This is a genomic window from Saccharopolyspora hattusasensis (assembly GCF_050972075.1).
GTDB lineage: Bacteria > Actinomycetota > Actinomycetes > Mycobacteriales > Pseudonocardiaceae > Saccharopolyspora > Saccharopolyspora hattusasensis.
The window spans coordinates 4,939,261-4,994,991 of sequence record NZ_JBPCDC010000001.1; the positions used below are offsets into that span (position 1 = coordinate 4,939,261).

The 55,731-nt window shown below is 68.6% G+C and carries 55 protein-coding genes, 1 tRNA gene, 3 pseudogenes and 1 riboswitch (1 of these 60 only partly in view); of the genes and pseudogenes, 33 read left to right on the forward strand and 26 right to left on the reverse strand.

Annotated features, from left to right (window positions below; all coding sequences use genetic code 11):
- Positions 1–470: the end of a galactose-1-phosphate uridylyltransferase gene (gene galT, locus ACRXBZ_RS23480; RefSeq protein WP_433880935.1), read on the forward strand. Its footprint begins 604 nt before the window's first position; only the last 470 of its 1,074 coding nucleotides appear in the window; the start codon falls outside the window, past its left edge; the stop codon is at positions 468–470.
- A 129-nt stretch (positions 471–599) separates the two neighbouring features.
- On the opposite strand, the gene ACRXBZ_RS23485 is transcribed toward galT, so the two are convergent.
- Positions 600–1,139: a hypothetical protein gene (locus tag ACRXBZ_RS23485; protein WP_433880936.1), complete on the reverse strand. Its 540-nt coding sequence runs from the start codon at positions 1,137–1,139 to the stop codon at positions 600–602.
- Between the two features lie 105 nt (positions 1,140–1,244).
- On the opposite strand from ACRXBZ_RS23485, the gene ACRXBZ_RS23490 reads away from it, so the two are divergent.
- Positions 1,245–2,201, forward strand: coding sequence for a S1C family serine protease (locus ACRXBZ_RS23490; protein ID WP_168586478.1), 957 nt, complete (start codon positions 1,245–1,247; stop codon positions 2,199–2,201).
- Positions 2,202–2,457: 256 nt separating this feature from the next.
- Positions 2,458–2,958, forward strand: a complete 501-nt coding sequence (locus ACRXBZ_RS23495) for a MogA/MoaB family molybdenum cofactor biosynthesis protein (protein ID WP_168590083.1) — start codon at positions 2,458–2,460, stop codon at positions 2,956–2,958.
- Positions 2,959–3,028: 70 nt separating this feature from the next.
- Here ACRXBZ_RS23495 and ACRXBZ_RS23500 read toward each other — a convergent pair whose 3' ends face one another.
- Positions 3,029–3,298, reverse strand: coding sequence for an antitoxin (locus tag ACRXBZ_RS23500; protein WP_168586479.1), 270 nt, complete (start codon positions 3,296–3,298; stop codon positions 3,029–3,031).
- 150 nt (positions 3,299–3,448) lie between these two features.
- On the opposite strand from ACRXBZ_RS23500, the gene ACRXBZ_RS23505 reads away from it, so the two are divergent.
- Entirely contained in the window at positions 3,449–3,634 is a 186-nt protein-coding gene (locus ACRXBZ_RS23505) for a hypothetical protein (RefSeq protein WP_168586480.1), read from the forward strand.
- Positions 3,635–3,663: 29 nt separating this feature from the next.
- Here the strand turns inward: ACRXBZ_RS23505 and mscL are convergent, their stop codons facing one another.
- From mscL to ACRXBZ_RS23525, 4 genes are all read right to left on the reverse strand, one after another.
- On the reverse strand, positions 3,664–4,122 hold the full coding sequence (mscL, locus tag ACRXBZ_RS23510; protein ID WP_433880937.1) for a large conductance mechanosensitive channel protein MscL: 459 nt from the start codon (positions 4,120–4,122) through the stop codon (positions 3,664–3,666).
- Positions 4,123–4,245: 123 nt separating this feature from the next.
- Positions 4,246–4,896 carry an SAF domain-containing protein gene (locus ACRXBZ_RS23515; RefSeq protein ID WP_433880938.1) on the reverse strand — a complete coding sequence of 217 codons (651 nt, stop codon included), beginning with the start codon at positions 4,894–4,896 and terminating at the stop codon, positions 4,246–4,248.
- Positions 4,897–5,108: 212 nt separating this feature from the next.
- Positions 5,109–5,435 (reverse strand): FmdB family zinc ribbon protein, encoded by a 327-nt coding sequence (locus ACRXBZ_RS23520; protein ID WP_433880939.1) that lies wholly within the window; start codon positions 5,433–5,435, stop codon positions 5,109–5,111.
- A gap of 98 nt (positions 5,436–5,533) precedes the next feature.
- Complete coding sequence (locus ACRXBZ_RS23525; protein WP_433880940.1) at positions 5,534–6,130, reverse strand: 5-formyltetrahydrofolate cyclo-ligase; 597 nt, start codon at positions 6,128–6,130, stop codon at positions 5,534–5,536.
- 37 nt (positions 6,131–6,167) lie between these two features.
- On the opposite strand from ACRXBZ_RS23525, the gene ACRXBZ_RS23530 reads away from it, so the two are divergent.
- The 5 genes from ACRXBZ_RS23530 to ACRXBZ_RS23550 all read left to right on the forward strand — a co-directional run bounded on the left by ACRXBZ_RS23530 (position 6,168) and on the right by ACRXBZ_RS23550 (position 10,195).
- A complete protein-coding gene (locus ACRXBZ_RS23530; protein ID WP_433880941.1) occupies positions 6,168–7,070 on the forward strand; it encodes a UTP--glucose-1-phosphate uridylyltransferase in 903 nt (300 codons plus the stop codon).
- A gap of 46 nt (positions 7,071–7,116) precedes the next feature.
- Positions 7,117–8,340, forward strand: coding sequence for a molybdotransferase-like divisome protein Glp (gene glp, locus ACRXBZ_RS23535; RefSeq protein WP_433880942.1), 1,224 nt, complete (start codon positions 7,117–7,119; stop codon positions 8,338–8,340).
- A gap of 7 nt (positions 8,341–8,347) precedes the next feature.
- On the forward strand, positions 8,348–9,013 hold the full coding sequence (locus ACRXBZ_RS23540) for a GNAT family N-acetyltransferase (RefSeq protein WP_433880943.1): 666 nt from the start codon (positions 8,348–8,350) through the stop codon (positions 9,011–9,013).
- A 268-nt stretch (positions 9,014–9,281) separates the two neighbouring features.
- Positions 9,282–10,049, forward strand: a complete 768-nt coding sequence (gene sepX, locus ACRXBZ_RS23545) for a divisome protein SepX/GlpR (protein WP_433880944.1) — start codon at positions 9,282–9,284, stop codon at positions 10,047–10,049.
- Between the two features lie 73 nt (positions 10,050–10,122).
- Positions 10,123–10,195: transfer RNA gene (locus ACRXBZ_RS23550), tRNA-Ala, on the forward strand.
- Between the two features lie 1,568 nt (positions 10,196–11,763).
- On the opposite strand, the gene ACRXBZ_RS23555 is transcribed toward ACRXBZ_RS23550, so the two are convergent.
- Together ACRXBZ_RS23555 and ACRXBZ_RS23560 are read right to left on the reverse strand one after the other, a co-directional pair.
- On the reverse strand, positions 11,764–13,074 hold the full coding sequence (locus tag ACRXBZ_RS23555; protein ID WP_433880945.1) for a helicase-associated domain-containing protein: 1,311 nt from the start codon (positions 13,072–13,074) through the stop codon (positions 11,764–11,766).
- A gap of 19 nt (positions 13,075–13,093) precedes the next feature.
- Positions 13,094–13,675 carry a DUF1841 family protein gene (locus ACRXBZ_RS23560; RefSeq protein WP_433880946.1) on the reverse strand — a complete coding sequence of 194 codons (582 nt, stop codon included), beginning with the start codon at positions 13,673–13,675 and terminating at the stop codon, positions 13,094–13,096.
- A 20-nt stretch (positions 13,676–13,695) separates the two neighbouring features.
- On the opposite strand from ACRXBZ_RS23560, the gene ACRXBZ_RS23565 reads away from it, so the two are divergent.
- From ACRXBZ_RS23565 to ACRXBZ_RS23580, 4 genes are all read left to right on the forward strand, one after another.
- Positions 13,696–13,944 carry a hypothetical protein gene (locus tag ACRXBZ_RS23565; RefSeq protein WP_433880947.1) on the forward strand — a complete coding sequence of 83 codons (249 nt, stop codon included), beginning with the start codon at positions 13,696–13,698 and terminating at the stop codon, positions 13,942–13,944.
- A 165-nt stretch (positions 13,945–14,109) separates the two neighbouring features.
- On the forward strand, positions 14,110–14,550 hold the full coding sequence (locus ACRXBZ_RS23570) for an SEC-C domain-containing protein (protein WP_433880948.1): 441 nt from the start codon (positions 14,110–14,112) through the stop codon (positions 14,548–14,550).
- 14 nt (positions 14,551–14,564) lie between these two features.
- Positions 14,565–14,954, forward strand: coding sequence for a hypothetical protein (locus tag ACRXBZ_RS23575; protein WP_433880949.1), 390 nt, complete (start codon positions 14,565–14,567; stop codon positions 14,952–14,954).
- Between the two features lie 45 nt (positions 14,955–14,999).
- A complete protein-coding gene (locus ACRXBZ_RS23580) occupies positions 15,000–17,249 on the forward strand; it encodes a 2OG-Fe(II) oxygenase (RefSeq protein WP_433880950.1) in 2,250 nt (749 codons plus the stop codon).
- Between the two features lie 55 nt (positions 17,250–17,304).
- Here the strand turns inward: ACRXBZ_RS23580 and ACRXBZ_RS23585 are convergent, their stop codons facing one another.
- Positions 17,305–18,099 (reverse strand): RNA-guided endonuclease TnpB family protein, encoded by a 795-nt coding sequence (locus tag ACRXBZ_RS23585; RefSeq protein WP_433880951.1) that lies wholly within the window; start codon positions 18,097–18,099, stop codon positions 17,305–17,307.
- Between the two features lie 130 nt (positions 18,100–18,229).
- Between ACRXBZ_RS23585 and ACRXBZ_RS23590 the strand changes: the two genes are divergently transcribed.
- The gene (locus ACRXBZ_RS23590; protein ID WP_433883947.1) at positions 18,230–19,942 is read left to right on the forward strand and encodes an IS1182 family transposase; all 1,713 of its coding nucleotides are present in this window, start codon (positions 18,230–18,232) and stop codon (positions 19,940–19,942) included.
- Positions 19,943–19,949: 7 nt separating this feature from the next.
- On the opposite strand, the gene ACRXBZ_RS23595 is transcribed toward ACRXBZ_RS23590, so the two are convergent.
- The gene (locus tag ACRXBZ_RS23595) at positions 19,950–20,264 is read right to left on the reverse strand and encodes a hypothetical protein (RefSeq protein ID WP_433880952.1); all 315 of its coding nucleotides are present in this window, start codon (positions 20,262–20,264) and stop codon (positions 19,950–19,952) included.
- Positions 20,261–20,830 (reverse strand): annotated as a pseudogene (locus ACRXBZ_RS23600) (AfsR/SARP family transcriptional regulator); the annotation flags it as partial. The pseudogene ACRXBZ_RS23600 and the gene ACRXBZ_RS23595, both read right to left, overlap by 4 nt.
- Positions 20,831–21,026: 196 nt before the next feature.
- Between ACRXBZ_RS23600 and lat the strand changes: the two are divergent.
- The gene (gene lat, locus ACRXBZ_RS23605) at positions 21,027–22,394 is read left to right on the forward strand and encodes an L-lysine 6-transaminase (RefSeq protein ID WP_433880953.1); all 1,368 of its coding nucleotides are present in this window, start codon (positions 21,027–21,029) and stop codon (positions 22,392–22,394) included.
- A 116-nt stretch (positions 22,395–22,510) separates the two neighbouring features.
- Here lat and ACRXBZ_RS23610 read toward each other — a convergent pair whose 3' ends face one another.
- Positions 22,511–24,085 carry a dolichyl-phosphate-mannose--protein mannosyltransferase gene (locus tag ACRXBZ_RS23610; protein WP_433880954.1) on the reverse strand — a complete coding sequence of 525 codons (1,575 nt, stop codon included), beginning with the start codon at positions 24,083–24,085 and terminating at the stop codon, positions 22,511–22,513.
- A 94-nt stretch (positions 24,086–24,179) separates the two neighbouring features.
- Here ACRXBZ_RS23610 and rsmI point away from each other — a divergent pair, with 94 nt between their 5' ends.
- A complete protein-coding gene (gene rsmI / locus ACRXBZ_RS23615) occupies positions 24,180–25,016 on the forward strand; it encodes a 16S rRNA (cytidine(1402)-2'-O)-methyltransferase (RefSeq protein WP_433880955.1) in 837 nt (278 codons plus the stop codon).
- Positions 25,017–25,145: 129 nt separating this feature from the next.
- Here rsmI and ACRXBZ_RS23620 read toward each other — a convergent pair whose 3' ends face one another.
- Positions 25,146–26,453: an aminodeoxychorismate synthase component I gene (locus tag ACRXBZ_RS23620; RefSeq protein WP_433880956.1), complete on the reverse strand. Its 1,308-nt coding sequence runs from the start codon at positions 26,451–26,453 to the stop codon at positions 25,146–25,148.
- A gap of 163 nt (positions 26,454–26,616) precedes the next feature.
- Between ACRXBZ_RS23620 and ACRXBZ_RS23625 the strand changes: the two genes are divergently transcribed.
- The 12 genes from ACRXBZ_RS23625 to ACRXBZ_RS23680 all read left to right on the forward strand — a co-directional run bounded on the left by ACRXBZ_RS23625 (position 26,617) and on the right by ACRXBZ_RS23680 (position 42,124).
- A complete protein-coding gene (locus ACRXBZ_RS23625; protein WP_433880957.1) occupies positions 26,617–27,642 on the forward strand; it encodes a glycoside hydrolase family 183 protein in 1,026 nt (341 codons plus the stop codon).
- Between the two features lie 131 nt (positions 27,643–27,773).
- Entirely contained in the window at positions 27,774–29,567 is a 1,794-nt protein-coding gene (metG, locus tag ACRXBZ_RS23630; protein WP_433880958.1) for a methionine--tRNA ligase, read from the forward strand.
- A gap of 104 nt (positions 29,568–29,671) precedes the next feature.
- Positions 29,672–30,505, forward strand: a complete 834-nt coding sequence (locus tag ACRXBZ_RS23635) for a TatD family hydrolase (protein WP_433880959.1) — start codon at positions 29,672–29,674, stop codon at positions 30,503–30,505.
- Between the two features lie 177 nt (positions 30,506–30,682).
- Positions 30,683–31,039 carry a transglycosylase family protein gene (locus ACRXBZ_RS23640; protein WP_433880960.1) on the forward strand — a complete coding sequence of 119 codons (357 nt, stop codon included), beginning with the start codon at positions 30,683–30,685 and terminating at the stop codon, positions 31,037–31,039.
- A 576-nt stretch (positions 31,040–31,615) separates the two neighbouring features.
- The gene (locus ACRXBZ_RS23645) at positions 31,616–33,109 is read left to right on the forward strand and encodes a resuscitation-promoting factor (RefSeq protein ID WP_433880961.1); all 1,494 of its coding nucleotides are present in this window, start codon (positions 31,616–31,618) and stop codon (positions 33,107–33,109) included.
- A 122-nt stretch (positions 33,110–33,231) separates the two neighbouring features.
- Positions 33,232–34,101 carry a 16S rRNA (adenine(1518)-N(6)/adenine(1519)-N(6))-dimethyltransferase RsmA gene (gene rsmA / locus ACRXBZ_RS23650; protein ID WP_433880962.1) on the forward strand — a complete coding sequence of 290 codons (870 nt, stop codon included), beginning with the start codon at positions 33,232–33,234 and terminating at the stop codon, positions 34,099–34,101.
- A 176-nt stretch (positions 34,102–34,277) separates the two neighbouring features.
- A riboswitch (SAM riboswitch) is annotated at positions 34,278–34,365 on the forward strand.
- A gap of 244 nt (positions 34,366–34,609) precedes the next feature.
- Positions 34,610–35,632 (forward strand): methionine ABC transporter ATP-binding protein, encoded by a 1,023-nt coding sequence (locus ACRXBZ_RS23655; protein ID WP_168586500.1) that lies wholly within the window; start codon positions 34,610–34,612, stop codon positions 35,630–35,632.
- Positions 35,629–36,312 carry a methionine ABC transporter permease gene (locus tag ACRXBZ_RS23660; protein WP_168586501.1) on the forward strand — a complete coding sequence of 228 codons (684 nt, stop codon included), beginning with the start codon at positions 35,629–35,631 and terminating at the stop codon, positions 36,310–36,312. The genes ACRXBZ_RS23655 and ACRXBZ_RS23660 overlap by 4 nt, the downstream gene beginning before the upstream one ends.
- Before the next feature lie 62 nt (positions 36,313–36,374).
- Entirely contained in the window at positions 36,375–37,187 is an 813-nt protein-coding gene (locus ACRXBZ_RS23665; protein ID WP_168586502.1) for a MetQ/NlpA family ABC transporter substrate-binding protein, read from the forward strand.
- Between the two features lie 331 nt (positions 37,188–37,518).
- Positions 37,519–38,475, forward strand: a complete 957-nt coding sequence (locus ACRXBZ_RS23670) for a 4-(cytidine 5'-diphospho)-2-C-methyl-D-erythritol kinase (protein ID WP_210435579.1) — start codon at positions 37,519–37,521, stop codon at positions 38,473–38,475.
- A gap of 137 nt (positions 38,476–38,612) precedes the next feature.
- Positions 38,613–40,394: an ABC-F family ATP-binding cassette domain-containing protein gene (locus ACRXBZ_RS23675; protein ID WP_433880963.1), complete on the forward strand. Its 1,782-nt coding sequence runs from the start codon at positions 38,613–38,615 to the stop codon at positions 40,392–40,394.
- Positions 40,395–40,471: 77 nt separating this feature from the next.
- Positions 40,472–42,124 (forward strand): fatty acyl-AMP ligase, encoded by a 1,653-nt coding sequence (locus ACRXBZ_RS23680; protein ID WP_433880964.1) that lies wholly within the window; start codon positions 40,472–40,474, stop codon positions 42,122–42,124.
- Between the two features lie 118 nt (positions 42,125–42,242).
- On the opposite strand, the gene ACRXBZ_RS23685 is transcribed toward ACRXBZ_RS23680, so the two are convergent.
- The 3 genes from ACRXBZ_RS23685 to ACRXBZ_RS23695 are packed head-to-tail and all read right to left on the reverse strand — an operon-like array spanning position 42,243 to position 43,452.
- Positions 42,243–42,419 carry a hypothetical protein gene (locus ACRXBZ_RS23685; RefSeq protein ID WP_433880965.1) on the reverse strand — a complete coding sequence of 59 codons (177 nt, stop codon included), beginning with the start codon at positions 42,417–42,419 and terminating at the stop codon, positions 42,243–42,245.
- Between the two features lie 9 nt (positions 42,420–42,428).
- Positions 42,429–42,611 (reverse strand): DUF397 domain-containing protein, encoded by a 183-nt coding sequence (locus ACRXBZ_RS23690; protein ID WP_168586506.1) that lies wholly within the window; start codon positions 42,609–42,611, stop codon positions 42,429–42,431.
- The gene (locus tag ACRXBZ_RS23695) at positions 42,604–43,452 is read right to left on the reverse strand and encodes a helix-turn-helix domain-containing protein (RefSeq protein ID WP_433880966.1); all 849 of its coding nucleotides are present in this window, start codon (positions 43,450–43,452) and stop codon (positions 42,604–42,606) included. Before ACRXBZ_RS23695 ends, ACRXBZ_RS23690 begins: the two co-directional genes overlap by 8 nt.
- Positions 43,453–43,774: 322 nt before the next feature.
- Here ACRXBZ_RS23695 and ACRXBZ_RS23700 point away from each other — a divergent pair, with 322 nt between their 5' ends.
- Both ACRXBZ_RS23700 and ACRXBZ_RS23705 read left to right on the forward strand, forming a co-directional pair.
- Entirely contained in the window at positions 43,775–43,996 is a 222-nt protein-coding gene (locus ACRXBZ_RS23700; protein WP_433880967.1) for a hypothetical protein, read from the forward strand.
- Positions 43,997–44,009: 13 nt separating this feature from the next.
- Complete coding sequence (locus tag ACRXBZ_RS23705) at positions 44,010–44,174, forward strand: hypothetical protein (protein WP_433880968.1); 165 nt, start codon at positions 44,010–44,012, stop codon at positions 44,172–44,174.
- A gap of 414 nt (positions 44,175–44,588) precedes the next feature.
- On the opposite strand, the gene istB is transcribed toward ACRXBZ_RS23705, so the two are convergent.
- From istB to ACRXBZ_RS23720, 3 genes and pseudogenes are all read right to left on the reverse strand, one after another.
- Positions 44,589–45,404, reverse strand: coding sequence for an IS21-like element helper ATPase IstB (istB, locus tag ACRXBZ_RS23710; protein ID WP_433878131.1), 816 nt, complete (start codon positions 45,402–45,404; stop codon positions 44,589–44,591).
- Positions 45,401–47,008: an IS21 family transposase gene (gene istA, locus ACRXBZ_RS23715; RefSeq protein ID WP_433877559.1), complete on the reverse strand. Its 1,608-nt coding sequence runs from the start codon at positions 47,006–47,008 to the stop codon at positions 45,401–45,403. Before istA ends, istB begins: the two co-directional genes overlap by 4 nt.
- A gap of 708 nt (positions 47,009–47,716) precedes the next feature.
- Positions 47,717–47,905, reverse strand: a pseudogene (locus ACRXBZ_RS23720) (IS982 family transposase); the annotation flags it as partial.
- A 142-nt stretch (positions 47,906–48,047) separates the two neighbouring features.
- On the opposite strand from ACRXBZ_RS23720, the pseudogene ACRXBZ_RS23725 reads away from it, so the two are divergent.
- A pseudogene (locus ACRXBZ_RS23725) lies at positions 48,048–48,342 on the forward strand (alpha/beta fold hydrolase); the annotation flags it as partial.
- Positions 48,343–49,054: 712 nt separating this feature from the next.
- Here the strand turns inward: ACRXBZ_RS23725 and ACRXBZ_RS23730 are convergent.
- From ACRXBZ_RS23730 to ACRXBZ_RS23760, 7 genes are all read right to left on the reverse strand, one after another.
- Entirely contained in the window at positions 49,055–49,537 is a 483-nt protein-coding gene (locus ACRXBZ_RS23730) for a hypothetical protein (protein ID WP_433880969.1), read from the reverse strand.
- 25 nt (positions 49,538–49,562) lie between these two features.
- Positions 49,563–50,402 (reverse strand): NsdA family TPR-like regulatory protein, encoded by an 840-nt coding sequence (locus ACRXBZ_RS42170; RefSeq protein WP_490885425.1) that lies wholly within the window; start codon positions 50,400–50,402, stop codon positions 49,563–49,565.
- Positions 50,341–50,634: a hypothetical protein gene (locus ACRXBZ_RS23740; protein WP_433880971.1), complete on the reverse strand. Its 294-nt coding sequence runs from the start codon at positions 50,632–50,634 to the stop codon at positions 50,341–50,343. The genes ACRXBZ_RS42170 and ACRXBZ_RS23740 overlap by 62 nt, the downstream gene beginning before the upstream one ends.
- A 190-nt stretch (positions 50,635–50,824) precedes the next feature.
- The gene (locus ACRXBZ_RS23745; protein ID WP_433880972.1) at positions 50,825–51,010 is read right to left on the reverse strand and encodes a hypothetical protein; all 186 of its coding nucleotides are present in this window, start codon (positions 51,008–51,010) and stop codon (positions 50,825–50,827) included.
- A 231-nt stretch (positions 51,011–51,241) separates the two neighbouring features.
- Positions 51,242–52,384, reverse strand: coding sequence for a helix-turn-helix domain-containing protein (locus ACRXBZ_RS23750; protein ID WP_433880973.1), 1,143 nt, complete (start codon positions 52,382–52,384; stop codon positions 51,242–51,244).
- A 258-nt stretch (positions 52,385–52,642) separates the two neighbouring features.
- Positions 52,643–53,218, reverse strand: coding sequence for an aminoacyl-tRNA hydrolase (pth, locus tag ACRXBZ_RS23755; protein WP_433880974.1), 576 nt, complete (start codon positions 53,216–53,218; stop codon positions 52,643–52,645).
- Positions 53,219–53,306: 88 nt separating this feature from the next.
- Positions 53,307–53,909, reverse strand: a complete 603-nt coding sequence (locus tag ACRXBZ_RS23760) for a 50S ribosomal protein L25/general stress protein Ctc (protein ID WP_168586510.1) — start codon at positions 53,907–53,909, stop codon at positions 53,307–53,309.
- A 387-nt stretch (positions 53,910–54,296) separates the two neighbouring features.
- Here ACRXBZ_RS23760 and ACRXBZ_RS23765 point away from each other — a divergent pair, with 387 nt between their 5' ends.
- Both ACRXBZ_RS23765 and ACRXBZ_RS23770 read left to right on the forward strand, forming a co-directional pair.
- On the forward strand, positions 54,297–54,932 hold the full coding sequence (locus tag ACRXBZ_RS23765; protein ID WP_433880975.1) for an NAD(P)-dependent oxidoreductase: 636 nt from the start codon (positions 54,297–54,299) through the stop codon (positions 54,930–54,932).
- A 136-nt stretch (positions 54,933–55,068) separates the two neighbouring features.
- Positions 55,069–55,683: a malonic semialdehyde reductase gene (locus ACRXBZ_RS23770; protein ID WP_433880976.1), complete on the forward strand. Its 615-nt coding sequence runs from the start codon at positions 55,069–55,071 to the stop codon at positions 55,681–55,683.
- Positions 55,684–55,731 lie beyond the last annotated feature (48 nt).

Genomic DNA, 55,731 nt, shown 5'->3' on the forward strand with positions numbered 1-55,731 from the left:
AGAAGATGCTGCAGGTCGCCGAGAAGTACCTCGCGCAGCACGGTCGGCACCTGCAGGGCGACGTGCTCGCCGCCGAGCGCGCGGCGGGGGAGCGGGTGATCGTCGACTCCGAGCACTGGACCGCCTTCGTGCCCGCGGCCGCGCGGTGGCCGGTCGGGGTGCACCTCGTGCCGCACCGCCAGGTGCCGGACATCGTGGCGCTCACCGACGCCGAACGCGACGACTTCGCGGTGACGTACCTGGACGTCCTGCGCCGCCTCGACGGGCTCTACGACCGCCCGCTGCCCTACATCGCGGCCTGGCACCAGGCGCCGGTGCGCACCGGCCGGGAGCTTTCCTGGCTGCACCTGGAGGTTTTCTCGGTGCTGCGCTCGGCGGACAAGCTGAAGTACCTCGCGGGCTCGGAGTCTGGCATGGCGGTGTGGATCAACGACGTCACCCCGGAGCAGATCGCCGCCCGGCTGCGGTAATCCGCCCCCCGACGTCCGAAGCGCCGTGCCGGGGGGGGCCGTGAGTACTTTCGGGGGCTCCAACGCCCAAAAGCGCTCACGGGGCGCGTCGGAGATCACAGTCCGCGCCAACGGTTATCAGGCAGACCCTCAGCCTGGTCTCAGACACTTCTCAGCCATCTGGAGCAAGGTGGAGCCATGACCGAACACACCCCGGGCAACTCCGGCAATCAGCCGGAAGAACCGAAGCCGCAGGCGAATGGGCCCGCCGCGGGCACCGGCGACACGCCACCAGCCGGGGTGCCGCTGCAGCCCCAGCAGCAACAGCCCCAGCAGCCCCAAGCTCCGGCTCAGCCGCAGGCGCAGCACCAGGCCCAGTCCCAGCAACCCCAGCAGGCGCAGCCCCAAGCTGAGCACGCTCAACAGCAGCACGCTCAACAGCAGCCCCAAGCCGAGCAAGCCCAGCACCAGCAACTCCAAGCCGAGCACGCTCAACAGCAGCACGCGCAACAGCAGACCCAAGCCGAGCATGCCCATCACCAGCAAACTCAGCCCCAGCAGCAACATTCCCATCACCAGGCTGGGGCGGCGCAGCCGCCGCACTCGACGCAGCAGTTCCCGCATTCGCAGCCGTGGCCTTCGGGGGGCTACGGCGCGCCGGTCCAGCCGCCCCAGCAGCGGAACCGACACGGCGGGCTGATCGCAGGTGCGGCGGCGCTAGCGCTGGTCGCGGGCCTGGTCGGCGGCGGTGTCGGCGGGTACGTCGGGTATCAGCTCGGCGGTGACAAGGGCGCCGTGACCTCGCTGGAGCAACCGCGGCCGGCGCGCAGTGCGAGCACCGCGCCGCAGGGCTCGGTGCAGCAGGTCGCCGAGAAGGTGCTGCCCAGCGTCGTCCAGCTGCAGCTGGTGACCGCGCGCGGCGCCGGCGAGGGCTCCGGGATCGTGCTCAGCAGCGACGGCTACATCCTCACCAACAACCACGTCGTCGACGGCGGCGGGCAGCGCGGCCAGCTCACCGCGCTGTTCCACGACAACCGCTCGGCTTCGGTGCGGGTCGTCGGCACCGACCCGTCGTCCGACCTCGCGGTGGTGAAGGCCGACATCACCGGCCTCACCCCGGTCGGGCTCGGCCGCAGCGACGACCTGCCGGTCGGTGCGCCGGTGGTGGCCATCGGTTCGCCGTTCGGCCTCTCCGGAACCGTGACCAGCGGCATCATCAGCGCCAAGGACCGCCCGGTGCGCGCCGGTGGGGAGTCCGGCAGCGAGGACACCGTGCTCAACGCGCTGCAGACCGACGCCGCGATCAACCCCGGCAACTCCGGCGGCCCGCTGGTCGACATGGACGGCAACGTGGTGGGCATCAACTCCGCGATCTACAGCCCGGGTTCGGGCCAGCAGCAGGCCGGTTCGGTCGGGCTCGGCTTCGCGATCCCGATCGACCAGGCCAGGCGCATCGCCACCGAGCTGAAGGACACCGGCTCGGCCACCCAGACGACCCTGGGCGTCCGGATCAGCAACGCGCAGCAACCCGGCGCGCAGGTCCGCGACGTCACCGCGGGCGGACCCGCCCAGCAGGCCGGGGTCCAGTCCGGCGACGTCATCACCAAGATCGACGACCGGGCGATCGTGGACTCCGACTCCCTGGTGGCCGCGGTCCGCTCGCACAGCCCCGGGGACCGGGTGCGGATCTCCATCACCGGCACGGGCGGCGATCGGACCGTGGACGCCACCCTGACCGGCCAGAAGGGGTGATCAGAACGCACGGCTGGTTCGCCGGCCGTGTGCCGCGTCGACCGCGCCGGGCTGGCCTGCCCCCTCCGAGCCGCCCGGCGCGGTCGACGGCTCGGCATCGCACAACGGTCAAAAATCAACTCGGGGACATCGCAGGACTTGGAGGAACATGTCCGACGAAACAGGCACCGTGGTTCCGCGCAGGCCGGTGAGGATGGTCGATCTCACCAACTCGTTAGATCTGACCGAGGAGACCCTTGGCACTACGGTTACCGGCATGGAACGCAGCGCGCAGCGGCTGGGGCGGGCCCTCGTGGTCGTGGTGGACGATCGGGTCGCCCAGGGCGAGCAGGAAGACAACATCGGTCCGTTGGTGACCGAGTTGCTGGAGGAAGCCGGTTTCATCGTTGACGGTACCGTCGCGGTGGCCGGGGAGACCGTCGACATCCGCAACGCGCTGAACACCGCAGTGATCGGCGGGGTCGACGTGGTGATCACCGTCGGCGGCACCGGTGTGTCGCCCCGGGATGTCACGCCGGATGCGACGGCGGGGGTCCTGGACCGCCCGGTCCCGGGCATCGCGGAAGCCCTGCGGGCCTCCGGGCTGGCGGCGGGCGCGGTCGAGGCCGGGGTGTCGCGAGGCCTGGTCGGGGTCTCCGGCAGCACGCTGGTGGTGAACCTGGCGGGTTCCCGGGCCTCGGTCCGGGACGGCATGGCGACCCTGACTCCCCTGGTGACCCACGTGATCGAACAGCTCTCGGGCCTGGAAACAACCTGACCTGAAGACGAAGCGGTGGCGGCTCCGAGCGGAGCCGCCACCGCCTGTTCTCTTCGGGTTCCGGTTGGCGTCAGGGGGTTTTCGGGCCAGGTTCGGTCGGGCCGCCCTTTTCCCCCGGTCCCTTGTCGCCGGGGCCGTGGCCGTCCCGCTTGAGGATGCCCTCGACCTTGTGGCTGACGTTCTCGATCTTGTCGTGGTACTTGCCGCCGGTGGCCTTGTCCAGGCTCGACTTGGCGGCGTCGAGTCCCTTCGCCGCGCTGGGGCCTGCCTTCTCGGCGAGTTCTTCGGCCTTGTCCTTGGCCTGGTTCGCCAGTTCCTTGGCCTTGTCCAGGAAACTCATCTCTTGCCTCCCGTGGCTTCGACACCCGGTGAGCCACGCCCGGCGCCGCTCCCGCGGCATTGACCTGCAACAACATTCACTGTAGCCGACATCACAGCGATGGCCGCGCGGCGCTCCTAACCGCTCATCGCGATGGGGCACGATGGAGGTGTGACCGCGAACGACCCAGGCAGAACCACCGACCCCGCAGAACGGGAGCGGCGGCGTAGGCTCGCCGAGATCTTCGGCGACGTCCTGCCCGAGACCACCTCCGACGACCGCCCGGACCGGACTACCGCGGGTGACGGCGAACGCTGGTACCGGGAGAACCGCCCACCGCACCACGACGCCCGCTGACGCTCGGCGGCCTCAGCAGGCGGCGATGTTCAATTCTGCTGGCCGTCGCGCGCGCTCACGTTCCCGGCTTCGACGGCGAGGCCCTTGACCTGTGGGAGGCCCTGCTCCCGGCGCAGCAGGTCGCGGATTTCCAGTAGCAGCTCGACGTCGGTCGGCTCGGCCTGACCTTCTTCCTTGCCCTTCTTGCGGCGTTCCGAGATCTTCTTCATCGGTAGCACGAACAGGAAGTAGACGACCGCCGCCGTGATGAAGAACGTGATCACCGCGTTGATCACCGCGGCTAAGTCGATGATCGAGGCTCCGTTGCCGTCGCGCAGCTGGATGCTCAGGCCGGTGACGTTGCCGCCCCCGGTGGCGGCGATGATCGGCTTGATGATGCTGGTGGTGAACGACGTGACCAGCCCGGTGAACGCGCTGCCGACGACCACGGCGACTGCGAGGTCGATGACGTTCCCGCGCATCAGGAAGTCCTTGAAGCCCTTGAGCACGCTGGGAGCTCCTCTCCAAATCATGGGTGGTCCGGACGAGCCCGGATCGATCGGATGGGTGCGACGCGCGAATGCCAGATGGATGACGCGCCGAATCGACAGAGGGCGGCGCGCGGCGCGCACTCAGCGGAGCGTAACGGTGACCGGCTGAAGCAGGGACGCCGCGGCAACCGCCGCAGCGGTGTCCTCGGGTAGTCCCACGAAGATGAGTCTGCCCTTGTCGTTGCGGTCCTTCGGGGCTTGCACGGCGACCACTCGGACGTTTTCGGCGAGCACCGAAGCGTGACCCGATCGAGTGGTAGTTGTGACGATGTCCACTCGCCTGCCGGGCACCAGGAAGTCGGCCACTTCCGGGTCGGCGAGGCGGACCGGCGCGGACGCGGTCCCGGCGTCCCCGGATGCCACCAGCGGACCGTCGAACCGGACGTCGGTCAGCGGCTCCCCGCTGCGCGCGGCGGTGCCGAGCACCCGCCCCTCGGCGGCCGCAACGTCCCGCAACGCGCCGTCCGGCACCAGGTCCGCGGGCAGCTCGCGGCGCGCCACGTCGGCCTTCGACAGGACCCGCCCGGGCGGCAGATCGCGCGCAGCGACGAGCACCCCGACGCGTGAGTCCGGCGGCCCGTGGCCTGGCTGCACTGCGAGCCCGGCGGCGAGCAGTAGCAGCGCCACGGCGGTCAGCCTGCGCAGGGCGTGCAGGCGAAAACCCCGTCGGGCGGGGAAAAGCGCGCTGATCCGGTGCAGCGCTGTCGAGTTGAGGCGGTCCTCCGAAGCCATGGTCCACTCCCCGGTAGCGGTCGTTGATGACCTCCGAAGTTAGGGAGTTGTGCGCCGGGGCGGGAGGGGGTAGCGGAAATCTGTGGACAGACCGGTCCCTTGTGGATAACTCGGCTCACCCGGACGAATTTCCCTCGGATGGGGAGGATCACTGGGCGTGCACACGAAAATCGCCGACCGCGTCAGCTGCGGTCGGCGAACCGGGGCGGAGATCAGGAAGCGGCGGCCGTGGTGGTCGAGGAGCTGCTGCTCGAAGAGGACGAGCTCGACTCGGACGACGAGCTACTGCTGTTCGACGAGGACGAGCTACTGCTGTTCGACGAGGAGGAGCCGCTGCTGGTCGAGCTGGCCGACGAGTTCGCGGACCGGTTGTCGGTGCGGTAGAAGCCCGAGCCCTTGAACACGATGCCCACGGCGTTGAACAGCTTGCGGAGCCGGCCGGTGCACTTCGGGCACTCGGTGAGGGAGTCCTCACTGAACGACTGCACCGTCTCGAACTGGTGATCACATTCGGTGCAGGCGTACTGGTATGTGGGCACGGCCGTGAACCTCCGACATCTCGTCTTGGCACTCGAACTGCAGGAGTGCTAAATACGATAATGCGTCACGTAGGGTGTCCGGTGCAAACACTCCTATGTCACACCGGTAGGCCAACCACCCCACGACCGGGTGTCAGTACCCCGGTCATCCGCACATCGTGCGGCTCCCCGGGTAGCTCGGCGACAAATTCGCCGTCCCGGACGACGCCGATCCGCGGCGCGTTCGGCGCGGCCATCGGCAGCGACCGGTCGTAGTAACCGGCACCGCGCCCCAACCGAACCCCCCGGTGGTCCACGGCCAGCGCGGGCACCAGCAGCGCGTCGGCCCGCCCGATCGCTGCGGTCCCCAGCCGGTCGCCGACCGGTTCGAGCAGGCCGAACCCGGCGGGGCGCAGCGAGTCCGGGCCGGTGAACTCCGCCCATTCCAGGGGGCCGCCGCGGACCACGACCGGCAGCAGAACCCGCAGCCCGGCGTCGAGCAACGCGTCGAGCAAACCCGGCGACCCCGGCTCGCCGCCCACCGGGACGTACGCCGCCACCGTCCGCACCGGTCGGCCGTCCAGCCACCTCAGCAACGCCTCCTGCAGGGCCCTGGCCTCGGCAGACCGCGTGTCGTCGGCGACGCCCCCGCGCTGTTTCAGCAGCACGCGGCGCCACTCGGACTTGGTCGTAAAAGATTCGTCCAGTGAGCTCACAGGTCCACTCTAGGGATGCCCGATAGGCTCCCTGGCCATGAGCAGCCCGACGAGCACGCCCACAGCGTTCCGGACCGCCATCGTGCCCGCCGCAGGCCTGGGAACCCGATTCCTGCCGACCACGAAGGCGGTGCCGAAGGAGTTGCTCCCGGTCGTCGACACCCCCGGGATCGAACTGGTGGCCACCGAGGCCGCCGAAGCGGGCGCGCAGCGCCTGATCATCGTGACCTCGCCGGACAAGCGGGCGATCATCGAGTACTTCCGGCCGCAACCCGGGCTGGAGCAGACGCTCAAGGACCGCGGCAAGGACGCACTGCTCGAAAAGGTCCGCCGTGGGCCCGCCCTGATCGCCGCGGAGACCGCGCTGCAGGAGCGTGCCCTCGGACTGGGGCACGCCGTGGGCTGCGCCGAACCGAACCTGACCGACGCCGACGACGCGGTCGCCGTGCTGCTGCCCGACGACCTGGTGCTGCCGCACGGCGTGCTCACGCGGATGGCCGAGGTGCGCGCCCGCTACGGCGGCAGCGTGCTGTGCGCGTTCGACGTGCCGCGCGAGCAGATCTCCGCCTACGGTGTCTTCGACGTCACCGACACCGATGACGACGATGTCAAGCAGGTCCGCGGCATGGTCGAGAAGCCCGCGCCGGACGAGGCCCCGTCCACCCTGGCCGCCGTCGGTCGCTACCTGCTGGATCGCGCCGTCTTCGGCGCGCTCAAGCGCATCGAGCCCGGTGCCGGAGGTGAACTCCAGCTCACCGATGCCGTAGCGTTGTTGATCTCCGAAGGACACCCGGTGCACGTAGTGGTCCATCGAGGTGGGCGACACGACCTCGGAAATCCTGGCGGTTTCCTCAAAGCTGCGGTGGACTTCGCGCTGGAGGATCCCGAATACGGGCCGGAACTGCGAAACTGGCTCGTCGAACGGATCAGCAGGAGCTAACGCCGCGCCGGCCACGGCTCGGGCACGCGGGAAGAGGTCGACAGCCATGAGATCAGTGGAGGAGCAGCTCGCGCGCGTACTCACAGCCGCCGTCCGGCCCGCGCCCGTGCGGGTGGCGATCTCCGAGGCTCAGGGCCTGCTGTGCGCCGAAGAGGTCGTCGCCGAACAGGCGCTGCCCGGATTCGACCAGGCCGCGGTGGACGGTTACGCGGTGCGCAGCGTCGACGTGCAGACGGCCGTCGACGAGTCGACGGTGCTGCCGGTCGTCGGGGAGATCCCGGCCGGATCGCGGCAGCCGCGCCGGTTGCAGCCGGGGCAGGCGGTGCGGGTGGTCACTGGTGCGCCGCTGCCGACGCTGGCCGACGCGGTTGTGCCGCTGGCCTACACCGATGAGCACCCCGCCAAGGTCACGGTCCGGCAGCCGGTGCCGTCGGCGGCGTTCGTCCGCCGCACCGGCGAGGACGTGCAGACCGGCGACGTGGCGGTGCGCCGCGGCGCACCCATCGGTGCGGCGCAGGTCGGACTGCTGGCGGCGGTGGGCCGGAACAAGGTCCTGGTGCATCCGCGGCCGCGGGTGTCGGTGATCTCGGTGGGCGACGAACTCGTGGACGTCGACCGCACGCCCGGCCAGGGTCAGGTCTACGACGTCAACTCCTACGCGCTGGCCGCCGCAGCGCGGGACGCCGGGGCTGAGGTCACCCGCGTCGGCATCGTCAACAGCGACCCGCGCCGGCTGCGCGAGGTCGTCGAGGGACGGCTGCTGCTGTCCGAGGTCGTGGTGATCGCCGGCGGTGCCGGCGGCGCGGCGGGCAACGAGGTCCGGGCGGCCCTCGCCGACCTTGGGGAGCTCGACTTGACCCGGGTGGCCATGCAGCCCGGCTCGGTGCAGGGCTTCGGACGGCTCGGCCCGGACGAGATCCCCACTTTCGTGCTGCCCAGCAACCCGGTGAGCGCGCTGGTCGTCTTCGAGGTGCTGGTGCGGCCGTTGGTCCGCGCCGCGCTCGGCAAGCTCAACCCGCACCGGCGCACCGTGTCGGCCGAACTGCTCACCCCGGTCGCCTCCGCCAAGGGGCGTCGCGGCTTCCTCCGTGGCCAGCTGCTGCGCGACCCGAAGAACGGCTCCTACCTGGTGCAACCGCTGGGCACCTCGGGATCGCACCTGCTGGCGTCGTTGGCCGAGGCCAACTGCCTGGTGGTGGTCGACGAGGACACCACCGACGTCGCGGCCGGGGAGGACGTGCAGGTCCGGTTCCTCTCGCAGCGCGCGTGAGCCACCGATGCAGCCCGCCGACGCCGATGGGTTCCCGATCGGCCGCCACCCCGGCTGGCCGGCGCGCCTCGGCCCGCTGATCACGGCGCGCGGCTCCGTCGCGCTGCGCCCGCCGCGGCTGCGCGACGGCTCGGCCTGGAGCCGGACGAGGCTGCAAGATCGCACCTACCTGCAGAAGTGGGAACCCACCGCGGTCGGAGGCTGGCAGGAGGGCAACGCGCTGATGGCCTGGCCCGCGCAGTGGAGCGCGCTGCGCGGCATGGCCCGACGCGGCCAGGCGCTGCCGTTCACCATCACCATCGGCGGCGAGTTCGCCGGGCAGCTGACCGTCGGCAACATCGTGCGCGGCGCGCTGCGCTCCGGGTGGATCGGCTACTGGGTGGCCGCGCGCCTGGCCGGCGGCGGGGTCGCCACGGCGGCCGTCGCGATGGCGGTGGACCACTGCTTCGGCCCCGTCGGGCTGCACCGGCTGGAGGCCACCGTGCGGCCCGAAAACCAGCCGAGCGTGCGGGTGCTGGAGAAGTCCGGCTTCCGCCGCGAAGGGCTGTTCCACCGCTACCTGGACGTGGCCGGCGCCTGGCGGGACCACTACGTGTACGCCCTGACCGTCGAGGAGGTCCCGGACGGCGCGGTGAGCAGGCTGATCAGCACCGGCGGCGCGAGCCGGCCATGACGCCGAGATATTGATCACGCACCGTCACCGCTGACCGGGCGGGATCGGCAGAAAAATGCACCGAACGGCGGCAGATCTCTCGCCATTCGGCGGTACGGGGACCGACACGGCGATGTCGATGTTGCCGCCGACTGCTCTGAACGTGCGGTTCTCTTGTTTCCGGGGACCAATGTGACTCGGCGTGTTTCCGAGACATAAGTGGCTGACGTGGTTAGCGTGGCGATCGCAGACTTGTGTGCTGCTGGTGGCCAGGGGGAGGTGGCGAGGCATGCCCAGTTCATTGATCTTCGCTGCGCTGGCAGCGGCGTGGCTGGTGGTACTGGTTCCAATGTTCGCCCGCCGCCGCCAGGAAGTTTCCAAGACCACCGACTCCGCGTTGGCCGCACGAGTCGTGCGGCGAGGCAGCGGACGGCGCCCGGCGACCCCCGGAGCCGCGACAACCGACGAGGTGGAGGAGGCGCTCGGGATGCCTGACACCGACCTTGACGACGCCATCGAAGAGTACGAGGCCGACGGCTCGTGGCGACGGGTGCACAGCGATGACGTACGCGCCGGCCGCCGCTACCGGCCCGGCCGCGGCGGATTCGACCCGGAAGCCGCGGCGCTGGCCGCCCGCGCAAAGTACGCCCGACGGCAGCGCATCGTGCTCGTCATGCTGCTCGTGGCGGTGACCACGGCGCTGCTGGGTGCCCTGGTATGGCCGGTCATGTGGTGGCTGCACGGCGCCACCGACCTGGTCGTCGTGGGCTACCTCGCATACCTGCGCCGCCAGGTCCGCATCGAAGAGGACATCCGCAGCCGTCGGCTGGCCCGGATGTCCGGCGAGCGCGACGAGATCGACGGCTACGACGACGACGTCGACATCGACGAGCCGGGCGACGAGCATGACGAGGACCGTGACCGCGAAACCGGGCGGCCCGACGACCGCCGGCCGGCCGCGCGCGCCGTCCGCGTGGAGATCGACGACGAGGACCCCATGTTCGATGAGCTGGACGAACGCACCTGGGAGCCTTACCGGCGAGCCTCCGGCGAATAGCCCAGGGCCCCTAAGAGGGGGTGCTGCGAAAGCTGATTTCGGGCCTTGCTAAGCTTTCGTCAGCACTCAACAAGGGGCTGTAGCGCAGTTGGTAGCGCGTCTCGTTCGCATCGAGAAGGTCAGGGGTTCGATTCCCCTCAGCTCCACGCGAAGATTGGGAGAGCCCCGTCGACGGAATGCGTCGACGGGGCTCTTCGCGTTATGACATTGGGGGGCCGAGCCCCCCATGCCCCCCACGGTGCGGTGGATTCGTTTCGTCGGCTCCTTGCGTTGGGGAGTGTTCCCGGTCTGTTCACGGACCAGCAAGCCGGTCGCAAAATCGCGCCCATCACGTACCGTGATCGACGGAATGCGTCGACGGGGCTCTTCGCGTTATGACATTGGGGGGCCGAGCCCCCCATGCCCCCCACGGTGCGGTGGATTCGTTTCGTCGGCTTCTTGCGTTGGGGAGTGTTCCCGGTCTGTTCACGGACCAGCGAGCCGGTCGCAAAATCGCGCCCATCACGTACCGTGATCGACGGAATGCGTCGGCGGGGCTCTTCGCGTTATGACGTTGGGGGGCCGAGCCCCCCGTGCCCCCACGGTGCGGTGGATTCGTTTCGTCGGCTTCTTGCGTTGGGGAGTGTTCCCGGTCTGTTCACGGACCAGCGAGCCGGTCGCAAAATCGCGCCCATCACGTACCGTGATCGACGGAATGCGTCGGCGGGGCTCTTCGCGTTATGACGTTGGGGGGCCGAGCCCCCCGTGCCCCCACGGTGCGGTGGATTCGTTTCGTCGGCTTCTTGCGTTGGGGAGTGTTCCCGGTCTGTTCACGGACCAGCGAGCCGGTCGCAAAATCGCGCCCATCACGTACCGTGATCGACGGAATGCGTCGGCGGGGCTCTTCGCGTTATGACGTTGGGGGGCCGAGCCCCCCGTGCCCCCACGGTGCGGTGGATTCGTTTCGTCGGCTTCTTGCGTTGGGGAGTGTTCCCGGTCTGTTCACGGATCAGCGAGCCGGTCGCAAAATCGCGCCCATCACGTACCGTGATCGACGGAATGCGTCGGCGGGGCTCTTCGCGTTATGACGTTGGGGGGCCGAGCCCCCCGTGCCCCCACGGTGCGGTGGATTCGTTTCGTCGGCTCCTTGCGTTGGGGAGTGTTCCCGGTCTGTTCACGGATCAGCGAGCCGGTCGCAAAATCGCGCCCATCACGTACCGTGATCGACGGAATGCGTCGGCGGGGCTCTTCGCGTTATGACGTTGGGGGGCCGAGCCCCCCGTGCCCCCACGGTGCGGTGGATTCGTTTCGTCGGCTCCTTGCGTTGGGGAGTGTTCCCGGTCTGTTCACGGATCAGCAAGCCGGTCGCAAAATCGCGCCCATCACGTACCGTGATCTATCGATGACGGCTGAGGCGGCCACTGGCGGAGGAACGGCGATCGAAACTGATTTGGTACTTCGGTTCAGCCGTTTTCGCCGAAAACGCGACAGGCTCCAGCACTTCGGTGGTAATCGAGTAAGTTCCCTCAGCTCCACCTTACTTAGAGGTACTACTAAGACACGCGCCTGATTGAAGGCCGTGGAGTAGGCGGTCGGTGTGGTTGAGGTACCCGATCTTGGCTCGGCCGAGAATCCCGCCAGCGCGGGCTTTCTGTCCCACCTTGTTGTGCGTGACGCAGCGCTTGCGTAACTCGGCTATGACGATGACATAGTCGACATCGCCCTCCACGCTAGGTCAGGATGATGTGGGCATGACGTAGCCAAGCTTCCGCACGGCCACGCGGAACTTCGACTCCCTGTCGAGCGGAACGGCGAGATGGCGATCACCGACGAGCCGGCAGAGGGAGCGCGTTGCCCGGTCGCGGGCGATGAGCGTCGCCAACGCCGAGTCGGCGCACTCGATCATGCGAACGTGCCCGAGGTCGGTCAACTGTCCGGCACGACGGCTGATGTCGTCGACGAGGGTATCCAGCGTGCCGGGTACCTCATTCTCGGCACGGCCGGCCAGGAAGCCGGTGAACTCGGCTAGTTCACGTCCGGTGTCGAGGGCGGTCAGCAGGCTCGTGGACGAGATCGTCCACACCCGATCCGCGGTCTGCTCGGCATACGCCGACAGCAACAGCTCGTCACCCGGCGGCAGCGAGCCGGTGACCACGACGTCAAGGTTCGGTAGGACCTTCAGGCCGCGTTCCTGACCGGTGGCGGCCGGCGGCTGGTAGCTATCCGCGAGGCCCAGGGCGAAGCAGCCCAAGGCGTTGAGCCGGATCGCCTGTAGGCCGTCGTAACGGCTCAGGGCGTCCAACTCGTCCGCGCCCCAGTTGTCCCGGAAGTCGTCCCGCTCGCCGTCGGGATGCACGTACTCGAGATCGATCAGGCCCAGCGTGCCCGCGTACTCGAACAGTACGGCCAGCGTGTAGCGGCCTTCCAGGATCTCCCATCGGTGGAAGCCGTCGTAGCCGAGGCTGCCGTACTGCGGATCGACGAGGTACAGCTTCCACAACGCCATGTCACTGCGGGCGACGGCGGGATTCAGGCGTGCCCGCCGCATCGAGGCGAACAGGCCGTCCACACCGATCCACTCGTCCACCGGGCAGCCGGCCAGCGCCCTGGCGACGACCTGCCGGCGAGGCTTGGCGGCACTGATCACGTTCTTGATCCGCTGGCCCTTGATCTCGTCGATCCGGCTGAACTCGTCGATCACCGCGTGCGTCAACCACCGCTGCCACAACGCCCGAATGACCTCAGCCGCGGGAGCGGCCAACGCGGCACGGCCTTTCGTGGTCAACCGCAGCCGCCCACCGTCGATCCTGGCCAACCCGCCCGCCTGCAGCAACAAGGGCCACGCGAACGCCGCGATCGGCTCGTCCGGATAGAAATCGCCGCTCGCCAGGCGCGAACGCACCGTACGGATGGTCGCCGCCGACGGCCGGCCGGTCTTCTCGCTGCACCGCACCTCGCCGGCCGTGCACAACTCCAGTACCGCCCGCAGGTTCAGTTGGGCCTCCTGCTCGGTCGGCCGCACCTGATGTTCAAGGACGTCGTTCACCGTGCGGAGGTTACTCGCGCTACAGGTCGTTGAGGGCCCGCCGGTACGCCTCGGCATCAAACTGCTCATGTTTGGCCAGGACGGGGTACATGTGCTCGGTGAGGACCGCGGCGAGCCTGTGCAGGATGTCGTGCCGGTTCATGCCCTGGTCGCGGAGCCGCCGGGCGGCCTGCCACACCTCGGGTGGGTCGTCGTCCCACAACTGGTTGGCGATCACCTCGTGCATCGTCAGGTGAAGCCGGGGGGAGTGCGCGTCGAGTTCGCCCTCGAAGACCGGATCGGCCAACGACTCGTGGTATTCGGGATGTTCACCCTCGATGAGCATCGCTCGCTCATCCGGGTCGGCGGGGTTGAGCCGGTCGAACCGCTCGCCGTCGATGACGGTGCTCTGGTGAGCCACGGTGAACATCCGCCGGTCCAGGATGCTCTCGACCTCGGCCTTGTCCGCCGACGGCGGAACGTCGTCCAGATATGCCGCCGGCTCGACATCGCCTTCTACCGGCGGTCCTGGCGGCGAGGCAGACCCAGGAGACCGGGAGGCACGCCTACTTAGACCGGACTTCTTGGGCTTGCGCCTGCGCCCCTTGCTTACTGGGCTCACGAAATCCAGGTTCTCATGTCGTGCCGGCGCGGGCTCTTCGGGTAGCCGGCTTCGCTTGCAGTGTGCTCGATGTCGGGCACGAGCCATTTTCCGTCCAACAGGAATCGTCCGCGGCGCTGTGGGGGCGGCTCAGCCGGTTGGCCGGTGCCCCGGTGGTCGATCCGGCGGCGTCGGCACTGGTGGACCTGGCTGTCGCGGTGCTGCGCCGCGCAGGTTTCGACACGTTGTCGTCGTTGCCGCTGCTGGACTTCCAGCCGTTCGCGTACTAGCCGCCTTCGTCGACCGCGCCGTCCGCTACTGGTCCCGTGCCGCGCAGGCCCCCGGAGGTCGTCGAGGCGCTCCCCGCCGAGCAGGCCGCCATCCGCAAGGCCACCCCCCTCCTGCAAGAATGCCTGCACCTCAGCGACACCACCAACTGGTAAAGAGGACGCAGAGTGACAATCCCAGTCCGCGTGACCCCGAACTGGAGCCCGGCCGGCCGGGACCACACGTACCACTACTCGACCATGATTCTGTCCGTCTTCTGGCCATCGGCCGAGCACGCGAAGCTGGTCGCCCGGTGGCCACACCTAGTCGCCGAGGTGGGCGCGACCTGGGACGAGCACCGGCAGTTGGTCGAGCGGCACTGTGCACTCATCACGCGAGCCGACCACGGCGTCAACCAGACGCCCGGCAACGTCGCCGATTTCGAGGCCTTCCTGCGAGACAACGGAGTCCGCAAGCCGTCGGCGGAAGACCTGCTCGCCTACCCGGACCTGCGGACCGGACCCGCCATGATCCCCTGGCCACCGGCACGAGGCGCGACCTGCTGGTGTGGCTCGGGGCGCAAGTACAAGCAATGCTGCCGACCACACGGCCTGGGCTCCCTCGACTGAAGGTCCAGGGGTCGATGAATTCCCAGAATCAGGCGAAACTCCGGCGCGGGATCGCCGCGGCCGGCACTGCCGCCGTCGCCAGGAACGGCTACGTCACCGCGATCGACGCGTTGCTCGCCACCGGCTGGCTTCGGCCCGAGAGAGTTGAGGACTGGCGGCGTTGCCGCGTGCCATACCTGGAGCGGGTAATGGTCGCCAGCCTGCCCAAGATCAGTACTGCGATGCGGATCTTCCGAAGCTGGGCCGAGAGCGAAGGCATGCGCCCCAGCGAGACGGTATACGTCAGTTGGACCAGGGATCGCCGCCGACTGCGGTTCTCCAAATCGGGAGACCCGGGCATCGAGCGCGCCTACCGCACTCACTGGTTACCACCCAGGGCTAACGGGCACAGCGGCGAAGACTGAGCCGGCTGCACATCGGCAACGTCCGGCGAGCATATGAGGGGACACATGACGAAAACGGCACGGGAACGACTTGCACAACTGTTCGACGACGTCGAGCCGACCGGGTCGTTCAGCGCTCAACTGCTGGCACCGGCGCACATGCTCGAGCTTGAGGTGTCCGGCGTCGGGCCGGTACGCCTGCCGGTCCGCGCACCCCTGGCGAAGAAACTGATCACGGTGGCGCGGCCGGCGATGTTCGGCCGGGGCGAGGAGACGCTGACCGACACCGGGGTCCGCGACACGTGGGAGCTGACCCCGGATCAGATCACGCTCGGCGGTCCCGACTGGACGGCGCTGCTGGACGGCGCGCTGGAGCACTTCCGTGACGAGCTCGGGCTCCCGCGGACGGCACGGCTGCGGGCCGAGCCGCACGCGATGCTGGTCTACGGCAAGGGACAGTTCTTCCTGCCTCACCAGGACTCGGAGAAGCACGACGAGATGGTGGGCACCCTTGTGGTGTCACTGCCGTCGGCGCACACCGGCGGGGAACTGGTCATCGACCACGCCGGGGAGAGCAGGACCTACCGCGCGTCGAAGGAGGAGCTGACCCTCGTCGCGTTCTACTCGAACTGCCGTCATGAGGTCACGCCGGTCAGGTCCGGATACCGGGTGACGCTCACGTTCAACCTGCTTGCCGGTGCCGAGACCGCGGCCCCGGAGGCAGGCCCGGTCACCGAGCTGGCGCACTGCCTGACCGAGCATTTCGCCACGCCGGCCACCCCGCAGTACGGCGGACGCGACCTTGACCCACCGAACCGGCTGGTCTTCCTGCTGGACCACGAATACACCCAGCGGGGCCTGACCTGGCGCCGGCTCAAGGGCGACGACGCGGAACGTGCCGCGCTGATGCGCGCAGCCGCGGAGCGGGCTGGATGCGAAGCAGTGCTGGCGCTCGCCGAGGTGAAGGAGACCTGGGACGTCCAGCCGTCCGACGGCTACGGGTGGGACGAGGACTATGACGAGGACCCCGGCGACGATCAGCTCACCGACCTGATCAACGACGAGATCACCCTCGGCTGGTGGACCCGCCCGGACGGCACCGGCGGCGAGCCGATCTCACTTTACGTCTCCGACTATGAGGTGTGCACCACCACCCCAAATGCGGCTATGGAGCCCTACCAGTCCGAGTACGAGGGCTACATGGGTAACTACGGCAACACGCTGGACCGGTGGTACCGGCGGGCCGCGGTCGTCGTGTGGCCCCGGGACCGGGCTTTCGCGGCGCGTGCCGAGGCCGGATCGCAGTGGGCGCTGCACGAGCTTCGCGATCGCATCCAGGCCGGCGACCTGGCGTGGGCACGGGCCGCGGCGGAGTCGCTCGCGCCGTTCTGGAATAGGACCGCGTCGCGCGCGGGACTGCTCGGCGCCGCGCTGGACGTGGCAGCGGGCCTGGGTGTTGCCGGGACGTCGGCGATGCTGCTGGAGCCGTTCCGTGTGGAGACGCTCGCACGGGAGCACGCGGGCGGGCTGGCGACAGCGGCCGGGCGGTACGGCCAGGAGTGGACGCGGGACGTCATCAACGGGTGGTTCGAACGGTGGCACCGCTACGGAACCGACCGGCACGAGTGGGTCGAGGGGCTCGCAGGTCTGTGCGAGGCGCTACGTGTTGCCGGAAGACCGGAGGTGGCGCGGCTGCTGGCCGCCCGAACGTGGCAATGGCTGGACGACGAGTTGCGGACCTGGACCACGACCGCGCGCACCGATGACCGCCGGCCGTGTCTGGAGATGCTCAGTTCACCGCTGACACAGCTGATCGAGGCGGCCGACGACACGTTGCGCGAGGAGATCACCACGGCGCTGCGCGGATACGAGGACACGGTGCTGGAATGTCTGATGCCGGCATTGCGCTCGGCGGCCTCGCGGCGGGCGGCGGGGTTCGACAAAATCGCGCGGGACTGCGCGCAGCGGCTCGGCACGATCGTCGCGCACCCGCCGCGGGAAGACGACGACTGGTCAATCGCGTGGACCGGGTGCAGGTGTGACCTGTGTGACACGTTGAGAACGTTTCTCGGGTCCCGGTCGCGGCGGATCTTCGAGTGGCCGCTGGTGAAGAACGGACGCCAGCACGTGCACACCCAGATCGACTCGGCCGGGCTCCCGGTGCGGCACCAGACCCGACGAAAGGGCCGGCCATACACGCTCGTGCTGACGAAAACCGACGAGCTGTTCACGCGCGCCAAGACCGCGCGGCACACCGCCGAGTCCGATCTGAAGTGGTTGACCTCGACGCTGGATGACGTATCAGCGCGAACATAAGGCACGTCCTGCGGTGCGTACCGTCGCCTGGGCTGGCCTGTACCCAGGTTTCCGTTCACGAAACGTGTGAAAGCGTGTCGTGAGTCGGCACCTTGCGGTGTCGACGTTGGCCCGCGCTGTTCGGTGCGGGTCTTCCCGTGGCGATATCCGCTGCCCGCGTGGTGCGGGTCTTGTGTGGGTTTCCATCGGGCTCGTTTTCCGTCGCCCCGCAACTCGGGGAGGACGTCGTGGCGTCAACCAGGTTGGCGAGGTTGTGGGCCGCGTTGAGGTCGCGATCCATGCTCATCCCGCAGGACGGGCAGGTGAAGATACGGTCGGACAGGTGCAGCTTGGTTCTCACCGCACCACAGTCCGAGCACGTTTTAGAGCTGGGATACCACCGGTACGCGATGTGCACGCGCAGCCCGGCCCAGGAGGCTTTGTACTCGACCTGGCGTCGGAGTTCGGCCATGCCGACACCCGCGACCTGCCGCGTCAGGCGGCGGTTGCGGGTCATGCCCGCAACGTTGAGGTCTTCCAGCACGATCGCACCGAAGGTCCGCACCAGCCAGGTGGTGAGCTTATGCAGCCCATCGCGGCGCGCATTGGCGACTGTGGTGTGCAGCGTGGCGATGCGGGCTTGGGTTTTGCGCCACCGGTTCGACGGCTTCTGTCCGCTACGGTGGTCTGGGCCAGTGCGCCGGGAGGCTTGCCGCTGCAACCTCCGCAACTCACGCAGGGCGACTTCGAGGTGTTTCGGGTTGTCGATCACTTCACCGGTCGAGAGCACGGCCAGGGACTTGATCCCGAGATCCACACCCACCGTCACACCGGGCTGGGCGGGGGCGGGATCGTTGCGGGTGATCTCCACCGAGAAGACCCTGCTGGCTAATTCGGCGAGGGGCTGGGTTTGGTGTCGCCGTGATCCGTTGAGCTGGTGCATGATCTTTCAGCGGTCGACTTTCCTGGTTCCCGGCCGTGGGATGGAGTGTGTGGTGTCTATGCAGCCCCGGCCGTGGCCGCGGATTCCGGAAGCGACCGTGCGTGCCGCGCGGGCGGCGGCGGGCACGAGCGAGTACCCGTTGGCGATGCGGGTCCGTGACGAGCTGGGTGAGCTGTTCAGCGATGCGGAATTCACCGAGGCGTTCGGGGTGCGGGGGAAGCCTGGGTGGTCGCCGGGACGGTTGGCGCTGGTCACGGTGTTACAGATGGCGGAGAATCTGACCGATCGGGGTGCAGTCCACCGGGTCCGGTTCGGCATGGACTGGAAATACGCGCTCGGGATGGAGCTGGACGATCCAGGGTTTGATGCGTCGGTCTTGTCGGAGTTCCGCACCAGGCTGGTCGCCCACGGGCTGGAGGAACGGGCGCTGGATCTGCTGCTGAAAGTGTTGCAGGACAAGGGATTAGTGGCCGCCGGCGGGAAGCAGCGCACCGATTCGACGCACGTGGTGGCGGCGGTGCGGGATCTCAACCGGCTGGAGCTGGCGGGTGAGTCGGTGCGGGCCGCGCTGGAGGCTCTCGCGGCCGCGGTACCGGACTGGCTGGCCGGGGCGATCGATGTGCCGGCGTGGGGACATCGGTATGCCGCGCGGGTGGATTCCTGGCGGCTGCCCACCTCGCAGGCCAAACGCCGGGATCTGGCGGTGACTTACGGTACCGACGGGTATGCGCTGCTGGGTGCGGTGTATTCCCCGAACGCTCCTGGCTGGTTGCGTGAGTTGCCTGCCGTGGAGGTGCTGCGGGTGGTGCTGCTGCAGAACTACACCCGCACGATCACCGGCAACGGACGGGAGGTGATCACACGGCGGGAGGCGGACACGGACGGTCTCCCGCCAGGGAGATGGCGCCTGACCTCGCCGTATGACACCGATGCCCGCTGGGGCGGCAAACGTGACACCTTCTGGAACGGCTACAAGGTGCACTTCAGCGAGACCTGCCGGCGCCCCGGCACCCAGCCGGAGCCGGCCGATGCCGCCGTGCCACGGCCCAACCTGATCACGAACGTGGCGACCACGGACGCGAGTGTCCCGGACGTGGCCATGACCGAACCGATCCACCAGGCGCTGGATCGTCGTGGCCTGCTGCCCGGCGAGCACTACCTGGACTCCGGCTACCCCTCGGCCGAGCTGATCGTCAGTTCCGTGACCGATTTCGGTGTCACGTTGATCACTCCCGTGCTGGCCGACCACTCACCGCAGGCCCGGGCCGGCGCCGGGTTCGACCGCACCCGCTTCACCATCGATTTCGATCGCGAGCAGGCCACCTGCCCGCAGGGCCAGACCAGCTCCACCTGGAACCCGGCCACCCAGCGCGGCACCGACACGATCGTGATCACTTTCGCGACCGCGACCTGCGGGCCCTGTCCGGTTCGCGAGCAGTGCACCACCTCCCGGACCCGGCGCCGGCAGATCACCGTGCATCCGCGGGCCGTCCACGAGGCTCAACGCGCTGCCCGTGCCGACCAGGAAACCAAGGACTGGCAAGCTGAATACGCGCTGCGGGCCGGGGTCGAGGGCACCATCCGCCAAGGCATCGCGGTCACCGACCTGCGCCACGCCCGTTACCGCGGACTGGCCAAAACCCACCTGCAACACGTGTTCTCCGCGGTCGCACTCAACCTGATCCGCCTGGATGCCTGGTGGAACGGCCACCCACTCGACCGAACCCGCACCAGCCATCTCACCCGCCTCGAACACGCCCTCGCAGCATGATCAGGAATTAACCAGCAGGATCCGAGAACGACACAAAACACCGTCCGGCCCGATACGACACCGTCGCCGAGCGGATCCGCGCGGCACCCGTGTCGACGCGCCGCGCGAGTTTCCGGGTGGACTCGTGGGTGCGCACCACCCCGATGCGGGGCAGCTTCACATGGCGCCGGTCGTGGTCAGCGAGACCGAAGCTGCCGGTGGTGAACCGGCACGACAACCCGCTGCGCGAAGTGCGCGGTCGGCGAGATCGAGCATCGCCGCCCTCGCCTGGTGCGCCGGGATCGCGCTCGTCGGGTATCTGCAGGGCGTCCGCCACGTTCAAGAAGCGAGCGTGACCGCGACCAACTCACGCCAGCTCGCCTGCGCCCCCTCGCGCGTCGCCTCGGTGAACCGCGAGTCGCCGAGGCGACGTCGCGTGGCCTGCTGCAGGTCTTGTATCACCGCACGGACGTTTGCCCGCTCGGCGTCGTCGCCCAGCATCGCTATGGCGACATCGAGTTGTCGGTGTGCCTGCTCGGTGTTGCCGCTCCAGCGCGCGAGCTCCGCCTTCGCCAGCGCCAGCTCGGCCAGCGCCTTCGGCCAGGCGACTCGTTCCGCGGACCGCTGCGCCGCGGCCATGGCGGCCGCGCTCGCCTCCTCATCGCCCAACAACCAATACGACTGGGCCTGCCGCGACCGCATCGGCACGACATCGTCGGTGACACTAACCTCGGTGACGACCGCGATCGCCTGTTCGTAGCGCTCGCACGCACTGCCGAACTCGCCGCGCATCGCGATTCGGTTCGCCAGCTCGGTAAGGGCGAACGAAATCCCCGACCGTTCCCCGAGCGCGCGAAACTCGGTGAGCACCGTCTCGAAATATGCGTCCGCACCCTGGCCGTCGTGGCCAGGGCGACGGCTCCCGATTCGCCTGACGCATCCACCCGCTGCGGTTCTCGCGGCATCCCCCTGCCCGCAGGAGAAGAAAATCTTTTGTTTCTACGCGGTTTTGACGGAAAGATGTTGCTTATTCGCGGATTCCTGATGTAATTCTTATTGACAAGTGATGCGCGACACCGCACCACGCGGCGCCGGGAGGCCGAACATGACCGCTCAGCACGAGACCGTTCGCGAAGTGGTACCGACCGACGTTCCAAGCCCGCGCGAGGCGGCTACCGACGCCGTCGCGGCGCTGAAAGCCCACGTCACCGGTGATCTGCTGGACATCGTCGTGGACCTTGACGCCGGCGACGGATGCCGGCTCCGCGACGCCCGGGACGGCACCGAGTACCTGGACATGACGATGTTCTTCAGCTCGGCGCCGCTCGGGCACGGCCACCCCGGCCTGCGCACCGCCGAGTTCGAGGCGGCGCTGGTGCGCGCCGGGCGGGTCAAGCCGTCCAACCCGGACTTCGCGACCACCGAGCAGGCCCACTTCGCCGAGACCTTCCGGCGCGTGGTCGGCGTGCCCGAGCTGCCGCTGCTGTTCTTCATCGACGGCGGCACCCTCGCGGTGGAGAACGCGTTGAAGGTCGCGTTCGACTGGAAGACCAAGGTCAACGCGCGCAACGGGATCGCCGTGCGCGGCAGCCGCGTGCTGCACCTGGAGCGGGCCTTCCACGGCCGCAGCGGCTACACGCTCTCGCTGACCAACACCGATCCGGCGAAGATCCGCGACTACCCGATGTTCGACTGGCCGCGCATCCCCAGCCCCGCGATCGAACCGGGCGAGCGGTGGGACAGCGCCAAGCTGCTGCCGGAGGAGACCGTCGCGCTCGACGCCGCCCGCGCGGCGATGCGCCGGTACGGCGCGGAGATCGCCTGTTTCGTGTACGAGCCGATCCAGGGCGAGGGCGGCGACCGGCACCTGAGGCCGCAGTTCCTGCAGGCCGTGCAGGGGCTCTGCCGGGACAACGACGTGCTCACCGTCGCCGACGAGGTGCAGACCGGCGCGCTGACCGGCCGGGCCTGGGCGCACCAGGCGCTCGGGCTGGAACCGGACCTGGTGGCGTTCGGCAAGCGGCTGCAGGTGTGCGGTGTGATGGGCGGTCGCCGCGTACTGGAGGTCGCCGACAACGCCTTCCGCGAGGCCAGCCGGATCAGCTCCACCTGGGGTGGTTCGCTGGTCGACATGGTGCGCGCGACCAGGATCCTGGAGGTCGTCGAGTGCGAGGGCCTGTTCGAGCACAGCCGGCAGATGGGCGAACTGCTGCTGGGTGAGCTCCGCGACCTGACGGCGGAATTTCCGTCGGTAATCCGCGACCCGCGAGGCCGCGGCCTGATGTGCGCGATCACCTTCAACGACCCAGCCAAGCGCGACCAGGCGCTGGCCGTCGCCCGCGACAGCTACCGCACGCTGTTCCTGCCCTCGGGACCGGACTCGCTGCGCTGCCGCCCGCCGCTTTCGGCCCGACCGGAGGAGATCGTCGACGCGGTGGCGGCGCTCCGCAAGACCCTGGCCGACCTGGGCTGAGGGAAGGACTCGTGAGTGGTGTTGCCGGTTCTTACCGGAACAGTTTCCGCAGTAAAAGGCCCGTGAGCGGTTTTGGGTGCCATAGCCCCCAAAACCGCTCACAGCCTTGTTCTTCCTCAACGCCAGGAGGGGAGCCAGAGTTCTGCTTGCCAGTGCTCTTGGGTGATCGGCTCCCCGTTGAGGATCGGCCACAGCCACACGAAGTTCGCCACCACGAGCCCCACGTACAGCGCCACCGCGAGCAGCCCCGTCTGCCGCCGCTCGAAGTGGTCCCGCGCCGTGCCGAGGACCTCTCCCAGCACCAGCACGATCCCCAGCACCAGGAACGGCGCCAGCGGCGTCGCATAGAAGTAGTACATCTGCCGGTCCAGGTTGGTGAACCACGGCAGGTAGCCCGCGCCGTAGCCGACCAGGACCGCCGCGTAGCGCCAGTCCATCCTGCTGGTCGCCCGCCACACGGCCCAGCCCGCGACGGGCAGCGCCAGCCACCACATCGCCGGGGTGCCGATCAGCATCGTCGCCTCGACGCAGCTCGCCCGGCCGCAGCCAGTCACCACGGACTCGTAGTAGTAGAGCATCGGGCGCATGCCCATCGGCCACGCCCACGGCTTCGACTCCCACGGGTGCGGGTTCTTCGGCGTGACCAGGTGGGTGTGGAAGTCCAGCACGTTGAGCTGGTAGTACAGCAGCGAGCGCAGCGGGTCGGGCAGGAACCCGAAGCCCACGTCCTCGGAGACCAGCGTCGCGTGCCGATCCGTCGCCGTCTCGCTGGCGAACCAGCCCGCCCACGTCGCGAAGTAGACCAGCAGCGGGATCGACACCAGGGACCACAACGCCGGCGCGGTGTCGCGCACCAGCGCGGCCCGCCACGGGTACCGGACCCCCGCCGCGCGTCGCGCCAGCGCATCCCAGATCACGCTGAGCAGGCCGAACGCCATGATGTAGTAGATGCCGTTCCACTTCACGCCGCAGGCCAGCCCGAGCATCAGCCCGGCGCCGAAGCGCCACCAGCGGAACCCCAGCCGCGGACCCCACTTGCTCGCGTCCAACCGGCCGTCGACGCAGACCTGCCACATCCGGCTGCGCACCTGGTCACGGTCGACCAGCAGGCAGCCGAACGCGGCGAGCAGGAACATCGCCTGGAAGATGTCGAGCATCCCGACCCGGGACTGCACGTGGCTGAGCCCGTCGCAGATCAGCAGCACGCCGGCGATCGCGCCCAGCAGCGTGGACCTGGTCATCCGGCGGGCGATCCGGACGATGAGCAACACCATCAGCGTGCCGGACAGCGCGGCCATGATCCGCCAGCCCCACGGGTTGTAGCCCAACAGCCACTCGCCGGCCGCGATCAGCTGCTTGCCCACTGGCGGGTGTGCGACCAGTTCGTACCCGGGGTTGTCCTCGTAGCCGCCGTTGCGCAGCATCTGCCACGCCTGCGGCACGTAGTGCTTCTCGTCGAAGACCGGGGTGCCCTCGTTGGTGGCATGCCCGAGATCCCAAAGCCGCACGAGACCTGAGACGATCGTGATCGCGATCGTGACCAGCCAGCCGCGCAGCCGGTCGGTGGGCATCGTCACGTCGAGCAGCGGACGCGGATCGCTCTCGCCCGGTTGCCGGGCCGGAGGCCTGCGGCCGACGTTGACGAGTTCGTCGGCGCTGCGGCCACCGGGATTGGGGACGAGGACGCTCACAGCCCCCGATCGTAGGAGACCAGCCGCGAAGCGGGTGGCCCGCCGCCCCGGGTGGCCCACACCTCGACGGCCTACGGAAATACGCTGTGCGGTTATGGACACCGGCACGCTCCTGCTCGCCGCCACCCCGCTCGGCGACGCCCGCGACGCCTCGGCGCGCCTCGTCGACGCGCTCGGCTCGGCAGACGTCATCGCCGCCGAAGACACCAGGCGGGTGCGCGCACTCGCCAGCGCGCTGGGCGTCACCCCCGGCGGCAAGGTGGTCAGCTACTACGAGGCGGTCGAATCGTCGCGGACGCCGATGCTGCTGGACGCGCTGCGCGAGGGCCGCACCGTCCTGCTGGTCACCGACGCCGGGATGCCGAGCGTGTCCGACCCCGGATACCGGCTCGTGTCGGCCTGCGCCGCCGAACAACTCCCGGTGACCTGCCTGCCCGGGCCGTCCGCGGTGACCACCGCGCTCGCGGTGTCCGGGCTGCCCTCGGACCGGTTCTGCTTCGAAGGCTTCCCGCCCCGCAAGCAGGGGGAGCGGCGCCGCTGGTTCGGCCGTCTGGTCGCCGAGGAACGCACCTGCGTGCTCTTCGAAGCACCGCACCGGCTCGCCGACACCCTGGCTGACGCCGTCTCGGTGCTCGGCGGTGAACGGCGGGCGGCGGTATGCCGCGAGCTGACCAAGACCTACGAGGAGATCCGCCGCGGCAGCCTCGCGGAGCTCGCCGCCTGGGCCGCCGAAGGCGTGCGCGGCGAGATCACCGTGGTGCTCGGCGGAGCCGAGCCGGCGGCAGCCGCCGATCCGGCGGAGCTGGTGCCGCAGGTCGAGGAGCGCGCCGCCGAAGGCGTGCGGTTGAAGGACGCGGTAGCGGAGGTCGCGGAGCTCGCGGGCGTGCGGAAGAAGGAGTTGTACGACGCGGTGCTCGCCGCCCGGAGGTAGCGGTCCGCGCGGGTTCTGGGGCAAGATCGCGAGACGCGTGGTTGCCGTGCTGGGCCTGCATTGGCAGGTCAACATGATCGAGCCCGAGGGCTTCAGCGATAGCAGCCCAGAAGACTCACCAGCGGGGATCTATTCGAGCAGCGACAGCACGGGGGCGGCCTTGGTGAGCACTTCCTGCCACTCCCGGTCCGGGTCGGAATCCGCGGTGATCCCGCCGCCGACACCCAGGTGCAGCACGCCGTCGGCGTACTCCAAGGTGCGGATGGCCACGTTGAGCTCCATGCCCGCGACGGGCGAGACCATGCCGACCGCGCCGCAGTACGCGTCGCGCGGCTGCGACTCCAGCTCCGCGATCAGCTCCAGCGCCCGCACCTTCGGCGCACCGGTCACCGAGGCGGGTGGGAACGTCGCCGACAACAGCGCCGAGTGCGGCAGGCCGGCGGGGATCTCCGCCCGCACGTCCGACACCAGGTGCCACACGCCGGGGTGCGGCTGCACGTCCAGCAGCCGGGGCACCGTCACCCGGCCGACCTCGGCGACCCGCCCGAGATCGTTGCGCGCCATGTCCACGATCATCACGTTCTCCGCGATGTCCTTGGTGGACGACCGCAGCAGCTCGGCATTGCCGTCCTCGTGCGGCCCCCGGCGCGGCAACGTGCCCTTGATCGGGCTAGAGCGCACCACCGGACCGTGCCGGGCCAGGAACAACTCCGGCGACAACGACGCGATCGCGCCCCACGATCCGGCGACGTAAGCGGCCCGCGCGGGCCGCAACCGCGCACTACCGGCGGCGAAAACCTCCAGCGGATCGCCCCGGAACGGCACCTCGAACCGGCTGCAGATGTTGGCCTGGAAGATCTCGCCTGCGGCGATCTCCTCCACGCAGCCGCGCACGGCTTTGCCGTGCTGGTCGGCGTCCGGTCTGCCGACCGGACCCGCCTCCCAGGTCGCCGGCGGCGGATCGCCTGCGGCGACCACCTCGGCGAGTTCCGCGACCAGGTCCGGTTCTGCGGCGCGAAGCGCCTCGAACCACCACTGCCCGTCGGAGTCGAGGCGGAGCACGTGATCGGCCCAGCCCCACGCGGCCGGCGGCAGGCGTCGGGGGCGGGTGTGCTGCCCGGGGTCGGTGAGGCCGTAGCCGAGGTAGCCGATCCACCCGCCGCCGACCGCCCCCGGCTCCGCCTGGCCAGGGCCGTTTGGCGGGCCCGAGCTGCTCGCGTCGCCGGAGGGGCCTGGCAGGTCCGGGGTGGTGAAGGCCAGCTCTGGCGGGGTCGCGGCGATCTGCACGGATGGGGCGAGGACGGCGGAGCCGCCGAACCAGTCGCCGGTCAGCGCCGCCGGCGGCGGTAGCCCGCGGCGACGCGCGCGAGCCGCGAGGCGGCGCAGCACCTGGGCCGCGCTCGCGTCGCCGTCAATCGGTCGGGTGAAGACCGGCACGCCGACAGTATGACCACGCCCAACCCAACGCCTGCTCCGGACCGGCATCCGCGTTGCCGGGGACACGGCCCATCACGCGCGCCCCCGCCCTGGGTAGCTGTTCCTCCTGATCAGAGCCGTCCGCCCAAAGCTGCCGCCGGGCGCCGTTCTGTACGGTGGCGGCATGGTGCGCGTGCTCTCTGCGACCAGGCTCACGAGGATCACCGGCGAGGACTCCTGCAACCGCACGGCCAGCCGGTTCGGCATCCGCGCGACCGACCTCGGGATCATGTGGGACGACCGCCGGGGCGGCGTGCTGGCGGCGTTCGGCGACACCTACGGCGATGGTTGGGGCGGGCACGGCGCGGGCCCCGGGCATGCCGACTGGCGGTACAACGTGATCGCCCGGTCCACCAACACCGATCTCGACGCCGGCCTGAAGTTCGACTCGGTACTGCAGCGCGAGGACGGCATGGCAGGGCAGGTGCTGCCCGGCGACCGGACCGGGGTGCCCGAACACACCGTGATTCCCACCTCCGGTATCGCGGTGGGTGGCCGGAACTACCTGCACTACATGTCGGTCCGGCACTGGGGGACGCCGGGCGTGTGGCACACCAACTACGGCGCGCTCGCGCACTCCGACGACGGCGGAACCACCTGGACGAAGTCCGAGACGGCGGTGTGGCCGAACCGGCGGCAGTCTTGGCTGAGCCGGTTCCGGCGGCGCGACCAGGGCGGGCACCCGTTCCAGATGATCGGTTTCGCGGGCGTCCTGGACCGCCGCGTGTACCTGCTCGGCACCCCGAGCGGCCGGTTCGGAGCGGGGCACCTCGCCCGCGTCGGCGCCGATGACCTGCTCGAGCCGGCGGCCTACCAGTACTGGACCGGGGCGGGCTGGGGCGCCGACCCGTTCGCCGCCGAACCGGTGCTGCCGGGCCCGGTCGCCGAGCTCTCGGTGCAGTACAACCGGCACTTCGGCCTGTGGTTCGCCGTGCACCTCGACGAGCACCGGGCGGCGATCGTGCTGCGCACCGCGCCGGTTCTCACCGGGCCGTGGACCGACGGCGAGGTCGTCGTGTCCGGCGCCGACTACCCGGCGCTCTACGGGGGCTTCCAGCATCCGTGGGCCACGGACCGGCCGGCGATCTACTTCACCCTGACCCAGTGGGGTCCGTATAACGTTGACTTTTTTCGTGGTGATTTGGCGTGATACGTCCGTGAGCGTTTTTGGGTGCCGCAGCGCCCAAAAACACTCACAGATCATTCTGGGCGCGCCACACGACGCTCCACTAACCAGAACCCGTTCGAGATCAGGTCCTCCGGAACCGTAGGCTAACCACTATGAGTGCCTCTGTGTTGACCGCTGTGGCCTGGCCCTATGCGAACGGCCCGCGGCACATCGGCCACGTTTCCGGTTTCGGTGTGCCCTCGGACGTCTTCTCGCGCTACCAGCGAATGGCGGGCAACCGGGTGCTCATGGTGTCCGGTACCGACGAGCATGGCACCCCGATCTCGGTCCAGGCCGAGAAGGAGGGCCTGACCACCCGCCAGCTCGCCGACAAGTACAACCGGGTGATCGCCGAGGACCTGCAAGGCCTCGGCTTGTCCTACGACCTGTTCACCCGCACCACCACCGGCAACCACTACCAGGTCGTCCAGCAGATCTTCCTGGCGCTGCACCGCAACGGCTACATCGTGCCGAAGACCACCACCGGCGCGATCAGCCCGTCCACCGGCCGCACGCTGCCCGACCGCTACATCGAGGGCACCTGCCCGATCTGCGGTTACGACGGCGCGCGCGGCGACCAGTGCGACAACTGCGGCAACCAGCTCGACCCGGCCGACCTGATCAACCCGGTGTCCCGGATCAACGGCGAGAAGCCGGAGTTCGTCGAGACCGAGCACCTGTTCCTGGACCTGCCGGCGTTCACCGAGTCGCTGGGCAAGTGGCTGTCCACCCGCACCGGCTGGCGGCCCAACGTCCTGAAGTTCGCCCAGAACCTGGTCGAGGACATGCGGCCACGGGCGATCAGCCGGGACCTCGACTGGGGTGTGCCGATCCCGCTGGACGGCTGGCGCGACCAGCCGATGAAGCGGTTCTACGTCTGGTTCGACGCGGTGATCGGCTACCTGTCGGCCAGCGTCGAGTGGGCCCGCCGGACCGGTGACCCGGACGCCTGGAAGCAGTGGTGGACCGACCCGGCCGCCCAGGGCTACTACTTCATGGGCAAGGACAACATCACCTTCCACGCCCAGATCTGGCCGACCCTGCTGATGGGCCACAACGGCCAGGGCGACCGCGGTGGCGAGGTCGGCCCGTACGGCGAGCTGAACCTGCCGGACGAGATCGTCTCCAGCGAGTTCCTCACCATGAGCGGGTCGAAGTTCTCCACTTCCCGCGGCACCGTGATCTACGTGCGGGACTTCCTGCGCGACTTCGGCCCGGACACCCTGCGGTACTTCATCTCGGTCGCCGGGCCGGAGAACCAGGACACCGACTTCACGTGGGACGAGTTCGTCCGGCGCACCAACTTCGAGCTGGCCAACGAGTGGGGCAACCTGGTCAACCGGTCCATCTCGATGGCCGCGAAGAACAACGGTGCGGTGCCCGCGCCGGCCGCGCCGCAGGCCGCCGACGAGGAGCTGAAGGCGTTGTCCCGCAACGCTTTCGACACCGTCGGCGGGCACCTGCAGCGGTCCCGGTTCAAGGCCGCCGCGCAGGAAGCCATGCGGGTCGTGTCGGCGGCGAACAAGTACCTGTCCGACCAGGAGCCGTGGAAGCTCAAGGAGGACCCGGACCGCCGGGACGCCGTGCTGCACACGGCGCTGCAGGTAGTTTCCGACGCGAACACGCTGCTCACACCCTTCCTGCCGCACTCGGCGCAGAAGGTGCACGAGCTGCTCGGCGGCTCCGGGGTCTGGTCGGCGCAGCCGGAGATCCGCGAGGTCACCGACCTGGACGACGCGAGCATCGAGTACCCGGTGCTGATGGGCGACTACGCCACCGAGCAGGCGTCGTGGCGGTCCACCGAGATCGAGGCCGGGCGGCCGCTGCAGAAGCCGACGCCGCTGTTCGCCAAGCTGGACCCGAAGCTCGGCGAGACCGGCCCCGAGTGGGCCCCGATCGAAAGCTGACCGACCGAGGTGGGTTGCAATTTCAATGGAAATCGAAGCCCCGATTTCCATTGAAATCGAAGCCCTGATTTCAATGGAAATTGCGCATGCACGTGGGAGGTGCGATGAGCAAGCGTGACAAGAAGCGGGAGTTGCCGCCGGTGCCGGAGGCGCTGCCCGCCTCGGCGGTCGACGCGCACACCCACCTCGACGCGTGCGGTGCGAAGACGCCCGACGAGGTGCGCGCGATCGTCGATCGCGCGCAGGCCGCCGGGGTCGGCCGGGTGGTGACCGTCGCCGACGACATCACCTCCGCGCAGTGGGCCGTCGAGGCGTCCACTTGGGACGACCGGGTGTTCGCCGCGGTGGCGCTGCACCCCACCCGGACCAAGGACTTCGACGACGCCGATCGTGAGGTCCTGGAGCAGCTTGTCGAGCACCCGAGGGTCGTAGCGGTCGGTGAGACCGGGCTCGACTACTACTGGGACTACTCGCCGCCGGAGCCGCAGCAGGAGGCCTTCCGCTGGCACATCGACCTGGCCAAGCGCGCCGGCAAGCCGCTGATGATCCACGACCGCGAGGCGCACCAGGACATTCTGCGGATCCTGGCCGCGGAGGGCGCCCCGGAAACGGTGGTCTTCCACTGCTTCTCCGGGGACGCGGAGTTCGCCCGGGCCTGCGTGGACGCCGGCTACGTGCTGTCCTTCGCCGGGACGGCGACCTTCCGCAACGCCAAGGCGCTCCGGGAGGCCGCGCAGCTGGTGCCGCTGGAGCAGTTCGTGGTGGAGACCGACGCGCCGTTCCTGACCCCGCACCCGTTCCGCGGGCGCCCGAACGAGCCGTACTGCGTCAATTACGTCCTCCGGGATCTCGCCGAACTCCGTGGCATGACGCTCGAAGAACTGGTCGTAGCGACAACGGCCACTGCCGAGCGAGTCTTCCGACTCGATCAGGCGTAATCCCGCCCCGCCGGTTCTCACTCGCTGTCTTTTGATATCGGGTGCTGAGCCGCGCCCGCTTGCGGTCCGCGACGCCGTCCCTACCGTCCACTTTGGAAGCCGGGATGGGGACAACCCCGAAACTTCGCCCGCTGGACGGAGGTCCTCCTGCCCGGAGGCACGGCAGTCAGGATTGCGATGAAGTTCGGTTTGTTCGCGAAGGCGACGGTAGTGGCGAGCGTCGTGGTCTGCGGTGGCGCGCCGATGGTGGTGGCGTCTCCAGGTGTGCCGCCAGCCGCACGAGCGGGCGTTTGGGACCGGCTGGCGAGGTGCGAGTCGGGCGGGAACTGGGCCGCCAACACCGGCAACGGCTACTTCGGCGGCCTGCAGTTCAACCGCCGAACGTGGGCGGCCCACGGCGGCGAGAAGTACAACCGGTACCCGCACCGGGCCTCGCGGGAGCAGCAGATCGTCGTCGCGGAAGCGCTGCGCAGCACCCGCGGCGGATTCGGCGCCTGGCCCGCGTGCGCGCGGAAGTTGGGCTTGCCGAGGTGAGGTGATCAACTCGACCCGGGGGCCCGACCCCACGGGCGAGGGGAGGGTGGGACCGGCCCGGGCGCGTTGCGTGCTCGGGCCGGACTCATGTTCCGGCCCGAGCCGATCATGGAAACCGCTGGTGTCGGGGACGTGTGATATGTCACCAGGGCGCGCGGTGGCTCAGTAAACGGACCGTCGGCGGTACCCCCGAATGGGTCAAAGTGGGGCGATTTCGCTTACTGATCGTGCTCGGTTGCGCGGCAAGGCGTCGTAACGCAGATCACATGCGTGATCGGGGTTCTTGGCTCCCGCCATTGATCACGCTAGAGTCTCGGCCTCGTAACCGATGACAACCAGTCATGGGGAACACCCGTTAGTCTCGCCGGTGTACGTCGGGGAAGCGGGCCACGGGCAGCGGTGCTCGCGGTCGGCGAGGGCGGCGCTTGGCTACGGGAGTCGGATACAGACACGAAGCACGAAGGTTGTGTGCCCGCAAGGACCGAGGGAGTTGAGCGACGACATGGGTCTCGCCCGACGCCGCCCCCGTTCCGCACCGTGCGAGCGCGACTTCCGCCTTCGGGAGGTAACGACCCTGTGAACGGACGCGGCGAGCCCAGCTATCCCGGCCATGCCCATCGGTCGGACGACGGCTACTGGGCCGAATCCTTCGAACCTGCGACGGACTGGTTCACCCCGGTTCAGGCCGACCAGCACACCGCTGTCGGACTCCTGGACCGCCCGGAGCCGCAGCGCTACCCGGCCGAGGACCACCCGAGCTTCCCGCCGGGCGCGCTCGAGATCACGCCGGCGGACATCTACGAGGTGCTCGGCCCGGACGCCGAGGACATGCTCGCGACCGCCGAGATCGACGTCGACGAGGTCATCCGGCTGATCAGCGCCGAGACCATCGTCTTGCCGCCGCTGGTCATCCCGGACGCGCTGCCGGAGGGCGAGGAGAGCGACGCCCCGCCGCAGGAAGTCGTCGAAGCGATCACCACCTGGAAGCGGCGCTTCCTCAAGGGCACGGTGGCCGGCGTGCTGCTCACCCTCACCGGCACCGGCGGCGCGGCTGCCGCGATGGACAAGTCGGTGACCGTCGAGATCGACGGGCACGAGCGCACCATCAGCACCTACGAGGGCACCGTCGGTGAAGTCCTGGAGGACGAGGGCATCACCGTCGGCCAGCACGACGCGCTCAGCCCCTCCCCGCAGGCCAAGGTCAGCCACGGCGACACCATCACCCTCGACCGCGGACGGCTGCTGAAGCTGACCGTCGATGGCGAGCAGCGCGAGGAATGGGTCCGCTCGGTCACGGTGGACCAGGCGCTGCACCAGCTAGGCGTTCAGGCCGATGGCGCGTGGGTCTCCGCCGACCGCACCATGGCCGTGCCCGAGCAGGGTATGGACCTGGTCGTCAAGACCAGCAAGAACATCACCATCATCGACGGGGCGAACGAGCCGCGGCAGCTGACCACCACTGCCGTCGACATCGACGAGCTGGTCCGGGAGCAGCAGCTCGAACTCGGCCCCGAGGACGCGATCACCCCCGGCGGCGACCAGCGGCTCGTCAGCGGTGCCGAGGTGCGCATCGACCGCACGGGCAGCACGGTGATCAACATGACCGTGCCGGTCCCGCCCCCGGTGCAGGAGGTCGTCGACAACACGATGTTCAAGGGCGAGGAGCGGGTCGAGTTCCCCGGCACGCCCGGCGAGAAGATCGTGTTCACCCGGGTCACCACCCGCAACGGCGAGGAGACCGGGCGGGAAGCCGTCGGCGAGAAGATCACCAAGGAAGCCCAGCCCAAGGTCGTGCGGGTCGGCGGCAAGCAGCCCCCGACCTACGGGGTCTGGGACAAGCTGGCGCAGTGCGAGGCCACCGGGAACTGGGCGGCCAACACCGGCAACGGCTACTACGGCGGCCTGCAGTTCAACAAGTCGACCTGGGACGCCTACGGCGGCGACCAGTACGCGCCGTACCCGCACCAGGCCAGCCGCGAGCAGCAGATCGCGGTGGCGGAGAAGGTCCGCGCGGCCCGGGGCGGCGGCTACGGCGCCTGGCCGGGTTGCTCCTCGAAGCTCGGCCTGTGAGCTGACCTAGCCGGGATTTCCAGGCCCATTTCGTCAGGTGAGGGGCACCCGTGGACGCCACGGGTGCCCCTCCCTCGTCACCTGGTCGGGGTGGTGAGTTGGGGCGCGGGTAGTTTTTCGGTGTGGACGACCAGCAGGCGACGCTGCTCGGCCCGGCCGACGTGCGCCGGCTGGCCGGGGAACTCGACATCCGACCGACGAAGAAGCTCGGCCAGAACTTCGTGCACGACCCGAACACCGTGCGCCGGATCGTGGCCGGCGCGTCGGTCTCCGCCGACGACGTCGTGCTGGAGGTCGGCCCCGGCCTGGGCTCGCTGACGCTCGCGCTGCTGCCCGCTGCGGGCGCCGTGACGGCGGTCGAGATCGATCCGGTGCTCGCGGCGCGGCTGCCGCGCACCGCCGCCGAGTTCGCCCCGGCGCTGGCCGATCGCCTCACCGTGATCGAGGGCGACGCACTGCGGGTCCGCGCCGACGACTTCCCGGCGCCGCCGACCGCGCTCGTCGCGAACCTGCCGTACAACGTCGCCGTGCCGGTGGTGCTGCACCTGCTGGCCGAGTTGCCGAGCCTGGCGCACGGCCTGGTCATGGTGCAGTCCGAGGTCGCCGACCGGATGGCCGCCAAGCCGGGCAGCCGCGTCTACGGCGTGCCGAGCGCCAAGGCCGCGTGGTTCGCCGACGTGCGCCGCGCGGGTCCGGTGCCGCGCAAGGTCTTCTGGCCGGTGCCCAATGTGGACTCCGGCTTGGTGTCGTTCCGGCGCATCGAGCCGCCGTCGACCGAGCCGCGCCAGGACGTCTTCCGCGTGGTGGACGCGGCGTTCGCCCAGCGGCGCAAGACGTTGCGCGCCGCGCTGTCCGGCTGGGCCGGGTCCGCGGCCCGGGCGGAGGAGGTTCTCCGCGCCGCTGGGGTGGATCCGGCCGTCCGCGGCGAGCAGTTGGAGATCGGCGATTTCGCGCGCATCGCAGCGGCCGCGGCTACCGAGAGCGGTCGCTGAACCACCCGTCCGGACGCTTGCCATCCCGAGATCGGCCCGCTACGCGGAGTCACCGATAACACCTGGTGTGCCGGGAAAATTCCCTCTCGTCCGGGTGTGTGATTTGGCAAACGATTTCGGAAAGTGACGACTATCAACTTGCGCTGGAATCCGCCAGTGGGGTCTACTATTCGGGAAATCCATCCCGAGCGGCCGAGAGACCTGGCTCCGCGAAGCCGCAGCAACCACCCGGTGGGCAGGTGCTAACGCCAGGACCGATGGAGTTGTTGTGGAATCCAAAGCGCTGCCGGCCAGCCCGCTTGCGGGTCAGACCCGGACCCAGCCGGTCCGACCCCGGCGAAACCACATCCGGAGGCTGCTGACGCAGCGTCGCGTCATCGACCACGGGCGCCGCACCACCACCGCCTGTCGTCGCGAGATGTGACCCAGCCCTTCCTCCCTTTCCGAAGTTCCTTGGCCTGTCGCCCTTTCGCGTGCGCGGCCGTCGCGAGCTGATGTGGAGCCGATCGTGATCACAGTCGAGAACCTGACCAAGTCTTTCCAGTACAACAACGGAACCGTCCGCGCCCTCGACGGCGTGACGATGGAGGTTTCGGCCGGCGCGGTGTGCGGTGTGGTCGGTCCGAGCGGGGCCGGCAAGTCCACCCTGGCCCGGTGCATCGCGCTGCTGGAGAAGCCGGACAGCGGCGCCATCCGCGTCGACGGCACCGACCTGGTTTCCCTCGGCGGCAAGTCCCTTCGCGCCGCGCGCCGGCAGATCGGCGTTGTGCCGCAAGGAGATTCGCTGCTGCGGCAGCGCACTGCCGCGGGCAACGTCGCGTTGCCGCTGGAAGCGGCCGGTATCAGCGGCCCGCAGCGGCGCACCCGCGTCGGCGAGCTGCTGGATCTCGTGGGCCTGACCGACAAGGCCTCGGTCTACCCCGACCAGCTCTCCGGCGGGCAGCGCCAGCGGATCGCGGTGGCGCGTGCGCTGGCCGCCAAGCCTTCGGTGCTGCTGGCCGACGAGCCGACCTCGGCGCTCGACCCGGGCACCACCGACTCGGTGCTCACCGTGCTGGACCGCGCCCGCGCTGAACTGGGTGTCACCGTGCTGGTGGTCACCCACGACATGGCCGTGGTGCGCAAGATCGCCGACGACGTCGCGGTGCTGGAGAACGGCCGGGTCGTCGAGCACGGCAAGGTCATCGACCTGGTCGCCGAGCCCGGCAGCCGGGTGGGCGCCACGCTGCTGCCGGACACCGACCAGGCCGAGTCGTTCCGGCCGGCCGGCGGCCGTCGGCACGACGTCGTCGCCGAGGTTGTGCTGGTCGGCTTCGCCGCGGTCGGCGCGCTGCTGCCGGAGGCCGCCAGCCAGTTCGGGGTCGACCTCGCGATCCTGGGCGGCGGGCTGACCCGGCTGGGGGACACGCCGGTAGCGAAGTTCAAGGTCGGCCTGAGCGGCGAGCGCGCCGAGGCGGCCCTGAAGTGGATGGTCGAGCGGGACGCGCATGTGCGACGTGCCCCGGTTTGCGTTGACGGAGCTGCTGCGTGAGTGATGTGACCCCCTGGTCGGAGGTCCTTGGAATACTTGGTGAAGCGACGATCGACACGCTCTACATGGTGTTGGTGTCGACCCTGCTGGCGGTGCTGGGAGGCCTGCCGCTCGGTGTGCTGCTGCATCTGACCTCGCCGGTCGGCCTGAGCCCGAAACCCGCGCTGTACCGGGTGCTCGGCGCGGTCGTCGACGTGGTGCGGTCCGTTCCGTTCGTCGTGCTGCTGGTGGTCCTGGCGTCGTTCACCCGGCTGCTAATCGGCACGTCGATCGGCAGCACCGCGGTGATCGTGCCGCTGACCATCGGCGCCGTCCCGTTCTTCGCGCGGTTGACGCAGAACGCGTTGCGGGAGGTCAGCTTCACCGTGGTCGAGGCCGCGATCACGACTGGATCGAGCCGGCTGCGGATCGTGTGGACGGTGCTGCTCGGCGAGGCGCGGGCCGCGCTGGTCGGCGCGGTCGGCGTCACCGCCGTGGCGCTGATCGGCTACGCCGCGATGGCCGGCGCGATCGGCGGCGGCGGGCTGGGCACGACCGCGATCCAGGACGGCTACCAGGGCTACGACGACCGGATCCTGTGGGGATCCGTGGTCGTGCTCGGCGTGCTGGCCTTCGCGATGCAGCTGATCACCGACCGCACCGCGAAGCTGGTCGACCGGCGGCGAACCGCGACCAGCTGACACCCCTGAAACCACCCCTTGCCCGGGGACCTTTCCACTCTGTCCAGAAAGGACAAACCCTGATGCGTTTGCGTTTTGCTGCCCTGGTGGCCGCGGCCGGCCTGGCGCTGGCCGCGTGCGGGAGCGGCGGCAGTTCGGCTGCCGAGGACCCGAACGCCCCGCTGCGGATCGCGGTCAGCCCGACCCCGCACGGCGAGATCCTGCAGTACGTCAAGGACAACTTGGCGCAGCAGGCCGGGATCGGCATCGAGATCACGAAGTTCGACGACTACAACCGGCCGAACGAAGCCGTCGCGCATGGTGAGCTGGACGCGAACTACTTCCAGCACCAGCCGTACCTGGAGGAGTACACCAAGCAGCGCGGTGGCTCCTTCGTCTGGATTCAGGCGGTGCACCTGGAGCCGCTGGCGGTGTATTCCAAGCAGTTCAAGTCGCTGCAGGAGATCCCGAACGGCGCGACGGTCACGCTGTCCAACGACCCGGCCAACCAGTTCCGCGGGCTGAAGCTGCTGGAACAGGGCGGCCTGCTCAAGCTCAAGCCGGAAGCGGCGGTGGGCACCCGGCTGGAGTCGGCGATCGCCGAGAACCCCAAGAACATCCAGCTCAAGGACCTGTCGCCGGACCAGCTGCCGCGCTCGGTCGATGACGCCGCCGCCGCAGTTGTCAACGGCAACTACGCGATCAAGGCGAACCTGCAGAACCCGATCGCTGTGGAGAGCCCGGAGAACAACCCGTACGCCAACGGCCTGGTGACGACCCCGGCGCTGGCCAAGGACCCGCGGATCCTGAAGCTCGCCGAGCTGCTGCGTTCCCAGCAGGTCAAGGACTTCATCAACCAGAAGTACGGCGGCGTCGCCGTCATCCCGGCGTCCTGACCGGAGTTTCCCCGAAGCGAGGGGCACCCATGACCCAGTTCTGGGGCACGGGTGCCCCTCACCGTTTTGTGCTTTGTTCTTTGAAGCGGCGCCAGCCGCTTAGCTCACCCTCGCAGCTTGCACCGCCGCGGGTTCTCAGACGTCGTCTGGCGAGGACAGCCCCGAAGCCGCGTATTGGACATACGTAAATCGGGGATCCCGGAGTCCAGACGGCGTCTGAGGTTCCGCTACCCGCACCGCCACGCAAGAGGAGTTCGGAGACCTTGGGGTCTGTGCGCAGGGAAGCAAGCGGTGGGCTTTCGCGGACACGTACGCTCTAAGAGTGCTCTCCGTGGTTCCTACCCCCATCACCGTTCGCGTCCCGGCCAAGGTGAACCTGCACCTGTCGGTCGGTGACCCGCGCCCGGACGGCTACCACGAGCTGGTCACCGTCTTCCAGGCGCTGTCGATGACCGACGAGGTCACCGTGCTGGTCGCCGGGGAACCGGGCATCGACGTGCACGGCGAGGGCGCGGATTCGGTGCCCACCGGGCCCAGCAACCTCGCGTGGAAGGCCGTGCAGCTGCTCGCCGAGCACAGCGGGCGGGATCCGGAGGAACCCGGGGTGCGGCTGTCGATCAGCAAGGGCATCCCGGTCGCCGGCGGGATGGCCGGGGGCAGCGCCGACGCGGCGGCGACGCTGCTGGCGCTGAATCACCTGTGGCGGCTGGAGCTGGGCCGCGACGAGCTCAGCGAGATCGCCGCGAAGCTGGGTAGCGACGTGCCGTTCTCGCTGCAGGGCGGCACGGCGCTGGGCACCGGCCGCGGCGAGCGGCTCGTGCCGGTGCTGGCCCGGCACACCTTCCACTGGGTGATCGCGTTGGATCGCCGTGGCTTGGGCACGCCCGGCGTCTACACCGAGCTCGACCGGCTGCGGGCGGAATCGAGGCCGAACCGGGTCGGGGAGGTCGAGCCGCTGCTGGAGGCGCTGTCGTCCGGCGACCCGCGGCAGCTCGCCCTGCTGCTGGGCAACGATCTGCAGGCAGCGGCTGTCTCGCTGCGGCCCGGGCTGCGGCGCACGCTGCGCGCGGGCGTGCAGGCGGGAGCGCTCGCGGGGATCGTGTCCGGCTCGGGCCCGACCTGTGCCTTCCTCTGCACCGACGCGGACGCGGCGGTCCACGTGGCGGCCGAGCTCTCCGGCGCGGGGGTGTGCCGCACGGTCCGCGTCGCGCACGGCCCGGTCCCGGGCGCGCGGATCGTTTCCGAGGAACCCGCGCACCGCCCGACCCCGCCTCAGGTCCACGCCTGAAGTCCAGTTTCAATTGAAGCTGGACGCTGAAACTGGACGCCTAGGACATCCGGTGACGCAGTTTCAAATTGAAACTGCGCCGGGACGACCCCAGCCCGTGATCACGCAACGCAGTTGATGGAGTAGACGAGCACCCGATGGTGAACCTGGTCAATCTGGAGTCGGTCAGCAAGAGCTACGGCGTGCGCCCGCTGCTGGACGGAGTTTCGCTGGGCCTCTCGGCGGGCGAGCGCATCGGGGTCGTCGGGCTCAACGGCGGCGGCAAGACGACGCTGCTGGAGGTCCTCTCCGGCATCGCCGAACCCGACAGCGGCCGGGTCAGCCAATCCCGCGACCTGCGGATGGCGGTGGTCACGCAGCGCACCGAGCTGCCCGCGGACTCGACCGTGCGCAACGCGGTGCTCGACCCGCACGGCTTCAGCGCCGAACACGAATGGGCGGCCGACCCGCGCGTGCGGTCGGTGCTCACCGGCCTTGGCATGACCCGCCTCGGCCTGGACACCCCGGTCACCGACTTCTCCGGCGGCGAGCGCCGCCGCGTCGCGCTGGCCGCCGCGCTGGTGCGCGACCTTGACCTGCTGGTGCTCGACGAGCCGACCAACCACCTGGACATCGAAGGCGTGCATTGGCTGGCCGACCACCTGCTGGAGCGCAAGTGTGCGCTGGTGATCGTCACCCACGACCGCTGGTTCCTGGACACCGTCTGCAACCGCACCTGGGAGGTCGTCCAGGGCCGTGTCGAGCAGTACGAGGGTGGATACGCCGACTGGATCTTCGCCCGCGCCGAACGCGCCCGCATCGCCCAGCAGGCCGAGGAGAAGCGACAGAACCTCGCCCGCAAGGAACTCGCGTGGCTGCAGCGCGGTGCGAAGGCCCGCACCTCGAAGCCCCGGTACCGGATGGAGGCCGCCGAGGCGCTGATCGCCGACGTGCCGGACCCCCGCGACACCGTCGAGCTGGTCGCGTTCGCCAAGCGGCGCCTCGGCAAGACGGTGCTGGAGCTGGAGGATGTCGACCTCCGGATCGCGGACCGCGCGCTGCTGGACGCCGTCACCTGGCGCATCGGCCCCGGCGACCGGATCGGCCTGGTCGGCGTCAACGGCTCCGGCAAGACCACGCTGCTCAAGCTGCTCGCCGGGGAACGCGAACCCGACGCGGGCAAGCGCGTCGAGGGCAAGACGGTGCGGCTGGCGCACCTGACCCAGGAACTGCACGACCTGCCCGGGCAATGGCGGGTGCTGGAAGCGATCGAGGACGTCGCCGAGCGGGTCACCCTCGGCAAGTACGAGTTGTCCGCGTCGCAGCTCGGCGAGCGCTTCGGGTTCGGCAAGGGGCGGCAGTGGACGCCCGTCGAGGAGCTCTCCGGCGGCGAGCGCCGCCGCCTGCAGCTGGCGAGGCTGCTGATGGCCGAGCCGAACGTGCTGATCCTCGACGAACCCACCAACGACCTCGACATCGACACGCTCCAGCAGCTCGAAGACCTGCTGGACAGCTGGCCGGGCACGCTGGTGGTCGTCTCCCACGACCGCTACCTGGTGGAGCGGGTGTGCGACAGCGTGCGCGCGCTGTTCGGCGACGGTCGGCTCACCCACCTGCCGGGCGGTATCGACGAGTACCTGGAGCGGCGGCAGTCGCTGCTGGGCGCCGCCGAAGACAGCGTCGGCAAGCAGGCGACCGATGCGGCGAAGCCGCGAGGGCTCTCCGGCGCGGAGGAGCACGCGGCGCGCAAGGAGCTCGCGCGCTGCGAGCGCCAGCTCGACAAGCTCTCGGAGCGCGAGGCGGGCCTGCACGAGAAGCTCGCGGAGGCCGCGACGGAGCCGGAGCGGCTGGCTGAGCTGAACGTGGCGCTGCGGGCGCTGCACCAGGAGAAGGACGACATCGAGACCCGCTGGATGGAACTCGCCGACCAGCTCGGCTGACCGGAAGTCGTCAGACCGGCACCCACCCGAGTGGCGGACGCTGTGCGGCCGATCACGGTGCTCGTAAGCTGCGTCACATGAGTCGGTTCGTGGAGACACTGGTGGCGTCCGCCCGGGAGAACTCTGGTGCGCAGGCGCGGGGGCTCACGACGGGCGAGCCCGAACAACCGTGGTTCCGGACGTGGGCTGAGGTGCACGCCGATGCGCTGCGGATGGCCGGGGCGCTGGGCGACGACCTCGGGCCCGGGCGGGTCGTCGCGATCCTCGCCGCAGATCCGGGGCTGATCGCGCCCGCCGTGCAGGCCGTGTGGCTCGGCGGCGGCAGCGTGACCATGCTGCACCAGCCCACGCCGCGCACGGACCTCGCGCACTGGGCCGAGGACACCGTTCGGGTGCTCAAGATGATCGGTGCGCGGCTGGTGCTGCTGGGCGCTCCTTTCGAGCAGTTGGCCGGGGTGCTCGAGGAGAGCGCGATCGTCTACCGGGACCTGGGCGGCCTCACCGGCGGCGAACCGCTCGCCGAGCCGGTCGCGGTCGACGAGGACGCGACGGCCCTGCTGCAGCTGACCAGCGGCTCCACCGCCGAGCCCAAGGCGGTGCGGATCACGCACGGCAACCTCTACGCGAACCTGCGGGCGATGGTCGCCGCCGTCGGTCTCACTCCCGAGCGCGACGTCGCGGTGTCCTGGCTGCCGCTGTTCCACGACATGGGGATGGTCGGTTGCCTGACGGTCCCGATGGCCATCGGGATGTCCGCGGTCAAGGTCACCCCGGCGGACTTCCTGGCCCGGCCGCTGCTGTGGCCCGAGCTGATCAGCCGGTACCGCGCGACCGTGACCGCCGCGCCGAACTTCGCCTACGCCATCGTGGCCCGCCGGATGGCTCGCGCCGACGACGGCGACTTCGACCTGTCGAGCCTGCGGTTCACGCTCAACGGCGCCGAACCCATCGATCCGTCGGCGGCGCAGTCGTTCACCGACGAGGGCGCCCGGTTCGGACTCCGCCCGAACTGCATGGTGTGTGCCTTCGGGATGGCCGAGGCCACGCTCGCGGTGTCCTTTGCCCCGCTGGGCCGGGGTTTGGAGGTCGACGTCATCGATGCGGACGCGCTGGAGCAGCAGCACCGGGCGGAGCCTGTATCGCCGGATGCCAAGCGGGCGCGGCGGTTCGCGCTGCTGGGCCACCCGCTGCCGGGGCTGGAGGTCGACGTCGTCGACGACGCCGGGCAGCAGCTGGGGGAGCGGCAGGTGGGGCGGCTGCGGATCCGGGGCGCGGCGGTGACGCCCGGCTACCTCACGGTTGACGGGCCGCTGTCCACACAGGACGAAAACGGCTGGCTGGACACCGGGGACGAGGGGTACCTGGTCGACGGGCAGGTGGTGATCTGCGGGCGCCGCAAGGACGTGATCATCATGGGCGGCCGCAACATCTACCCGGTGGACATCGAGCGGGCCGCCTGCCAGGTCGAGGGGGTGCGTGCGGGCAACGCCGCCGCGGTCCGGCAGGACGCCGGGAGCCGCCGCGAACGCTTCGCGGTGGTGCTGGAGTCGCGCTTGGCGGGCGACGAGAACGCGGAGAAGGCGCTGCGCAAGGAGGTCGCGGCCCGCATCGTCGACGCCGTGGGCGTCCGCCCGTCGGCGGTCGTGGTGCTGGCTCCGGGTTCGCTGCCGAAAACCCCGTCCGGGAAGCTCAAGCGAGCCGCGACCACGTCCCTGGTCCCCAGCAAGTGACCAATGTGGACGGACGGAACCCGTTCGTGCGACGGGTGAAGGGCACCTTTGAGAGAATCTGAGCCCTGACCAGTGGGTTTAAAGTTTGTGAATCTTGTCCGGTCGCGTGGAGGCCGTGTCAGGCTGCGAGCTGATCGTTGGCGGTGAATTGTGCGCAGAAGTCGTCGATCGCGGCACGTGCCCGGTTGGGCGAGAAGGGCAGCATATGGGTGTGCACGCGGAGCGTGAAGCCCGGATCTTTATGGCCGAGATAGTCGGCTCGCTCGATGATGCCCCGGCGGGAGCGCCGGGGCATCGGATCTGATCACGCGTCGAATCGTCCGCGCTTCACGTTCATCATGAATTCCGCGAATTTATCCGGATCAAACCGCAAGTGCGCCCCGCCGGGTTCCTTGCTATCCCGAATAGCGCGTACGTTCTCTACATTCGTCGCCACTTCGACGCACTCCTGAGAACCGCTGCGCGAAGACTTGCGCCACTTAAACATCTAGTTCCTCCACGCGTCTTTCGATTATGGATCGGGTTTCGCCTTCGTCAGCGGCCACAGCATCCAGCTTGATCGCGGCTTCTTCGAACGCCTCAACGTCCTGTACTTCGTGAAAGAACGCGCCTGATCCGCGACGCTCTTCCAGGTAGCAAACCGGCGTTGTAGATGAGAATTCGAACAGCGTAAAGCTCCCGTCGAGAAGGGTGTGCGCTCCGCGGCTGAATGGAACCGCTCTGATCGTAATGTTCGGCTCCTTGCTGCGATCCAGAAGTGTGAGAAGCTGCGTGCGGATCACATCCCGACCGCCGACCATGTGATGCAACACAGCTTCATCCAGATACGCTACAAAATCCTTGCGCGGCTCCTGGCTCAGGATAATCTGGCGGCCTATCCGCAACGAGACTCTATGCGGGCGATCTTCGCTCGGTACTTCCAGTGCATCAACAAGGGCACGCGCGTACTCGACGGTTTGCAGCAACCCGGGAACCAGTGCGACAGCTGCCATCGTGATTCTGGTAGCTCGGGCTTCCAAGGTTTGAAACGCGGCAAGCTGCGCGGGAATCTCGAATACTGATGCAGTCCACCACGTCGATGAAGTGAGATTGCGGGCCATCATGAGCAATCGCTCATGGTCAGAACCACGGACACCGTAAACACTCAGCAGCGCCGACACGTCGTCTACACCGATCGAGCGATCTCCGGTCTCGCTCCGGCTGAGCCATGATTCCGACTTGTCAAGTTCCGCAGCAGCGGCCTTGAGGCTCAAGCCGGCTTCTTCACGCAGTTTCCGCAGCTCAGCGCCAAGCCCGAAAGTTCGGATTGGTCCGCTCGGCCTCTTCATCGACTTCCCTTCTTGACCACGTGCCAAGGCTACCGCCCCATCCCGTTTCGTTGGAATATTCACCGCCTTGCGCAAGTTGCAGCAAGGCTGTCAAGCTGCCGCAAGGATACGAGTTCTACCCCCAGAGATGGAGCGTCATGGCCGGCCGCAACACAGAACTAGCGCCACCGACGCAACATCCGATGTCTTCCGTCCGACGCGACACGTCGACAGGCGACCGCGTGGCGCGCGGCGGAACGGTGGGGCCGGTTCGTTCCCCGGCCACGAAGACCGGCCCCACCCCTAGGCGTGCTGATGAGAGTTTCGAATGACGGGAGTTCTTATGCCCGAGACACAGGCACAGCAGCGCTACTTCTGGCTGCCAGTACCGGACGAGTCCAGCGACTACGGCCTTGTACGGCATGCCTTCGCCGGTACCCGTCTACACGCGGGCCCAGCCGATGACTCGTTCTGCGGCAACACCTTCGCCTTGGCCAACCCATCCGAAATGGACTGGATTCACGCCAAACGTGCCAGGAATGCAACGCGCTGCTCAAGGAAATGAAGGGGTGGCCGACATGACCTTTCCCCTGAGATGGCCGGACGGCACACCCGTCGGCCCCGGACCCGACAACGCGCCGACTCCTGAAGAGCACATCCGGCTGTCCAACGAGTCGATCATCTGGACACGGATCAACCCACAGCTCAAAGACCGGATCCTCCAGCGACTCCGCGCGCTATAGACCCGGCTCAATGCCGCCAACCTCCCCCTCAGCAACGGCGGCATCGAGTCGCGCGGCCGGGCGGAGTGGACGCCCCCCGACACACACCGTCCGGCCGCTTCCCAACCCCAACAAACACAACCTGAACAGATCGATCAAGACACGTCGCCATGTTTGGCCGACCCCGCTGCAATCAAGGGCCGAATGGCCACACGCGACACGCTAGAGATGAACCTGCCCGGCATACCTGCCGACCCCACCGACTACCCAGCGACACCACCACCAGCCTGGCGTCCACCATGGACAATCCGCCCTATTTAAGACAAACAAACCTCACGGAAAAGACAACCAGCGCCGATCCCGCCCCCCACACGTGTCATTTGCCACGAGGAAGGGACCGGGGTATTGCCGCGGGGATGGGACCACGTGGTCGGCTCAGTGAGCATCGTGGTCTCCCGTCGTGGTGGTGTCAATGGACGCGTCGGAGGGCGCGTGTCCGGGTTTCTGTCGTTGCCGGTAGGACTCGCCCTCGATGACGAGTTCGTGAGTGGTGGAGGTGAGCCGGTCGACGGCGGATTGGGCGAGGAGGGGGTCGCTCATCATGGCCAGCCACTCGGCAGGCTCGCGGTTGGAGGTCAGCACGGTGGACGCGGTGTGGTGACGGGCCACGACGAGCTCGTAGAAGTCGGCGGTCTCGGTGGCGTGCAGGGGCTGGAGTGCGAAGTCGTCGATGAGCAGGAGCCGGACCTGGGTCAGCCGGCGCATCTCGGCCTCGACGCTGTTGTCGAGGCGGGCGGCTTTGAGTCGTTTGAACAGCGCGTCGGCGCGGAGCATGAGCACGCTGTGGCGGCGGCGGACGGCGATGTGCCCGAGCGCGGTGGCCAGGTGGGTCTTGCCGACCCCGACCGCTCCGAGCAGGCAGGCTCCGTGGGGCCCGTCGAGGAATCGCAGGCTGGTGAGTTCGTTCCAGAGGGTGCGGTCGTAGCGCACCGCGGCGGACTCGTCCCAGGTTTCGATGCGCATGCCGGGGTCGAGGCCGGCTTTGCGGGCCCGTAGCTGCGCGGACTGGGTGTCGCGGCGGGTGGCCTCGTCGGCCAGCACGAGCTCGAGGAACGCCGCGTGCGAGAGGTGCTGCTGTTTGGCCAACGTGAGCCGTTCGGGCAGCGTGTGGAGCATCTTGCCGAGCTTGAGCGCCCGCAGCACCTGCTTGAGCTCGGGTGAGACTGGGTCGATCATCGTTGTGGCGCTCATCGGGTCGTCGCCTCCCCTCCGCCGTCGATCACTTTCATCCAGTACGGCTTGACCCGCCGGAACTCGCGCGGATCGCGGGCGAAGCGGGCTGGGGTGGCCGCTCGTGCGGCCGCCGGCGCCGGGGTGGGGGTGTTCTCGGTCGCGTGCTCCAGCATCGAGGCGATCTTGGTGACGGAGATGACGTCGATGTCCAGGGCTTTCCCGCACGCGGTGTCGGCTGGTCCGGAGCCATAGCGTTTGGCCAGCCCGAGCAGCCGGTAGACCTGCCGCATCCGGGTCCAGGGCAGCTTGTCGTCGAGCAGTCGTTCCGCGTAGATGCCGACGTTCTCGCCGTGCGCGGCGGCGGCGCGGGTCAGCCGCTGCAGGTCACGCAGCGCGTAGGCGGTCTTCTCGGCGGGCAGGTCTTCGGGGTCGGTGCAGCGGCCACCGGGGCGCTGCCGGGGATGGGTCTTGATCAGCTGGCCGCGGTGGAACAGCTTGACCAGTTCCGCGTCCGCGCGGGCTTGGACCTGCTGGCCGATGTAGGCCTTCGGGGCCGAGTACAGCGCCTTGCCAACCTGAACGTGGTAGTCGCGGTGCACTTTGACCTCGACATAGATCGGCACCTCATACGGCGTCTCGGGGGCGGGCAGCAGCGCGGTGGCCTCGTGCTCGGCGAACACCTCCGCCGGGCGGGCGTGGATCGTGCCATGGATCCGCAGCCCGGCCTTGTCCCGGCACCAGGTCTCGGCGCGGGCCTGGGCGTCGGCCAGGTCCACAAAGGTCTCGCCAGCGAAGAAGTTGCCGCGTACGTACTGCACAGTCCTCTCGACCCGAGGTTTGTCCTGGGGTGAGCGGACCCTGGCCGCGTCCGTGACGAAGCCCCTGGCCTGCGCGTACTCCAGCCAGCCCACGGTGAACTGCGGATTGACCGCGTCCGCCTTGGCCACCATCGCCGACGCGTTATCCGGGATCAGCACCCGGAACACTCCATCGAAGTGCCGCCACGCCGCCTCGCACCCGGCCACGACGGCCTCCAGCGTCTGCGCAAAGGTCAGCCACACGAACATGTGCCGCGAGAACACCGCCGTGAAGATCAACGCGTGCACCACGCGGCGCCGCCCCGCCGACGGGTCATACAGCAGCCCCATCTTGGCGAAGTCGATCTGGCACTCCACGCCCGGCGTGCCATCGGCCACCCGCACCGTGTCTCCAGCGCCACGGTCCCGGTAGCCGGTGCGCTCCACGCAGAAACGGTGCAGCGTCCGATGCGGCACCACCACCCCCTGGCGGGCCAGCAACTCCCCGATCTTGACCACCGTCAGGTCCTTGCCGACCCACTCCACGATCTGCTCACGCTCGGTCTCCAGGCTCTCCCACGCCGAGCCACGACCAGCCGGGCGATCCGGGCGCACCCCGGCCACCACCTGCCCGATCAGCTCGTCGGTCAGCTGATCCTCGCCGCCGTCACGATCCAGCCCCGCCGCCACCGCCGCATCGGTGTAGCGGCGGACCGTCTTACGGTCCACCCCGGCCTGCTCAGCCACCCTCCGCAGACCCTTACCCGCCATCCAGGCCCGCAACATCTCCCGAACTTCGATCACAGCAACCTCCCGGTACGCCATCCCACAGGACCTCCAAGTCGATCAACTTGGATCGATCCCATGTGGACAATCGAGAACCGTCCCGGCACGACACGCCAGGTGGTCCCATTAGTGGCAACCAAGTGGTCCCATGACCATGGCAAAACACCCGCTTCAGTGGTCCCTAGTTCGTGGCAGCTGACACCACACGGCATCGCCACCACGACCGAAGCCCCACCGCAAGGACGCCTCCAACCACGCGACGGGGCTTCACCCATTACCACCGCAACAAACAACGGAGCCAGCCAACTCAAGAAGCCAGCAGGGAAAGCAGGTTGCTGCCGAACTTCTCTCTCTGCAAAAGATCAAGGGGCGCCGCCAAGGTGGCGCCCGCCGGGGACCCGCGCGGGCTGCGCCTGCGGCCTGGCGGCCAACCCCGCCCGCGCATCCCGGCGACCACCTTGGACGGGCACACAGGACGGGCTCTAATGCACGTTCGCGTAGGCCAGGTTCAGAATCACCACCGCAGCGCCAGCGGCCAATGCAACATTGAGTCGAAAAAAGCACGGTGTGCTTCACTGCCCTTCTTGGCGTTAGAGAGAATCAACGCCAGCACCCCAGGGGTGTCGACGGCGGGTGAAAACTGAACCTCGGCGTGGCTATTTGGCCCACATTCTGCGACTGAGCGACCAGCTGACCGCCAGGCCACACCAGGCCGTCCAAGGGTCGGAAATTCTCCAAACACGTCGAACCGGCGTGTCCCGCGAGATCGGAACGCTTGACGGTCTCGCGGGACACGCCGCACGGAACGGGCGTGGCGTCGGTGATCCACAGGTCGTCGAACCAGGATGGACAGCACGCAGCCAGTGTGATAATCGCTTTGCATAGCAATGGTTCCGCGTTCCTCAAACGCTTGTTGTATCCGGACTGCTGTGGCAGATACTTCCATATCGGATGGTTGGGTGTGCGTGGTGCAGGACCAAGGCCCGTGAGCGTTTTTCGGTGCTATGGCGCCCAAAATCACTCACGGCCAGGTGGCGACCTTCGCCCCGGCGGCACGCGGGGTTGGTAGCGGAAAGTCGCGGCCGCCAACATCCTGGCCCTACTGAACCGGTTGGAGCTGCCGCAGGTCGTCCTGGTCGGATGCTCGATGGGCGGCTCCGTCGCGATGGCGGTGCCGCGGGCCGCGCCGCAACGGGTCGCGGGTCTGTTTCTCGTCGACACCAAGGCTGTCGCCGACAACGACGAGCAGCGTGCCAACCGCCTCACGGTCGCGGATCGAGCGGAAACGCGAGGGCACCGGCGGCCGGCTCGCGGAGAGCACCCTGCCGAATCTGCTGGGAAGCACGACGCACGAACGACGGCCAGAGGTCGTTGCCACACGTCCGAGTCCCTGTGCAGGCAGGAACAACGTGGTCGTCGACGAGCACGTAGAGTGCAGTCAGGAGGGTGTTTAGTTCTTTATTCACACATTGATCTTGAACACCCTTCTCCGCTACCCACTTACCGACCCCTCCCTTCACGTGATCTTCACGGAATCAATCATTTAGGATACCGTGGCGCGCCAGCACCTCTGCGCGGGACGAAGGTGCCCTTCATGCGGAAAGATCCACCCATTGAAGCGGGGCGCAGTGATCTGGGGAGCAGGCAGGGGGCAACGCGGAGAAGGCGCTGCGCAAGGAGGTCGCGGCCCGCATCGTCGACGCCGTGGGCGTCCGCCCGTCGGCGGTCGTGGTGCTGGCTCCGGGTTCGCTGCCGAAAACCCCGTCCGGGAAGCTCAAGCGAGCCGCGACCACGTCCCTGGTCCCCAGCAAGTGACCAATGTGGACAAGCGGAACCCGTTCGTGCGACGGGTGAAGGGCACCGTCTGGGAGCGTATGCGCTCTGACCACCGCGATCCATTGCCGAAGGGGCAGCGCCGAGGCGATTGCCGAGACATGGGCGGGTTCCCATGCCACCGTCTTGCTCGGGGTGGGTTGCGGACGCCGGCGGGCACAACCCCGGCGGGAAGGGACAAGGAACTCGCGTCCCCACCGGAGGCGCATCAGCGAGGCGCCCCGTCTCTCCGAGAAGGCGGGGCGCCTCGTTCTACTCGCGTTCGGCGCCATCCGGCCATACAACAGTGATGGGCATCCCGCGCTCACGCGCTGTCTGTACGACGTCGCCGGTTCCGCCGCGCCCGTCCGCTGGTTGGCCGTCCCATACCGCGAACATCGCGTCGACAGAGCCGAGGATGTGTTCACTGGCGCCCATGTAGGCGTCGCGATTCGATTCGGCGAACGGCATCGTGTGAACCTTTGCCGCCTTGCTGATCAGCTCGTCGAACTCGGCGGCATTTTCCGGCTTCACCTTCCGCTCGCGGTAGTCGGTGGCTGGCAGTACGGCCTCCAGCGACCCACCGAGGCTCAGCACCGCGTGAGCGAAGAGCTGATCGGCGCCCTGAGCAAGGCAACTCACGCCGACGAGTTCCTGCTCCCGGTAGGCGGAGAGCTCGGATTCCAGTGCCTTGAGTACGAGCGGGACGCTCGCGGCGCTGAGGTTTGAGCGTCCGGTGATTCCGATGCGCGGCAATTTCAGCCCTTCCGTCCCGTGTTGCTCAGACTGAGATCAGATCACGAATGGCGTCGCGTGTGCTGCGCACTGTGGGTGACGTGGCGAACGACTTCGATTCGCGGTGGAAGTTGCGCAGCTTCTCGCCGACCCGTCCCGACGCCCAGTGGCCAGCGATCGGCAAAGCAGAGTCGATCAGTTCGCATGCCCTGTCCGGCTCGGAAGTGATGAGGTGAGTGCGGGCGAGACCGATGAGGTCGAACGCGCGGTTTCGGACCCGTGACGGGTCGCGGAGGGCCAGGGCACGGCCGATGTAATCCTGCGCGTGCCGAGCTTCCTTCGGCTCCTGCCGGGCGGTGGCGAGGTCGCGCCACCGTGCCCCAATGACTCCGAACAGCTCGGCCTCCTCCAGCCCGCGCACCCGCGTTTCGGTTTCGTCTCCGCCACCTTCGGCGAAATGGTCCTCGGCGATACCGACCGCCCTGCGGAACGGCTGCACTGACCCAGTTTGCGCGTAGGACCATGCCTCGCGGGTGGCCAGCAATGCGCGCAGCGTCGGCCCCGCCGACTTCCGCCCCTCCTTTTGGTTGTTTACTGTGGACGGATGGTGAGGTTTGGATGCCTTGCCAGGGCAGCGGTACGGGGGTTGTCGCGCCTTGGCCGGGCGCGGCCCGGTGCCTCGAAGGAGATCGGCGGCGACTGCACCGGACCGGACTTGTGAGCGACTTTGCGCCGCAATTGCCGTGATCAGGCAGTTGTTTCGGGGAGTGGTTCCGGTGCGGGTGCCGGTTGGGGGGCTATGACGACGAAACCCGCACCGGGGCTTACGGAGAGTGGGCGTGTGCGGCGGCGCAGAGGCGGCAACCCACTGGGTATATGCGCGCATGGCTGGGGGCGTCGCTGCCGAGAATCCGCTTGCCGCAACGGGTCACGCCGTCGCGGGTTGGGTGACGTTCATGAGTGACCCGGTGGTGGTCGGTCCACACGTCGGCGTGCTCGATGTCGTCGCCGTTGCCGGTGTTCTTGGGGAACCAATCGACCCGGGAGGACGCAAGTTCGTGGAGCACGGCTACGTGTGGGGTGCGAACCGGAAGGCCGGCCATCGTGATGGCGGTCATCGGGCGTCCGCCTTTCTTCGCAGTCGCGTGAGTTTCGTTGGGCAGAAGGAGCACGGCTTTGGCGCGGGACGCCGCGGGTCTTGTGGGAACAAGCTGGTGAGGGGAACACCGCACAGGGAGCGGGTCGCTCCGCTCTGGATGGTGTGGGCGATGTTGTTCAGGCTGATCAGCGTCCGGAAGGACAGGGAGCTCACTGCGGGCCCACCACCCCGGTGGTGGGTTGTTGCGGGGCCTGGTCGGTGGCCATCCATGCGGGGCCGTGGGCGTCGTTCTCGTGCTGCGCGACGATGGCCTGGTCTTCGTTAGTGAACAGGCATTTCGCGGCGTCGCAGGTGTACTGGACGGCGGAGCCATAGGCGTAAACGCGGTGCGGCATGAACCCTTCCCCAGATCGCGATGGACAGACGGGGCCTGGGTATGTCCTTACTGTGTGGTCCAGACCCCGCCAGCCGCCAGCACCCCGATGAATCCAGCCGCGGGAGAGGACCGGCCGGACCGCCAAGGGCTTTTCGCGGCTACCTCAGAGTCGTCACGCTGTCACTTAATGTGAAGAGTTTCGGCTATGCGGATGCCTATGCGCATAACCGAGGTGGCCGTGTCCAGGCGTTTATCGTGACTTCTGTGCGGTTACTAGAGCGGCTCGGAATTCCGTGGTCCACTCCGCGCACTGCTGGTCAGCGGGGAGCGAATCGAGAGCGGAGCTGATGTGGTCGGCCGCGACATCGTGTTGCTTGAGCGCAAGGTGGGTCAGCCCGAGGTTCAGCTTGTGAAACGTCGGCGACAACCAGTAGGCGGTGCGGGGTGCAGGTTCGTCGCCTGACGTGTCCAACAGCGTTTCGGCAGTCTCCAAGAGGCGTAGCGCGCCGTCACGGTCTCCCATTTCCCCGGCACCATGCGCGGCTTGGGCGGCGGCACCGATGCGCTGATGCACTGATGCGCCCGGGGTGTGGTGTTCGGCGAGGAACCAACGGACTACGCCGTGCCATCGCTTCTGTTGGCGGGCTAGATACCCCTTGAAGTTGACGGCCTGGGCTGCCAACACTCCGTTGTCGATCTCGTCGGCGGCGCGCTCGGCTTCGGTGAGCAGCTGCCAGGCTGTCGCGTCGTTGCGGATCTCGGCGTGCAGCCACCCTGCGAACTGCACGTATTCCGCAGCTACCGCTGCCAATGCGGCGCGGTATGGCCCGGAGGCGTGACGCACAAGTGTGGTCACCGTGTCTAGCTGGGCCGTCGTGGCAGGGATCAACAACCTCGGCGGCAAGGCGTCGTCCAGCCGCCGCTGTGCCGCCAGCACGTCGGCCAAAGCGGTTACGCTGCGTTCATCAACGCGGTGAGGGTGCTCGATCGTGCGAGCCAACCGGTCACGATCGTCCGAGTTCAGCACGTCCGGTGCAGAGTTTCCCGTGGCGAGGAGGCGCAGCTGCCCTGAAGCGTTCAGCAGCTCGTCCAAGCGCGCCGCGGTGGACGAGTTCGGGGTTTGTTTGCCCTTCTCGTAGCGGCACAAGCTCGATTGGGAGATGTACGCCTGCTTGGCCAGTTGGGGCTGCGACAGGCCAGCAGCTTCGCGCAAAGACCGCAGCATACGGCCAAATTCGGACATGTGATCGCCTTCCCCGCCGCGATGGTTCCCGCCGACGCTCCCAGAGCGTTCCTGAGGAGCTTCATTTCTGGTGAGAAGCATGATCGAGGGTAGCGAGACGGGGGCGGACGGTGAACCATACTTCGGGGAGATGCCGATAAACGCATCCATGACAACCCGTGCCGCTCAGGCAGCATCCTGCGTCCCCAACCCACACCGAGCAAAACGGTGGCCTGGGACGCCGGGCGGATTTCGGCAATCGCCTCGGCGCTGCCTGTCCGGCAACGCATCGCGGTACCGCTGGGCTCGGGTGTGGGCCTGCGGCAAGGCGAGATCTTCGGGTCCTCCCCCAAGGTCATCGAATGGACCCCGGACGGTGCCCTCGTGCACGTACAGCGCCGTTTTCGCGTGAAATCGCCGTTCCGGGTGTTAGTGGAACTGGTTCTGGGCGGCTTCGAGGCCCTTGGTGACAACAGTTTCCACCGCGTCCGCGCAGACGTCGATGAAGTAGGCGAGCTCCTTGCGCTCTGTCCCGGAGAAGTCCTTCAGGACGTAGTCGGCAGGGTCCATCCGGCCGGGCGGGCGACCGATGCCGAAGCGGACCCGCACGTAGTCGCGGGTGCCCAGGGACTTGCTGATCGAGCGCAGCCCGTTGTGGCCGTTCTCGCCGCCACCGCGCTTGAGCCGGATGGTGCCGAACGGCAGATCGAGCTCGTCGTGGATCACGATCAGGGATTCCGGCGGCGCCTTGTAGAACTTCACCGCGCCGGCCACCGGGCCGCCGGAGAGGTTCATGAACGAGCGCGGCTTGACCAGCACGGCGCGCGCGCCGGCCAGCCGTCCTTCGACGACCTCGGCACCGGCCTTGTGCGCCTTGAACTTCCCGCCGATCCGGTCGGCGAGCTCGTCGGCGACAAGGAAACCGATGTTGTGCCGGTTTCCGGCGTAGCGCGGACCGGGGTTGCCGAGCCCGACGATCAGCGCGACCGAGTCCGGAGTGCTCACGGGAAGAAGTCTCCTGCTCTAGATGGCACGCGGCGCGCTGTCCCGCTCAGGTCGGGGGACAGCGCGCGGTGCGCCCGACGTCGGGGGCTCAGGCCCCCTCGGCCTCGCCCTCGGCGGCCTCGGCGGGGGCCTCTTCGGCCATCGCTGCGGCGGCTTCGGTGACGTTGACGACCAGGGCCTCGGGGTCTGCCTGCAGGGTCACGCCCGCGGGCAGCTGGATGTCGGAGGCGTGGAACTGGGTGCCGATCTCGGCACCGGCGATCGACAGCTCAAGCTGCTCGGGGATGTGCAGCGCCTCGGCCTCGATCTCGACCACGGTGATCTCCTGGCTGACCAGGCCGCCGGGGCCTGCCTCGCCGGAGAGCACGACCGGAACCGCGACGGTGACCTTCTCGCCGCGCTTGACCAGCAGCAGGTCGACGTGCTCGATGTAGTTCTTGATCGGGTGCGTGGTGATGGTCTTGGTGAGCGCGAGCTCGCTGTCGCCACCGGACACATCAAGCGTCAGCACCGCGTTGTGCCCGTTCTCGCGGATCGCGCGGGCGAATTCCACGGAGGGCAGGGACAGGTGCTTCGGGTCGGAGCCATGACCGTAGAGCACCGCGGGGATCTTGCCGGCGCGGCGGGTGCGGCGGGCCGCCCCCTTGCCGAACTCGGTGCGCTGCTCGACGGCGATACGTACCTCGGACACGGTGGTGCACTCCTCATGACGTCGGGCGGAACGTGAATTGGTCGCTGGCCTGCGGCGGTGGGGCGCGCTACTGGCGTGATTACGACGCGGTGCCGAACGGGCACCCGGGGTGTGAGCGACATCAGTGCGCCAACCGAATGGTCGGCGACCACCGTGCCACCGCGCCGATCACGCCGGGCGAACGTCCCGACCTCGCCGAGGCAACCTGAATAGTCTAAACGGTGCTTGCACAGTCGTTTTCGCATGGGTGACCCCACCCGGTTCAGGTCGCTCCCGGGGTTCGGTGCGGGCGTCCGAGCTCGATGGTTACCGCCAGGAACTCAGCGCACGTTGAAGTCACCAGTAACTAATGGTTAGCGTCGGTGACCAGCACAGAAGGAGGATGCGATGAGACTGGTCCTGTTCGGCGCCACCGGCTTCGCCGGCGGCAAGATCCTGCGGGAAGCGCGGCAGCGCGGGCACGAGGTGGTCGGCGTGGCGCGGCACGTCGAGTCGTTGGCCGAGCCGAAGGAGGCGGGCTCGCTGCACGACGAGAAGTTCGTGCTCGACGCGACTGCGGGCGCGGACGCGCTGATCGTGGCGATCCCGGGGCGGCCGATGCCCGACGGCACGACGCTGTTCGACGCGGTGCCAACGCTGTTCGCCGCGGCTGCGCGTCGCGGCCTGCGGATCGGCGTGGTCGGCGGTGCCGGCAGCCTTAGGGCCGTCGATGGCGGCCCGCGGTTGATCGACACCCCGGAATTCCCGGACGAGTTCAAGCCGGAGGCGGGCGCGCACACGGAGGTGCTCGCGGCGCTCCAGGAGGCGCCCGCCGGGGTGGACTGGTTCTACGTCAGTCCTGCGGCGAACTTCGGTGCCCACGCTCCGGGCGAGCGGACCGGGTCCTACCGGCTCGGCGGCGACGTGCTGGTGACCGATGCGGACGGCGACTCCTCGATCAGCGGCGACGACTACGCGATCGCGTTCATCGACGAGCTGGAGCGGCCCACGCACCGGCGGCAGCGCTTCACGGTCGGCTACTGAGCAGCCTCGGGATCGGTGATTCCAGTCACAGAAAGCCGGTACTGAAATACTTGAAGGCTCAATAATGTTGAGATTGGGGGCTCGCGCCGTCCGGTGCGAGCCCCCAATCCCACCCGACGGCTCCAGGAGTTAGTTCATGACCGCGATCGACCAGACCGAGCAGTTGGTGCTCGGCGCGGACGCCCAGGACCTGCTGTTCCGCGACGCCCGCACAGCCAACAGCTTCAGCGACGAGCCCGTCACCGACGAGCAGGTCCAGGCAATCTACGACCTGGTCAAGTGGGCCCCGACGTCGATGAACCAGCAGCCGCTGCGGATCGTGTTGGTGCGCTCCGAGGAGAGCCGGCAGCGGCTGCTGCCGCACCTGATGGAGGGCAACCGGGCCAAGACCGAGAAGGCCCCGCTGGTGGCGATCCTGGCCGCCGACACCGACTTCCACGAGAAACTGCCGCAGGTGTTCCCGCACGCGGAAGGCGTGAAGGACATGTTCGCGGCCAACGACGAGCTTCGCCTGAACCACGCGAACCTCAACGCGAGCCTGCAGATCGCGTACTTCATCCTCGGCGTGCGCGCCGCGGGGCTGGCTGCGGGCCCGATGACCGGGTTCGACGCGGCCGGGATCAACGCGGAGTTCTTCCCGGAGGGCAAGCGGCAGTCGCTGGTGGTCGTGAACATCGGCAAGCCGGGCGAGAACCCCTGGTTCGACCGCCTGCCCCGCCTCGACTACGACGAGGTCGTCACCACCATCTGATCCCACGCAATTTCCATCTGATCCCCACGCAATTTCCATTGAAATTGA

Coding starts and splice junctions, on each gene's coding strand:
- ACRXBZ_RS23675 (WP_433880963.1), top strand. CDS start 38,613: ATGGTGAACCTGGTCAATCTGGAGTCGGTCAGCAAGAGCTACGGCGTG.
- glp (WP_433880942.1), top strand. CDS start 7,117: ATGAGATCAGTGGAGGAGCAGCTCGCGCGCGTACTCACAGCCGCCGTC.
- istA (WP_433877559.1), bottom strand. CDS start 47,008: ATGGCGTACCGGGAGGTTGCTGTGATCGAAGTTCGGGAGATGTTGCGG.
- ACRXBZ_RS23530 (WP_433880941.1), top strand. CDS start 6,168: ATGAGCAGCCCGACGAGCACGCCCACAGCGTTCCGGACCGCCATCGTG.
- ACRXBZ_RS23540 (WP_433880943.1), top strand. CDS start 8,348: ATGCAGCCCGCCGACGCCGATGGGTTCCCGATCGGCCGCCACCCCGGC.
- ACRXBZ_RS42170 (WP_490885425.1), bottom strand. CDS start 50,402: ATGCGCGCATATACCCAGTGGGTTGCCGCCTCTGCGCCGCCGCACACG.
- ACRXBZ_RS23635 (WP_433880959.1), top strand. CDS start 29,672: ATGAGCAAGCGTGACAAGAAGCGGGAGTTGCCGCCGGTGCCGGAGGCG.
- ACRXBZ_RS23690 (WP_168586506.1), bottom strand. CDS start 42,611: ATGTTTAAGTGGCGCAAGTCTTCGCGCAGCGGTTCTCAGGAGTGCGTC.
- istB (WP_433878131.1), bottom strand. CDS start 45,404: ATGAGCGCCACAACGATGATCGACCCAGTCTCACCCGAGCTCAAGCAG.
- ACRXBZ_RS23685 (WP_433880965.1), bottom strand. CDS start 42,419: ATGCCCCGGCGCTCCCGCCGGGGCATCATCGAGCGAGCCGACTATCTC.
- ACRXBZ_RS23750 (WP_433880973.1), bottom strand. CDS start 52,384: ATGGATGCGTTTATCGGCATCTCCCCGAAGTATGGTTCACCGTCCGCC.
- ACRXBZ_RS23765 (WP_433880975.1), top strand. CDS start 54,297: ATGAGACTGGTCCTGTTCGGCGCCACCGGCTTCGCCGGCGGCAAGATC.
- ACRXBZ_RS23580 (WP_433880950.1), top strand. CDS start 15,000: ATGACGAAAACGGCACGGGAACGACTTGCACAACTGTTCGACGACGTC.
- ACRXBZ_RS23740 (WP_433880971.1), bottom strand. CDS start 50,634: ATGACCGCCATCACGATGGCCGGCCTTCCGGTTCGCACCCCACACGTA.
- ACRXBZ_RS23665 (WP_168586502.1), top strand. CDS start 36,375: ATGCGTTTGCGTTTTGCTGCCCTGGTGGCCGCGGCCGGCCTGGCGCTG.
- ACRXBZ_RS23680 (WP_433880964.1), top strand. CDS start 40,472: ATGAGTCGGTTCGTGGAGACACTGGTGGCGTCCGCCCGGGAGAACTCT.
- lat (WP_433880953.1), top strand. CDS start 21,027: ATGACCGCTCAGCACGAGACCGTTCGCGAAGTGGTACCGACCGACGTT.
- ACRXBZ_RS23500 (WP_168586479.1), bottom strand. CDS start 3,298: ATGAGTTTCCTGGACAAGGCCAAGGAACTGGCGAACCAGGCCAAGGAC.
- metG (WP_433880958.1), top strand. CDS start 27,774: ATGAGTGCCTCTGTGTTGACCGCTGTGGCCTGGCCCTATGCGAACGGC.
- ACRXBZ_RS23625 (WP_433880957.1), top strand. CDS start 26,617: ATGGTGCGCGTGCTCTCTGCGACCAGGCTCACGAGGATCACCGGCGAG.
- rsmI (WP_433880955.1), top strand. CDS start 24,180: ATGGACACCGGCACGCTCCTGCTCGCCGCCACCCCGCTCGGCGACGCC.
- ACRXBZ_RS23495 (WP_168590083.1), top strand. CDS start 2,458: ATGGAACGCAGCGCGCAGCGGCTGGGGCGGGCCCTCGTGGTCGTGGTG.
- ACRXBZ_RS23640 (WP_433880960.1), top strand. CDS start 30,683: ATGAAGTTCGGTTTGTTCGCGAAGGCGACGGTAGTGGCGAGCGTCGTG.
- ACRXBZ_RS23590 (WP_433883947.1), top strand. CDS start 18,230: ATGCAGCCCCGGCCGTGGCCGCGGATTCCGGAAGCGACCGTGCGTGCC.
- ACRXBZ_RS23575 (WP_433880949.1), top strand. CDS start 14,565: ATGAATTCCCAGAATCAGGCGAAACTCCGGCGCGGGATCGCCGCGGCC.
- sepX (WP_433880944.1), top strand. CDS start 9,282: ATGCCCAGTTCATTGATCTTCGCTGCGCTGGCAGCGGCGTGGCTGGTG.
- ACRXBZ_RS23700 (WP_433880967.1), top strand. CDS start 43,775: ATGCCCGAGACACAGGCACAGCAGCGCTACTTCTGGCTGCCAGTACCG.
- ACRXBZ_RS23515 (WP_433880938.1), bottom strand. CDS start 4,896: ATGGCTTCGGAGGACCGCCTCAACTCGACAGCGCTGCACCGGATCAGC.
- ACRXBZ_RS23745 (WP_433880972.1), bottom strand. CDS start 51,010: ATGCCGCACCGCGTTTACGCCTATGGCTCCGCCGTCCAGTACACCTGC.
- ACRXBZ_RS23695 (WP_433880966.1), bottom strand. CDS start 43,452: ATGAAGAGGCCGAGCGGACCAATCCGAACTTTCGGGCTTGGCGCTGAG.
- ACRXBZ_RS23770 (WP_433880976.1), top strand. CDS start 55,069: ATGACCGCGATCGACCAGACCGAGCAGTTGGTGCTCGGCGCGGACGCC.
- ACRXBZ_RS23705 (WP_433880968.1), top strand. CDS start 44,010: ATGACCTTTCCCCTGAGATGGCCGGACGGCACACCCGTCGGCCCCGGA.